Origin of the sequence: Psychromonas sp. CD1 (assembly GCF_002239585.1) — a bacterium.
GTDB lineage: Bacteria > Pseudomonadota > Gammaproteobacteria > Enterobacterales > Psychromonadaceae > Psychromonas.
The window spans coordinates 1-57671 of sequence record NZ_NDFH01000002.1 but is presented as its reverse complement, the minus strand read 5'-3'; the positions used below and the strand labels follow the sequence as shown (position 1 = coordinate 57671).

The window sequence follows — 57671 nt, the reverse complement described above, 5'->3', positions numbered from 1 at the left end:
AAACGAGCCACAAAAAGTAATTCACCTTTTATTCTTTTCTCATTCAAGGATAAAACTACTCGTAATGGGGATGAGATGTCTCGTGTTGGATAGTAGATGGGATTGGCAAGTACATTTTGGGGGAAAAGTAATGAGACTTCTTGGGTGAAATGCTGACATTGCTCTTTTGCTAAGGGTGGCGTTTGTAAGAATGATAATATCCATTCACGACCAAAAGAACTTTGGATAAGACCGACATTACCACTGTCGGTATCAATATAAAACGGCTCTGGCGTTGGTAATAACAACCAGTTATCAATACCATCCAAACTCACATTAAGCTGTTTAAAATCTTCATCATCATGCCAATCTAATGCCAAGTCTCGTGATTCAGAAGGGTGTAAAATCAAACTAAATTCATTCCAAAAACAACGCCCTGTTGCTAATATTTTTTGCAATGCCAACTGATCATTCTCAGTATGTAACGTCGTTTTAAGCAACTTTGGCACGCGTCCTTCTTTTGCTAACAATAACTGTAAAATATTAATATCTTCAGTCTTAACCCATTTATAACTTTCCATCCACGATTCATTATTAACAATAGAAATCAGATCTTTTTCAACAAAAACACTGATGTTTTCACCTTTAAGGAAACGCAAAGATCCATATTCAACTTGAATATATTGTAAACCATGATCATAAGCAGTTTTAATAAAAGAAAGACGGAAATAGCCTTGATAAGCACTATGAATTGTATTTTCTTTCTTCTTATGTAACTGCCCTTGCAAGGTTTCAAACCAAGTTTTATAACTGTTTTCTATATTGTAATTAGGCGTGTCTGCTTGATAAGCAAGTAATAGTGCGACAGCATGTTTACAGTTCCATCCCACCGGACAAGTACAATTACTTTGAATGATAAACCCACCTTTATTCGAGACGTTTATACTCGCACTAGTTTGATAAGGTGTTTCTGCTCTGCCTTTTACACTGCCACTGAGTTTATGATTTGTTTCGTCAAACTCACAAGATAATACTCTGCATTCTTTAAAATAAAGAGTGCCTCTTTCAATAATATTACGGCCAAAACTAGTAGATATATCGTGTGCAGTGATCTTAGGCATGTAGGTAACCAACGGTAAGAATGGATCCATCATATTAAAGAGGTATTGCTTATAAATAAAGAGTTAATCCTACTTTTTCATATATATTCTTATCTCTCGTATATATAAAGGCTATTTGCAAAGATAAGTTTACGTTTTCAGCAGGGGAAGCGCTTCATATGAGCGAGGTATAAAAACTACGCATAAAAAAACGAGCCTAAAAACAGCTCGTTTAAATTAATTAATTAAAATACAATAAAGTCATCGCAATAAGGTTTCTTGATACTTTATTAACGCAAATTACAGAACTCTATTTTTTTGCGTGATATAGATTTCTGTTCTTACCTAAATGAAACAGCAAAACATAACAATGCATTAATACTCACTCTATTATCTTATTTTACGATCAACTATCTGGTCAGAAAAAAGGTGATTAATAAGCCGATAAGGCGATGAGCTACTTAATTTCGTGAGCTCCGAACATTGATCACCTTTTTTACAAACTGATATGAAGCAATAACAAATCCCCCCATGTTAGTAAATAAAACAAATAGTCACCAGCGTTCTACTACAAAGTTTTCTTCTGTAATAAAAAGATCTCATCCAGATCCCAATCAGGTAGAAGCGTTTGCAGTAAACACCTTCTTTATTGGTGAGATCTTACTAAAAACTGATATGCCGTAATAACAAATCCTCCGTTTTAGTTTTTATATACTTAAATAACACAATGTTCCTTGATAAAAAGCAAAAATAAAAACATTTTTTAAGTAATATTTAGAAAAAGTAAGTAAGTAACACATGGAGAGTAATATGAAGATTGAATCAGTGATAACCCGAAATTTAATTTGCTTAAATTTACAAGCAAATAATAAAACTGATGTCTTAATTGAAATGGTTGATTTATTAGATAAAGCACAATGTTTATCGGATAAAGATGCATTTTTAAAAGACGTATGGACAAGAGAGAATGTAGCAAATACCGGTTTCGATGAAGGTATCGCAATTCCACATGCCAAAAGTAAAGCAGTATTAAAACCAGCAGTCGCAATAGGCATTAGTCATAATGGTATTGATTATGGCGCAGATGACAATGAAAAATCACATGTGTTTTTTCTCATTGCATCGCCAGATGGTGGCGATAATCAGCATATTGAAGTTTTAGCGCAAATTTCCACAAAATTAATCGAAGATGGTTTTATTGACAAACTTCGCCAAGCAAAAAGTATCGATGCTGCATATGCATTAATAACCGCAAAAGAAAAAAAAGCACAAACAAAACCCCAAGCTACTCCCCCTAGAACACAAACAATGGCACAACCTCCTTTTACAGTGCGAATGAAACAACATTTATTGTTCGGTACTTCGCATATGATCCCTTTCATTGTGGCAGGTGGTGTTTTACTCTCTCTCTCCGTGATGTTACTCGGTAAAGGTGATGTCCCTAAAACAGGTGTGTTGCTCGACATATGGAATATGGGTATCGCAGGACTCACTTTATTTACCGCGATACTCGGTGGTTATATCGCTTTTTCTATTGCCGACAAACCAGGTTTAGCCCCTGGTATGATTGGCTCATACATTGCTGTTAATCAATATCATACTGGTTTCTTAGGCGCTATCGTTGTCGGGTTTGTTGCCGGATTTATTGTGTTACAACTTAAACGCATCAAACTGTCTGAAGCAATGACATCCTTAGGTACTATTTTTATATTCCCTCTTGTCGGCACTTTCTTAACCTGTGCAGTGGTAATGTGGGTTATCGGCCAACCGATTGCTAATATGATGGAATCATTAAACCTTTGGTTAAGTGGTATGGCTGGCAGTGGTAAAATGTTATTAGGCGCCATTCTGGGCGGTATGACTGCCTTTGATATGGGAGGCCCGATTAATAAGGTCGCCACCTTATTTGCACAAACTCAAGTTCAAGATCAACCTTGGCTAATGGGAGGCGTGGGCATCGCCATTTGTGTACCTCCTCTTGGTATGGCTCTGGCAACAATATTGTCACCTAAACGCTATAAAAAAGATGAACGCGCAGAAGGTAAAGCGGCGGCTATTATGGGTATGATAGGCATAACAGAAGGCGCTATTCCTTTTGCTGCAGCAGATCCATTGCGCGTTATTCCAGCCATCGTTGCAGGGGGAATGGTCGGTAATATCGTCGGCTTTATGATGCAAGTGATTAACCATGCACCTTGGGGTGGCTGGATTGTCTTACCGGTTGTTGAGGGTAAAATTGGCTATATTGTAGGTACTATTGCAGGCGCACTCACTACAGCAATCATTGTTAACTTACTTAAAAAACCAATTTGTGAAGACGATGATGATGATGATTCTCTCGAAGATGCCATTATCGAAGTTTGTGCAGAAGGTGAAGCGCAAGTGCTTGCTCTTACGGCATGCCCATCAGGTGTAGCGCACACTTTCCTCGCAGCTAAAAGCTTAGAAAAAGCTGCGCGTAAATTAGGTATAAAAATAAAAGTAGAGACGCAAAGCGGTAATGGTATTGGCAATCGCCTAACCGCTCTCGATATTAACAATGCTGAGGTTGTTATTATGGCACATGATATTGCAGTCAAAGACGTACATCGCTTTAACAATATTACACGTATAGAGACCACCACTAAAGACGCGATGAGGAATGCAGAACAAATATTACAAGCTTATGTTAAAAACAAATAAGTTTATGTGTAATAAATGATATGCAGTAAGGTTTCTAAATTATAAAATGCTTAACAACTTCGGTTGTTAAGCATTTCTCTATAAGATCAAACAACTAGCCTTACAATATGAGAAGGAACAATAAAATGCAAAAAATCGTAGCAGTAACTGCTTGTCCAACGGGTATAGCACATACTTATATGGCGGCCGAAAAATTAACCCAAGCTGCACAGAGCCTTGGTTTACATATAAAAGTTGAAACACAAGGCGCAATGGGCATAGAACATAAATTAAATGCCCAAGAAATAGCTAATGCAGACATTGTTATCATTGCATCCGACATAAAAATAAATGAGCTTCATCGCTTCGATAGCTCTCATATTTTCTTTTTAAACATTGAAGACATCCTCATTGATGCAATAAAAACACTTAAAACATGCCTACCTAAATAATGCAAAAACATATTTTTTTTTCTATCCAAAAACCCGCTTTAGAGATGCGCGAAATAAGCGCTCTAAAAAGAAGTGCTGGTTTTTTTAATTCACTGATTCAAATTCATAATATTAGTAGAGGTGGTTTTGCCAACTGTAAATATGCTCTAAAAGTAATGAGCTTAAATTGGCGCGTTGGAGATTTATGTCAAATAAAAATAGAAGGCTTAGACGCAGAACTAAGTTGTATGGTGTTTACAGACCTGATTAATGATTATTTTCAGATGTTGTACACCAATCATAAACGTGTAGCACATGAGGTTACTCTATCCTATCAACATTCTCTCGAATCCCCTTTTCCCTTTTACTTTCATCAGCAAAAGGTAGATCCCGAGACACAATATAAAAAAAACAAAATATTATTATCTTTGGCTCGTATGATTACGAGCACTCACTATAAGCCCTTATTAAGCGCATTACTGGAGCGTGAAAAAATATCAGCAACCGGAATTAGCAGTAAAATTGCCATGCCTCATATAATCAGTGATCTCGTCGATAAGCCATGGATTATTGTTTTACCCTCCGATAAAAATATTTATTGGTCATCACACTTTTCTAATATTCATTTGATCATTGCAATCATTCTTCCCCGCAATGCATCTACACAAGTTTTTAAAAGCATAATAAAGCTAAGTTGTATGTTACTTAACCCTGCGTTCAGCCAGCTATTGCTGCAATCTAATGATCCGCTAGAAATCGAAACGTTACTTATTTATTGTTTTAAGTACTAAATCAAATGATGTAATGAACGGTATTCTGAAGGTGTGTAGCCTGTTTTATTTTTAAAAACACGCAAAAAATAGTTTGCGTCTTTAAAGCCACAACGTGTTGATATTTCATTTAAACGCAAAGAATATTTTTTTAGCATAAACTTAGCTCTATCAATACGCACCCAAACAATATAATCAATTAAGGTTATATAACCTTGTTTTTTAAATAAACGTGATAAATGATTTGCTGAAATATTAAAGTTTTTAGCAATACTTGAGCGAGTAATAGGTTGGTGAAAATTTTCTTGCACATACACGCAAATCCCTTGATATAAATCTTCACTGCGTTTTTTCACATCGCGTTTGGGAGTAAATAACATAGATTGGCAATAACTTAGTAACGCTAAAATAAGATGTTTATCTATTGATTGTATGTTTTTCTCTTTTGCCAATATATTAATCGCAGCCAGAATATAGTCTAAACTATGCCCAACTCGCGTTTGTATACTGTCTTTTTGTACATCATAAAACCCTTTCTCATTTTTATTTTTACTCACTAAGCTAAATCCCACTTGGCGCTTACCAAACAAAATACTCAAAACAGAGCAACTAGAATCCCAAGCAGGTTTATTCCAACAATTAGGAGGAATATAAAGTACCTCACCAGCATGAAGGATCACTTCTACGATGTTTTTTTGTTTATCTTCTATGATATTTTTATAAGTACCCGAGATAACTAATTCTAAACGAGAAAAATTAACTTGGTAACTAAATTGCGGAGGTGTTTGTGTATCATACGCAAAGAAAATATTATCTATTTCTTCAGCTTCCGATAAAAGCGTATCAATTAAATTATAAAATGTATCTGACATAGCTCTCCTATAAAAAGAATAGCCCTATATATTTATTTTTAGGGCCACCTTATTCCTTTAGGAATGCAAATATGCATATTGGCATTGATATTGACAGATTAGATGTCATTTCTATCTGAGATTGACCACAAACTTGTAAACTAACAAAGCCTGAAGCAGGCAATGCATAAATAAATTCAATCTTGATTTGATAATAGTAATGTTCAGGATCATGTTCAGCCTCATCTATTTTCAAACAACCTCGATAGGTTTTTTTTATTTTAATAACATCAAAATAAATGATTTCACCATTCATATCACGTAAAATGAAATGGGGATTCTGCGTTGATATTGTCACTATTATTTCTTGTTGTCGCTCATAAGGTAATGTATTAAATAATGTTAATCGCCCTTCTAACCCCCCATCACCCTCCGGCATTTGAGATTCTGACATTTTCCTAATTAAATAATCAACCGTAGAGCTCGACATCTGATCTGCTTTTTCATAACGCGATAATATGATTTTATTCGTTTTATCTGTATTACAGCCTCCCGCACTATCATGTGCATGACTGCGCATGATAGTTTTCCAGATGCTGTTAATGAGGTAAACTTTCGATTTGATTCCTAGCGCATCCGCCATGACCATTAAAGGTTCAAGCTGATAACTCAAACAACGCTCTATTTTATCATTTAAATACTTATGATCATAACGTGAAGAATAAATTGAGCGATGAATTTTAGACACCTGAGCATCAATAAATTCACCACTGACACGAGGTAATTCTCGGTTTTCTTTATCTAAAGCATCAAAAAATTGCGCATAGCTGCTTTCTATCAGTTTATACTTTGCAGTAGTCAATGCACAAATAGCGAGACGCTCTTTTATATTCAAATCTATGTAACGCTGATCTCCACCTAAGGGGATCACTATATTGTTTGCCATCGCCCCTTTTTCAGCTTGCAAACAAAGAGGAGTTGGATCATCAAAATTAATAATATACGAACCAACAAAGTAACCATCTTTAATATTATAAGCCAGCACCGAACTGCCATCTTCACATTGCCAAGTGAACTCTCTACTTTGACAAATATCAGAAGATAAACCACGCCAAAATACTGTTTTATCAATACCTACACCCCGGTAAATTTTAGGCATATCAATACTTTGCCCAAACGCATCCGGCACGTAGCCGATTTTTTCTACTAGACCATACTTTTCTCCGAGTCTAATTCCCGCAACTAAGTTACGCACAATGGACTCGCCTCCAATTATCAATTGATCCGTTTGCGTATACCAAGGGCCAATTTTTAATTTACCTTGCTGAACTAAACGCGTAAAACGCTCAGTTTGCTCTGGGCAATGGGCGAGATACTCCTCGACAATACTCAGCTGACCATCAAGAAGATAGGTATCACATTGTCCACTTTCTAGGCCACTCATCACCTCATCCATATGATAAACAAGTTGAATAAGCGACTCATTTGCAGAAAAATACCATTCAAAATCCCAATGCGTATGTGCGATAACATGAAATGTTTTAGTCATAAGTCTGCCTTTTTTTAACAAGAGTGATTATGCAATCACAATCGCAATCACATCTTGAACTTGATTAACATCACCTTTTTGTAGAGCATCTCGAAACGGTTTTCGCATCATAGAGCGTGATAATTTAGTCAATAGACGAATATTACTGTCATCTCCATCTTCTGGAATACTTAATGCTACTGCTGTATTAACCAACTGTTCATCCATCGTTTCCCATTCAATTGGGTGACTAAAACGTACGACAAATAATCCAGCATACAGCGCGACTGCATCTTTACAGTGAGGAATAGCTATTCCTCCTGTAAATCCTGTACTCGATTGATTTTCACGATCAATTAAACCCGCTTCATAAATTTTAGCATCGGAGACATAACCCAACGCTTTTACATGAGAGGCTATAAATGCGAAAGCTTGCAGTTTCGTCTTTGATTCCGTATCGAGCAATATATGTTCAGGTTTAAATACGGCTTTCATGGTGACTCCTTAATTTTTTTAATAGATATCGATTCTTCGGATATTTCTTGTTTCGTTTTTAATTTATTCAGCTCAACAATAGGCTTACGCCAAAACCCTATAATAAGAGCGGTTACAGTTATCCCTGAGAGAGTACAAAATAGCCAAGTGACAAAAGGAATAGGTTGTTCTATATAACCTACAAAAGTGCCCAGTGGCGAGCCAATACCGCCATAAAATTTCACATTAAATATACCTACTAACCCACCCGCTAATGCAGAGCCGATGACACTGGCAGTGATCATTTGTATCGGATTGGCAGCAGCAAAAGGGATTGCGCCTTCCGTAACACCAACAATTCCCATCCCAAAAGCTGAATTTGCAGACACCTTTTCCGTCTCGGTAAACTTATTTTTAAACAAAATAGAGGCTAGAAATATTCCTAAAGGTGCAACCGAAATAGCGGCTTGCGCGGCCGTTGCAGGTACAAAATTTGCCCCTTCTATACCATATTTAGCAACCGTATCGGTAAAAACAGCGGTACCAAATATTAACGCTGTTTTGTTTACCGGCCCTCCAAAATCAAAACCTATCATAGCCCCAATAATCGCACCGATGATGAATGTAGACGACGAATAATTAGCCGTTAACCAAGTAAGCCACTCGTATAATGCACCCATACCCGATGCGATTGGTCCACCTATCAAATAAAACACAACCATCGTAATAAATAGGGTCGCTAACAGTGGTAAAATCATAATCGGTAACAAAGGTTTTAATATTTTAGGCCAAGGTAACATTTTGAGATAGCGAACAAAGTAGCCGACAAGGAAAGCAACTAAAATGGCAGATAAGAAGCCCCCCCCTGTATCCGTACCGAGAAAACTTGGATCGTTAGCGATATAAGCACCAATCATTGCAGGGGCAATAGCGGGCCGAGAGGCAATAGAGTTTGCAACAAAGCCAGCAAATAGAGGGATCATTAACGTAAAACCAATTTTGCCGACTAAAAATAGGTGGTACATTAAATTACCAATAGGATCTGACTTATCAAACCCCCATGTCACTAAATGCCCAAGATCATCTTTTTGAAAAGCATAAATATTAGCGATCGCCAAGAGTAAACCTGCAGAGATAACCATCGGTATCATATATGAGATGCCACTCATTATATGTTTAATAAAACTATTTTCCGATGTTTTACCAAGGCTAATATAACTTAACTCCGAGTCCTCGTCGGCATAAACAACACCTTCTTTGATGGCAATTTCAACTAAAGCCATCGCATCTTTAATCGCCATCTTAGGGCGGGTTTGATATAATTTTTTTCCCACAAACCGAGTAAGATCAATATCAATATCCGATGCGATGATCACCACATCGGCATTTAAAATATCGTCTTCTGTCAATATGTTTTCAGCTCCGATTGAACCTTGGGTTTCAACTTTTATTTTAAAAGCATTATCTTCGGCCGCGATTTCAAATGCCTCAGCAGCCATATATGTATGTGCAATCCCCGTAGCACAAGCTGTTATTGCAACAATAGTGTAACTCATTAAACAACTCCCCATAAAATTATAGAATCATTGTGTAAATTCCCGCCTTAAAATAATGGGATCAATAACTCAAAACAAAAATAATGGAAAATAAATGTAAATATTTATGACTTAGGGTGTACTTTTTAAAACGCGGATTTCAGTCGCTAGTGCGACACATTGAATTTTTATGGCCAGTGGGTGAAACTCACGGTCGACTAAAACCCAATGTGAGATCACTATGCCAGATACATATACCCGACTGACCGAAGATGAACGATACCAAATTTATGAGGGGGTAACAGAAAAACGTTCTCATCGTGAAATAGCGACTTTAATTAACAAGCACCACAGCACGGTTTCTAAAGAAGTGAAACGTAACACCGGTTTACGAGGTTATCGACCTAAACAAGCCCAAGAAGTAGCACAACAACGACACAAAAATAAACCTAGGCATATAAAATTAACCTCCGATGTACAAGCACTGATTACTGATAATATTATGCATCAATGGAGTCCAGAGCAGATAAAAGGTCGGCTTAAAAAGGAGGGACTTACGAGGGTCTGTGCTACGACTATTTACGGGTTTATTCAGAAAGATAAAGCCTCTGGAGGCGAACTCCATAAACATCTTCGTCATAGAAAACCTTATAAAAGACGAACAGGTTCATCAGAGACTAGAGGCCAAATAATTGGGCGTATATCAATAGATGAAAGACCTAGCATTGTTGAGGATAAAGTACGTATAGGTGATTGGGAAGCTGACACTGTCATTGGTAAAGGCCATAAAGGAGTCCTAGTAACATTAGCTGATCGCGTGAGTAAAAAGACACTGATTGCACATGTTCCATCAAAGCATGCTGAGGTTGTTACCGCCGCTATTATTAAGTTGCTACTACCAGAGAAAGAGCAACTTCACACGATTACGTTTGATAATGGAAAAGAGTTTGCTTACCACGCTCAAATAAAGAAGGCTCTGGGTGCTGATAACTATTTCGCGCATCCTTACCATTCCTGGGAACGCGGGCTAAATGAGAACCATAATGGACTAATACGTCAGTATCTTCCCAAAGGCATGCCGTTGGATAAAGTCACTGATGATGAAATTACCTTGATTCAAAATAAACTCAATAACAGGCCTAGAAAATTACTGGGTTATAAAACACCAAATGAGGTTTACGATGCGATGTGTTTAGTAGCATAATTAAGCGGTGTCGCACTGGCGACTGAAATCCGCGTCACTATTGTCGAACGGAAAACCAGTTTTACAGTCTCTATGCGGGTTGACGACAAATCAGCGAGATCGGTGACCGCAGCGACTATTGCGCTATTACAGCCCTTTAAAGGGGCCGTCTTTACTATCACAGCAGATAACGGTAAAGAATTTGCATATCATGAAGTGATGACAGAGCATTTAAAATGTGGTGTTTACTTTGCTAATCGTAGTGGCTTTTATGCTTGGCTAAAACAGCCCAAAAGTAAACGAACTATTGAGGATGAACGTTTACTTGGTAAAATTAAGCAATACTGGCTCGAGAGTGGTTTTGTTTACGGCCACCGTAATATTACGCTTGATTTAAAAGATGAAGGTGAAACGTGTGGCAAGAATCGTGTTTATAAAATCATGAAACAAGCGGGTATTAAAGCGATACGAGGTTATAAACGCCATAGAGGTTTTACTGGAGGCAATGTTCATCATATTGCTGAAAATACGTTACAGCGTCAGTTTGATGTAGCTGAACCGAATAAATATTGGGTAACCGATTTTACTTATATCCGAACACATCAAGGTTGGTTGTACTTAACCGTTGTTATTGACTTGTTCTCACGGAAAGTGATTGGTTGGTCGATGAAAAAAGATCCCCGTGCTGATTTGGTAATCGATGCATTATTAATGGCTATTTGGCGACGAAAGCCTAAACATAAAGTGTTGATACATTCCGATCAAGGTGTTCAATATACTTGTAATGATTGGCATGCTTTCACTAAAGCGAACAATCTGGAAGTCAGTATGAGTCGTCGTGGAAATTGTCATGATAACTCGGTAGCAGAAAGTTTTTTCTCTAACTTAAAAAAAGAGCGGATCAAGCGTAAAATCTACAAGACAAGGGATGAAGCCAAGGCTGATGTTTTTAACTACATTGAATTTTTCTATAATCCCAAAAGAAGACATGGTACTAATAATGGTGTAAGTCCTCATGAATTTGAAAAAGTGTACTTTGAGAACTTGAAATCTGTCTAGAGAACTAGGGACTTATCATCTTGAAGTTATCGCCAGTAATAATATAGCCAAAAATATTTATAAAAAACAAGGTTATACCGACCTACAAGAAGATGAGAAACAAGGAACAACTCTTTTTTGGAATAAACATTTATCCGCTTAAATATCACACTTATTCACTCGGTATTACACAGTAAGAAGGTCTTTCAAGCATACACCTTCTTTCTGATGCTTATTTATCTATGGCGACCTAGTATTCAAAATAATAATTCGTCCGTAGAGAAAAATGTGGCTGTAAGCGTTTAATTACATCCAATCTGTCGTGCGAATAACGCCAACAGCAATACCTTCAATAGTACAAGATTCAAATTCAAGATCGATTTTTATGGTGCTAAAACCCTCATTTTCAGGTTTTAATAACACCTCGTTGCCTTTTTTGTAAAAACGTTTTACCGTCACTTCATCATCAATGCGAGCTACCACCACTTGACCGTTATTAATGTCTTGTGTTTTATGTACCGCTAATAAATCACCATCCATAATGCCAATATTTTTCATACTTTCACCTTGCACGCGCAATAAAAAATCCGCATGCGGGTGAAATAAAGCAGGATCTACCGCATAGTGTGTTTCAATATGCTCCGTCGCTAAAATTGGCGATCCTGCGGCGACTTTGCCCACTAATGGCAGGCCCTTTTCAATGACAACTTGATTACTTTTATGTGTAGTAATAATTCGAATACCACGTGAAGTACCTGATAATATTTCAATAGCGCCTTTACGAGCTAATGCTTTTAAATGCTCTTCTGCTGCATTCGCACTACGAAATCCAAGTAAATTAGCCAACTCAACACGTGTCGGGGGCATACCCGTTTTTTCAATACATGCCTTGATAACATCTAACACTTCATTTTGACGTTTGGTTAAGTCTTTCATTTCTATCTCCGAGCATAAACTGTTGATATAGACAGTGTATATCTATACATGACATTAAGCTAGTCTATTGATAAATGATATCGTTGTATTTTAACCAACCTGATAATTTGTTTTTCTTGTTTTTATGTGAAGTGAAAATAATCATTCCACCTCGGCGATTCCATTTATACAAACCTTTAAAGGTCAATAAGGCGCCTTCTTTTAAGTCAGGTAAGGCTTGCCCCGTATCAATGTTATGCTTAATAATTAATTTTTGTCCTGATGTTAAACGCACTAAAAACATTTGGGCTTTATATGGGATTAATTGTGTTGGTAAACTTTTTATTACTCGCCCTTGCGCGCTGATATTCGCACTGCGTTGTTGCTTATAAAGAAACTCTAGATAAGCAATATCATCCCGACTTTTTTCTAATGCATTACTTTTATCTGCGTACATAAGATCTAATTTATCTTGCTTTTCAAAACAAGAAGATAGGCTAAAAACACATAATATTATGAGACATAATTTAAACATTTATAAACGACCATTAAATGATAATGCAAAGCTACCATTGGGCTCTTTTTTACCTAAAAAAGACAAGCCTTGTTGGATGTTTTTTGCCAGCGTGGTACCTTCTTTTATATTCCCAGTCAGTGTATAACTCCCATTGGTTTTTAAATCAATTCGTATTTCCGTTTTTAAATCCGATGAGACTTGTAGCACTTCTGCAATATAACTGTTCCTTGCACAACTTAAATCAACATCTACATTGGCTAAATTAATATTACCCACATCAGAGCTTATACGTGCATCTTGCCAAGTCACACTCGCATCTATATTTTTACAATTTAATCCTTCGAAAGTTGCCTGTTGGATCACTAATTGTATGTCTCCTTGTGTCTCGATAGGAATAGGTAATGCCAAATAAGGTGAGACCTCTGTCGCCTCCAAATTCATTGTGAGGTGATTTATATTTGCCTCTGTAAGACTCAATGACACCTGACCTTTCCCCTGAAAACGAGGAGCACTATTAGCAAATTTAACATCAACGTTGAGTTTGAGGGCTAACAAAGACCACACATTTAACGACCATTCAAGATCACTTAAGCGATAGCTTTTCTGATAACGTATTTGTTGCGCATAGCCATGCCATATTGTTCCCGATAACGTATCCACTTTTAATACTTTATTTTCCGCTAAAAAAGGTAGTAATAATGTTGCAGGAAGCGTTGCTATTAGCGACAACACATAAAAACAAACAAAAAAGATAACGAGGCAGAATAAGTATCAATTTTTATTAGATCATCATCATCTAATTTTTCTTGAGCTTTACTTTCTAAAATGATTGAAAGCATGCATCGATCACAACTCCAAGCTATCTCTTTATTCTCACGAACAATTACTTGTTCACCGAGTTCAATTGCAGACCAATGCCCTTCTTCAGCTATCGGTAAAACTAACCCTTCAGGGATCATTTGCAGACAATTTAGTTGCGCTTCACTAAGCCAATGTAGCCACATATGCATTTTTTTTTGGGTGCAATATGCCACATGAATTAAATCTCGCTCTTTGGAAAACACATTAAAATGTAATTTTTCTACATCTGTCGCTAAGTCATCTTCTAATAAGTAAGGTAAAGCTTGTTGTATATGCCGATTATATTTTCCTTTTATCGGTACCGCTCTAATATTGACATCCACACCCGGTAATAGACAAATAACTAAGCGATTCTGCGCTTTTTCAGTTAATAAATTAAGTTGTAATGCATCGTCAACCTCGCCAGATGCAATGATCTCATTTTCAGTTTCTGACCAAATTAACCAGTGATTTTTCTGTGTAGATTCACTTGCCAAGCGAATAATTAACTGTTCAGTCACGCCAACTCTCCAATTATCACCATATAATTACTATTACCTTTCTACTATATAAACCTGTTTGCGCCAACCAAAGTAAACCTACAGAGGATTATGAGCCTAGCCCTGATGATTGATACCGGATAGTATATGCTTTCTGATTTTCCATTTTAAACAACAATTTAATTTTTAATAACCGTTCTGCAAATTGTACGATGCCGTTAAGCTGAAAGAACTCACTCTTTACGCTCAATTGACTTTTTAACTGAGCCGAAATGTTGGAAGCACTACTGCTAAAAGTATCCTCAGCTAAGAATGCATCGACATTTGCCCAGCCACTGTCACTTCGATTTTCTAATAACTGTTCGAAATCTCGAATACTTAAATTTAAAGATTCAGGAAAAAGTGCATATAAGATTTCAGGTTGATCAACAGGCACTGTATTAACATTTATTCTTTGAGTTGCCGAGGGTATTGCGCACAAATAAGGCGCTATTTTCGCAAAAATATTTTGACTAACTCCGCGCACCGCACGCAATTCACTTATATCAATCATTAGTTCATTAGCGGTTAAATGCGCAACCGATAATCCCTCATAGAAGCTATCTTCTGCTCCTTGTGCGGCAAGACTATCAGTATCAGCATCAATCCAGTCTCGTGTCGAGTCTGCGATAGTTTCTGCACTGTAATCGTCCACATCTAATGCTTCAAGTAATCGCTGTAATTGCTGTACACCTTCTGCACGTACTTCATCTTTGTCCTGCTTTGCAATCGCGTTGATATTAAAACAGCTACGCATGTCTTTAATTGTGCCTCTGATATTGCCATTTTCCAATGGAAATACGGTGTCGGGCGTCGCCCAGTCTTGATCTAAACTCACCCGCTCTTCACTTGAAAAGTCATTTTCTAAAATCATTTTAGCAAGCTCTGTGGTTGCTTGGGCATACCAATAACTACCTTGACTTAACATTACCCCTTGGGTACGTTTTAAACTTAACGTCAAGCGCTCCGTCATTGAGCTGGCAAGTAATACCATAATAGCTAAAACCATTAAAACAATAATCAATGCCATACCTTTTTGTCTGCCTGTTTTCAATAGCAACAAGCATTTCAATCAGCGTGAAACCTGATAACTGAGCATGCCGACGCTTAATGCTTAGCAAAATACGTCCTAATAGAAGCCAACGCTTCACCTTTTTCCTCTTTACGTACTTCCATATCAACCGCTATAAATTGGCTATCGCCCGTTTGATCTGCTTTATAACGAATAAACCACTGTATATCGGCAAATTCCATAGTGCTATTTTTCCAAGTCGATGTCGGCCATAATTCTTCTAACTTTAATTCCACGAGTGCATTACTTGCGATCCAAGTAGCAAAACTTTTATCTTCTAATCGTGCTTGATTATTAAGTACATTTGATGCGGCTTGCATCACAGCTAAACCCGCAGTAGCCAAGATAACCAAAGCCAACATCACCTCTAATAAAGTCATTCCTTGTACGTCACTCCGCTTTATGCGCATCTTCATACTCTATTTCACCACTCATGTTAATCGTGATCAATCCGGGATTCTTCTTATCAACAAACGAACCATTCAAAAATTCAATACTAAAGGGTGTAACTTCGCCACTAGACATAACATATACTTGTGGAATTAAAGCATCTTTGTTTACTTCTACATCCGCACTATCAAGCTCTTCCCATACAGCTCCTTGTAACGTAAATTTTAATGTCAAAGATTCCGGTAAAGTCACTTGCGTCGTTACTCTTTTAATGGTTAATTTCTGCCACTCTTTATCTGTATATTGATATACAATAAATTGATAACCATTATCCCTTAAGATAATACCTAATTCTTTACCTGACATTAGCGCTTCATCTTGAAAAAAATGCAACAAGGTAACAAAACGCTGAGTTTGCCAATTTAGATCTTCATCTTGTTGTGTGATTTTTGGTAAATTCATCACTACACCGACAGACACCATCGCCATTATCAAAACGACCAACATTATCTCAAGTAATGTAAACCCTTGTTGCTTATTTTTAAAATCTGCCATATTAAATATAATGTATTAAACTACAAATCCCAGTTTCCAATATCGTCTCCGGTATCTTCTTCTGCATCTTGCCCTACAGATAAAACGTCAATTTTACTATGCTCACCCGGACTATTTAAAATATAATCATTACCCCATGGATCTTGTGGTAAACGTTTAATATAACCATCTTCGGCATAATTACGAGGCTCAGGTGAACCACTCGGTTTTTCTAAAAGTGCATTTAAACCTTGGTCCGTTGTTGGATAACGAGAATTATCTAATTTATACATATCTAACGCATTTTCCAATGCCACCAGATCTGAGATAACTTTTTGGCGATCCGCTTTATCTTTATTACCCATTAAATTAGGCACGACAAGCGATGCAAGTACACCCAAAATCACAATAACCACCATGATTTCAAGTAATGTAAAACCTTTTTGTTTATTATTTTTAAGCACTTTATTTTCCTTTGATTAAGCTGAAACTAAATTATTAAGCTGCAGTATCGGCTCTAATATTGCCATCACAATAAAAAGAACCACTCCTGCCATTGAAACTATCAACGCAGGTTCAAATAAACCAATTGCAATACTCACTTGCGCTGCAAATTGTTTATCTTGATTATCCGCAGAGCGAGAAAGCATATTACCAAGTTCTCCACTGCGTTCTCCACTCGCAATCATGTGTAGCATCATCGGTGGAAATAATTTTGTATTTCTAAGCGCAAGCCCTAGACTCACTCCTGAACGTACACACTCGGTTGCCTCTGCTACACGCAAACGAATAAAGGGATTACCCAGAACATTACCCGCGATCCCCATTGCCTCTAATAAAGGCACCGCGCTACTATTTAAAATACTTAACGTACGAGCAAAACGAGCCGTATTTAGCTCTTTCGATACATTACCAATTACAGGTAAACGTAATAAATATTCAGAAAATATTAACTTATTCTTTTCTTTTTTCAAAAACTGTTTTAGAGCCATTAAAGACAACCATACCCCCCCCAGAAAATACAAACCATAAGCCCTAAGTGAATCACTTATCGCAATTAATAAGGTCGTTGTAGCAGGTAACTCCGCTCCCATATGCTCAAATTGACCCACCACTTGTGGCACAACCGCGGTCAATAATATAGACACAACACCAACCGCTACCAATGTTAAAACAAAAGGATAAATCATGGCTTGCTGAATGGTGCTCTTCATGGCTTGACGTTGCTCTGCATAATCGGCGAGTTTATCTAGCACTTTATCTAAATGTCCCGAACGCTCTCCCGCTGCAACCATTGCACAAAATAAAGTATCAAATACAAAAGGAAATGTATTCAAACTATCGGCCAAATTATGCCCTTCGATGACAGAGCCCCGCACAGAGGCGATAATCGTTTTCAAACTTTCTTTATCACATTGCTCAAAAACAGCTTGTAAACACTCTTCAATCGGAATAGAAGATGCGACCAACGTTGAAAGCTGACGTGTTATCAAAGCCAATTCCGCTGTTTTTATTTTACAACGATACAAGCGTTTAATACTATTACTTGACTGTTGACTCACAATTTCAACATGTAATGGCATATAACCTTTCGCGCGCAATTTTTGCCTTAATAAACGAGAGGAATCGGCTTCTAAAGTTCCTTTTATAGGTTTTCCTTTCTGATCTAATGCTTTATATAAGAAGGTTGGCACATTCATCCTCACTCGTTACACGTAATATTTCTTCTAATGTTGTTAAACCTTGGCACACTTTTTCCATACCATCTTGGCGAATACTCGGCGACGTTTGACGGATCTCTTTTTCAATCGCTTTCTCACCCGCTCCCGTATGCACCAATTCTCGAACCACATCAGTGACAATCAACAATTCATGGATCCCCATTCGACCTCGGTAACCTGTTGCATTACAATGTTCACACCCTTGCGCATTATAGAACGTCACGTCTTTGTCCGCAGACATACCTAAAATATTTTTTTCTTCTAAACTCGCAACATGTGCAACCTTACAATGCACACATAAACGGCGCACAAGACGTTGTGCAAGCACACCTAATAGGCTTGATGAAAGTAGAAATGGCTCAACACCCATATCACGCAAACGCGTTACCGCACCAACGGCACTATTAGTATGTAATGTCGAAAAAACTAAATGCCCAGTTAAACTGGCCTGTACCGATATTTGTGCAGTTTCAAGATCTCGGATTTCACCAATCATAACCACATCAGGATCTTGGCGTAAAATAGCCCGTAAACCCCGTGAAAAAGTCATATCCACTTTATTATTTACTTGTGTTTGCCCTATCCCCTCAATTGCATATTCAATGGGATCTTCAATGGTTAAAATATTACGATCTTTAGCATTTATTTCCATTAATGATGCATATAAAGTCGTACTTTTACCCGAACCGGTAGGGCCAGTCACTAATACAATACCATGTGGTTTTTTAATTAAGCTTCGCATTAACTGATGATTTCTTTTAGTCATTCCTAGCGTTGCAAGATCCAGTTTTATGGCATTCTTATCCAGTAATCGCAGCACAACTCGCTCGCCATGACTTGCCGGCATAGTCGAAACTCGCACATCTACAGCGCGCCCTCCGATACGCAATGAGATTCGACCATCTTGTGGCACCCGCTTTTCGGCTATATCAAGCTTCGCCATGACTTTAATTCTTGATACTAATAACGCCGCTATTTTGCGCTGTGGCTTTAAAATTTCACGTAAAATACCATCAATTCTAAAACGGATAATTAATGTGTTTTCAAACGTTTCGATGTGAATGTCAGAGGCTTCTTCTTTAATCGCTTCGCCCAATAATGCATTGATCAATTTGATAATAGGCGCATCACCTTCTGTCTCAAGAAGATCTTCGTTTGCAGGCATATCCTCTGCAAGTGAGAACAAGTCATCACTGCCTATATCTTGCATAAGTTGCTGCGCTTCAGATGAAGATGATTGATAAGCATTCGCCACCAATTCGTTAAAGAGAGCTTGCTTAACTTTTTGTAATATATACGAACACCCAATAACTCGGCGCACCTCAAATAATAAATCTACACTCAGGGAATTAAGATAAGAAAGCTTTATTGTATCAGCGCTATAGGTAATAACTACTTCATGCTTTTTTGAAAACGCAAAAGGGAGCTGACCATAAGGAGTAATAATATTATCTACCTCATCCTCAGTCCCTGACAGAGAAGGCTCTAGATTAGGCATTATCATCCCCGGGCTTTAATGATTTACCTTTCTTTACAAAATCCTTAACGTCTACTTTTTTACTTTTTTTCCATTTCGGTAATATTGGTGCTTTCTCGCTTGGCATCAAATTAATACCAATATCACGTTGTGTTTTTTGCATCGCTCGAATAAGTGAATATTTACGCATGCTTAGCTTATTCATTGTATCTTCATCCCGAATAATTGTTGCCCGTAAAAAAATCATTAAATTCCGTTTTTCAGTCGTACTTATCGTTGATTTAAACAAATTACCTAACCAAGGGATATCGCCAAGTATGGGAACTTTATCTACAGACTCAATGACTTTATCATCGATTAAACCACCAAGAACAATCGTTTGTCCTGATTTTACCAATACGGTTGTTTTTATTGAACGCGTTGAAAACACAACATCTACTGTATTAGTGCTATCTTTAATCGATGAGACTTCTTGCTCTATCAACAACTGCACCGAATCACCTTCATTAATCTGTGGTGTTACATTTAATTTCACCCCAATATCCTTACGCTCAATCGTTTGGAAAGGGTTATCATTATCTGAACTCGAGGTTGACCCCGTTAAAACAGGAACTTCATCCCCAACTAAAAAGCTAGCCTCTTGATTATCTAAGGTCATAATACTTGGTGTTGATAATATATTTGACCCCGTTGTACGACTAATCGCCTGTAACATCACCCCCCAATTAGAGCCTATATAACCTATTATTCCGCCGTCTATTTTACTTAATGCAGAGCCGACATCGCTTAAATCACCACCATCATTATTATTTATTGTGTACATAGAGTTAATAGCATCTCCCGTTGTAAGACCTCCATTACCCAGAAATTGTGTTCCGCATAGAGTTAATAGCATCTCCCGTTGTAAGACCTCCATTACCCAGAAATTGTGTTCCGCCTCCAGGCGTTGCAAATTGCACACTTAAATTAATACCGTGACCTTCAGTTATCTCAACAATAATTGCTTCTACTAATACTTGCGCGCGACGAATATCTAATTGTCGAATAACACTACTTAACGAGGCCATTAGTGCCGGTTGCGCAGATATAATGATAGCATTCGTACCTTCGTGCGACTCAATCGCCAAGCCATCTTGGGTTGAACTTTTATTATTAGATCCAGAAGAAACACTAGTCATACCGTCACTTATCCCTTTTAAAACATCTGCGACCTCTTCTGCTTTAGCATATTTAAGATAAAAAACACGGGTATTACCATTACTTTTAAGCTCATTATCTAGCTCTTTCACTAAGGCTATAATTCGAGATCTTGTTTTAGGATCTCCACTAATAATAATAGAATTAGTACGTTCATCTGCCACCACATGTGGTTTTAAAATACTAGGGATATTACTTGACGAGCCCTTTGCTGGCGTCTGTATCTCGGTGATCAGATTAACTAAATCTAGAGCACTCGCATATTTTAATTTAATAATGTCAACGTCTTGATTACCCGCTTTATCGACACGGTGCACGATTTCCACGAGTCGATTAACCACCGCTGCACGGCCCGTAATCATCAAAACATTAGATGGTCCATAATGCACAACATTACCACCCCCTGCATTATCATTAAGTTGACGTAATAACGGGGCTAACTCACGAACAGAAACATTGAGCACAGGCACAACACGCGTGACCATTTCATCACCTTTATAAATTTCTCCATCATCAACAACCGGTATCGCTGCCACTTTCGCATCTTTAGCACGAATAACTTTGATAACGTTATCCGCTGTTTCAACCGTAGCAAAACCATATACTTCTAAAACGTTTAAGAAGAATTGATAATATTGATCTTCATTCAGAAGATCATAACTACGTACATTTATTTTCCCACGGACCGCGGGATCGATGATAATCGTTTTATGTAGATTCTTGCCGACTATATTAATAAATTCATTAATATCTGCATTTTTAAAACTCGCAGAATACTCAGTGGAAAAGGCATTGGGCACGAGTAAGAGACACAATATAAAACTTAATATCTTACCTTTATGCATTAAAAATTTCATTTATCCCAAACCCCACACGATTATCAATTTTAACATTTAAATTCTCTTTTTTTAGGGCATAGCAAAATAGATATCATATAATTCCCCTTGTCGTTGAACCGTTATCTTCATTTCAGTCATTGTCTTAAAATCTTTCATTAATGCTAAAGATTTTTGTCTATCTGTCAGATCAACCCCATTTAATTGCACCGCAAGATCCCCTGTATGTAAACCAGAGTCACTAAATAATTCAGGATTTCGTCCTGGGGAGAGTCGATAACCTTGCATACGGCCAGCGTCTTTAATCGGATAAATATTAATATAATTCAAGATAGAACTTGGATTTTTAAGTAACATATTTCTATCTAAATTAAGTGTGATCACACTCGTCGTCATTTTTGTTTCTACCGATGACATATTATCAAATTCTTCTTCTGCGCCATCTAGCATTAATGTTTGCCGAGCTCCTCGAACATTTAAAATAATACGATCTGCAAGTATTTCAAGAATACTGGCTTGATTATTAGCAAGCGTTGAATCAATAAAATAACTATCTTGCTGTCCTTCGTAAGTAATAATAGCGCTTGAATAAGCAGGATCTGAAGCAGCAACGACGCCAACCAACGTTAATTTTAATGTTGTTTTAGGCGCTATTTCTGATTTGCTCTTCTGTGTTATCTTTTGAGGAGCTATTTTTTGTTGTCCAAAAAGAAACACGGATTGTAGTATCTGTGTTCTAAGGCGCATATCTTGTTGCTGCTGAGTTACAATAGGGGCAGTCCAAACTGCTACTGTCAGAGGAGGAGACAACAAAAACCAAGTAAGTAAAGCTAATTGATAAGCGACAAAAGCCTCTCCCATCAGCAACATGATTATCGATAACTTTTCTAAATGAGGAGATAACAACACAAAAAACCTTGTCAAATAATAGATTGCCATACGAGCATAAGAAAAAACTTTTAGCACATACGACTCGATAACCTACATCCATCACATGGATGATTTTAGAGACTTTAGGATCCACTTTATTTATCACAAATAATAACAATTAGCAGGCATTTAAATGCATTCTTATAAATTACATCCATGTAGATCTGTTTGTTTGTTTTATATTTTTAATCTTTATCGCCTATTTTATATTTTAACGATCACCAAAACTTACTACAAATATTGATGTGTCTCCGTTGCGATGTAGCACTCCTTAAACCCTTAAAATCACTCTTACTCTTTGCTATACTCAACTTTCGCTAAAGAGGTCAATATGTCAGAAAAAAAAATTCGCCTAGATAAATGGTTATGGGCAGCCCGTTTTTATAAAACACGCAGTATTGCTCGTGATATGATCAATGGTGGCAAGGTTCATTATAATAGCCAGCGCACAAAAGCAAGTAAGACCATTGAGATAGGCGCAGTGCTCACTATCCGTCAAGGGGACGTCAGTAAACAAGTGCATATTGAGCAATTATCCGACCAACGCAGAAGTGCAATCATTGCCGTTACTTTATACACAGAAACACCCGAAAGCATAAAAAAACAAGAACAATACTCAGAACTACGTAGATTAAGTTTACAAAATGCACCTCATCCAGACAAAAAACCCAACAAAAAACAACGCCGAGAGCTGATACAAGCTAAAATTCAACGCAACACTGCAATATTTGATTAAGAAGAGATATTATGAAAGATCAACTACAACGTTTTCTATTTGAAGATTTCCAAATTCGAGGCGAGATAGCCAATGCAGATAATAGCTTTCGTGAACTACTTGCCAATCACAATTACACAGAAGAAGTACGTAATTTAATGGGCGAATTATTAATTGCAGCTACATTACTTACTGCCATGCTTAAATTTGAAGGTAAAATAACCGTTCAATTACAAGGGGATGGCCCTTTGAAAATGGCAGTTATTAATATCAGCCAAGACTTGGTGCTACGTGGCACAGCTAATGTCGACGGTGAAACAAGCGGGTTATCTTTTGCTCAATTGGTGGGCGAAGGGCATTTAATGATATCCATTACGCCTAAAAATGGCGAGCGCTACCAAGGTATTGTTGCACTCGATAAAACATCATTGAGCGCTTGTATCGAAAATTATTTTGCACAATCAGAGCAACTCGCAACACGAATTATTTTACACGCTAACAGCCAAAATAATATGCAATGTGCTGGATTATTATTACAGACATTACCCATGGCAGATGTAGAAGAGAAAGAACATGACGATGACTTTCAACATGTTTGTGCTTTAGCACATACTGTCAAAGCAACAGAGCTTTATGAATTAACGCATGATGAATTACTATTTAGATTATACCATCAAGATAAAGTGCGTTTATTTGATGAGCAAAGCATCATTTATCAATGCTCATGCTCTAAAGAACGCTGTATTTCATCACTCGCATCTATCCAACCAAAAGAAATATTAGAAATTTTAAAAGAAGAAAGCGTCATTGAAATGCACTGTGAATATTGTGCAAAAGATTATCGTTTTGATATAAACGACCTACAGATTTTATTAACCGACACAAATGAGCAACAACATTAATTTTAGAGACGTTATCTTTTAAAAAAGAGACGAACGTCTGCTCTCTAGTATTCGCTTTGCTAAAACAAGAACTTTAGAATCACATTGAGCTCTTCTTTATACCAAATCTATGACTTAGCTCTCATCCTTTTATTGCTCCTTTCGCCTTTTAAGCGGTTATAATTTAACTCACTATATATTCTATATAGAATGAAATTATAACCGCTTAAAGGAGACCAGTATGACGAAAAAAAACCTATCATGTACTGAATCACTAAATCAGTATGGAATTAAAAACATTTCCAATATCGTATACAATCCCAGCTATGAAACGTTATTTAACGAAGAAATGAAGGCTAATTTAAGTGGTTTTGAAAAAGGAACTCTCACTAAACAAGGAGCCGTAGCCGTTGATACTGGTATATTTACGGGACGCTCCCCTAAAGATAAATACATTTTAAAAGATGATACGACACGCGATACCATTTGGTGGAGCGATCAGGGTAAAAATGATAATCATCCCATTGAACAAGCAACATGGACACACCTTAAAAATATTGTCACCACAGAACTCTCTCAGAAACGCTTATTTGTAGTAGATGCTTATTGTGGTACTAATGTGAACTCTCGTTTAAAAGTACGTTTTGTGATGGAAGTCGCATGGCAAGCTCATTTTGTGAAAAATATGTTTATTCGGCCAAGTGAAGAAGAGCTTATCAATTTTGAGCCTGATTTTGTACTCCTTAATGGGTCTAAAACAAATAACCCTGATTGGAAAAAACAAGGTCTTAATTCAGAAAACTTTGTGGCTTTTAATCTCACCGAAAACATCCTTGTTATAGGAGGCACTTGGTATGGTGGTGAAATGAAAAAAGGCCTGTTCTCTATAATGAACTATCTCCTCCCACTCCGAGGCATGGCATCGATGCATTGCTCTGCCAACATGAATGCGAAAGGTGATACTGCCATTTTCTTTGGTCTTTCTGGAACAGGTAAAACCACTCTTTCAACAGACCCCAAACGCGCTTTAATTGGTGATGATGAACATGGGTGGGATGATGATGGCATCTTTAATTTTGAAGGCGGCTGCTATGCTAAAACTATTCGTTTAAATGCAGAAGCAGAGCCCGATATTTATGGTGCAATACGCCGCGATGCTCTGCTTGAAAATGTCACGCTTAATGATGATGCACAGGTGCAATATGATGATGCGACTAAAACTGAAAATGCACGTGTTTCTTATCCGATTTACCACATTGATAATATTGTAAAACCACATTCTCGAGGTGGGCACGCTAAAAAAGTTATCTTTTTAACAGCGGATGCATTTGGCGTATTACCGCCAGTTTCAAAACTAACCAAAGCGCAAACGCAATATCATTTCCTTTCTGGTTTTACCGCTAAACTTGCTGGTACAGAGCGTGGTATAACCGAACCAACACCCACTTTCTCACCTTGTTTTGGCGCGGCGTTTTTAACATTACACCCCACACAATACGCAGAGCAACTAAGCAAGCGCATGTTAGCTTGTGATGCTCAAGCTTATCTGGTTAATACTGGCTGGAATGGATCAGGTAAACGTATTTCAATTGAAGATACTCGCGCCATCATTGACGCTATTTTAGATGGCTCAATAGAGGATGCTGAATGCATACAAATACCACTTTTTGACCTTTGTGTTCCCATTGCTCTTCCGGGTGTAGATAGTCATATTTTAGATCCAAGAGATACCTATGCCACCGTCGAAGAATGGAATAATAAAGCCGAAAAATTAGCCGCATTATTTATTGAAAATTTCATTCAATACACGGACAAACTCAAAGGAAAAGCGCTACTTAGTGCAGGACCAAAACTAACTAACGTCGTCGCTTAATTAGTACCAATGCAGGCATGGATAATTTCCCCTCCAAGCCTGCATTACTTCAACAAAGAATAAATAATAATGATGTGTAGATTCTGTACAAGCATTGCTCTAAACTTTGCACAAAATTATTAGGAGAGGCTCATGTCAAACAAAGTATTTATTAGCGCTCAAACATTATTAGAAGATTCGTTTCTATTAGCCTCTCAGGTTTATGAGAGTGGTTTTCGCCCACAATTTATTGTCGGAATTTGGCGTGGTGGCGCACCCATTGGTATTGCCGTACAAGAATATTTCGATTTTAAAAAAGTAGAAACCGATCACATTGCAGTACGTACTTCTTCTTATTATGGTATCGACAAACAAAGTAAAACCATCCAAGTACATGGATTACATTACATTGTTGAGAATGCCAATGCCGATGATGCGTTATTAATTGTGGATGACGTTTTTGATTCTGGCCGTAGCGTTGTTGCTTTAAAAGAAAAACTTTTTGAAAAAATGCGCCTAAACATGCCTAAAGATGTTCGAATTGCCACCCCTTACTACAAACCAAAAAATAAAATGGTGGATATTGTTCCTGATTATTATATCCATAAATCTGAGGACTGGTTGGTATTTCCACACGAAGTATCTGGATTAACGGCAGAAGAAATATTACATGGTAAAAAAGATTTAGAAAAGATTAGACATCTTTTTGTAGATTAAAGGCGATAATCCACAAGATAACAGTTTTGTTTTCTTGTGGAACTTGTCGTTTCAACTACTAAATAAAAGGGACATTGCACTTAAAATAGGCGATAATCCGCGCCCATCAAATACACCGCATCAGGAAAATAGATTTATGTCCCAAGTTGGCACGCTTTATATTATATCGGCCCCAAGTGGCGCAGGTAAGGGAAGTCTTATTAACGCATTATTAGCAGAAAAAAGAGACTGGACATTACAGTTTTCCGTTTCCCATACTACACGTGCACCGCGTGATGGCGAAATAGATGGAGAGCATTACCATTTTACCAATATTGACGACTTTAAGCAGATGATTGATAATAATACATTTATTGAATGGGCAAAAGTTTTCACTAATTATTATGGCACTTCACTTCTCAACATTGACGAAGCACTGCAAAATGGAATTGATATATTTTTAGATATTGATTGGCAAGGCGCACGTCAAGTTCGCAAAATGAAGCCCGATGCTGTCGGCATCTTTATTCTACCTCCAAGTTTAGCTGAATTAGAAAAACGCCTTACAAATCGAGGTCAAGATAACGCCGACGTGATAACTAAGCGTATGCAACAAGCACAAGCTGAAATGTCACACTATGATGAGTATGATTATTTAATTATTAATAATGATTTTGAAAAAGCCTGTTATGAATTATCCAGTATTGTTAGCGCTAAACGCAATTTAACAAAAAATAAAATAGAGCAACATAAAAAAACAATAGAAAGATTATTGAATTAAATCAAATAGATAGGCAATGAAAAATCACCTTTTTTAAGTTTTTTTTACGCCAAATAATTTGTGCGTACATCAGCGCCTGCATCTCCTGCTGGCTGTTTTTTAAACACTTTCGCATACTGCTTGGCATACGCATCTTCTAGGTGTACAATAAGCGCCCGTTTTTATGTAATTAACTTTTGGAGTGCAATCATGGCACGTGTAACCGTTGAAGATGCAGTAAATGTAGTTGGAAATCGTTTTGATCTTATCTTAATGGCATCTCGTCGAGCTCGCCAACTTGCAACACAAGGAAAAACTCCTTTAGTTGACCCAGAAAATGATAAGCCAACTGTTATCGCATTGCGTGAAATTGAAGAAGGTTTGATAACAAATGAAATCATGGATCTTCAGGATCGCCAAGAAAAACATGAAAAACAGGCAGCTGAATTTGCAGCCGTTGCAGCTATTGCCGAGGGACGAGGATAATCGCCCCCATTAAAACTTTATTTAAAACGTCGTCCATGTAAATGTACGGCGTTTTTTTTATTTGGAGAAAAACAATTTGTTCACTTTGTTATATGCGTCTTTAGCCATTCTTCTTGGTTTTATTTTACTCATCTGGAGTGCAGATAAATTTGTTTTAGGAGCGTCAAGTACAGCACAAAGCTTCTCAATATCACCTTTAATTGTAGGTGTTGTCATCGTAGGGTTAGGTACTTCAGCTCCTGAAATGCTGGTCTCAGCCATGGCGGCTTTTTCTGGAAAAACGGGGCTTTCAGTCGGTAATGCCATTGGCTCAAACATAACAAATATAGGTTTAATGCTTGGTTTAACCGCTCTTATTTATCCCCTAGAGATTCACTCTAAATTACTTAAACGAGAAATGCCAGCCTTACTCTTGATCACAGCATTTACCTATTTTCTTCTGTCTGACTTATACCTCAGTTTCTTCAATGGCTTGATTCTACTTTGCACCATGTTTGCGATGCTAACATTCACTATTTTCGAAGCCAAAAAGCAGAAGAAAAACAATTTAGCACAAGAAATTTTAGATGATATTCCTAAAAACATATCTAAAAAAGAAGCCTTAAAATGGTTGATCATAGGTATCGTTATCTTAATTGTTTCATCTCGTATTTTAGTTTGGGGAGCGGTTGAAATTGCACAGTATTACCATGTTAGTGATTTAATTATAGGATTAACTATTGTCGCTATTGGCACTAGCTTGCCTGAACTTGCGACGACATTAGCTGCTGCCAGAAAAAAAGAATTTGATTTAGCTGTTGGCAATATCATTGGATCAAATATTTTCAATTTATTAGGCGTACTAGCACTTCCCGGACTTATTCATCCAGGGTCAATTGAGGTAGCAGTCCTTCATCGTGATTTCCCCGTTATGATAGGCTTAACCTTAGTATTAATATTATTTTCTATCGCTTGGAAAAAAGGTAAAACAGGTAAAACAGGTCATTTATGTAGAGCTAAAGGCGGGTTGCTATTAGGCGCTTACTTCGCCTATATGTATTGTCTCTTCGTTAGCTAAAATAACACGATTAAAAAGGTTATCTGTACACGTTAAAAAACACAGATAACCTTTATTGTAATATGATCTTATTTTTTGAATATTAGTTTTAATCGCTCGCTTTTAGGGGTTGATAACCAATACCCTCCCCCCATAAATAACGCACCACCGACCATATTGCCAAGTGAGACCCATAATAAATTATGCCCAATACCCGCCATTGTAAAACCTTCTTTCGCATCTCCAAACCAAGACAATGCAAAAATAGTCATATTCGCAATACTGTGCTCATAACCCGATGCTATAAATGCCAATAAACACCACCAAATCGCAATAAATTTAGCACTGCCTTCACAACTTAACGCCATCCAAATAGCTAAACAGACCAACCAATTACAAAGTATTCCTTTTGCAAAGAGAACCATGGCAGGTGCTTGTGTTTTTGCAAAAGCTACATTATGTAATAAACTGTCTTCAAAATTTAATAATTTACCACCTCCAGCAAGATAGAAAAGATAAGCCACAAAAATAGAGCCTATTAAATTAGCTATCCATGTTTGTGGCAACACGATAATATTATCTTTCCAAGTGATTTGTTTGGTGAGAGCGCCAAAAGTTAAAAACATCGTATGACCTGTAAATAATTCTGAGCCCGCAATGATGACTAATGTTAATGCTATGCCAAAAAAACTACCCATGACAAGTGTTCGAACGACCCTGTAAATAATTCTGTGTAATTACCATTTTACAGGTGGCGCTTTAAACGGTCTTCAAACTCAATTATAAACCGATTCATCGCAGCTCTCCAGTTTTGAATTGGTTTTGACCATTTTTTAAATATGAAAATTCATTCCGACTTTAAAGGTAAATGCTGACAATGTTTAAGAGATACAAACCTCAACATTTTCCTCTACAATACGCGTCTTATATACGTCTACAAAAACATTTTTATCTTCTAAACAATGACCATCGACTAAATTAAAGCGTTGTTTTTTTAACGGAGACGCAACCCAATATTGTCCATCATGCTCACAAATTATGCCGCGAGATAAGACATTAGAATGCGCAAAAGGATCCATGTTCGAAATTGCATAAACAATTTCACTTAGATCTGGACGAAAAATAGCAACTTGTTTATTTTCCACTAAAGCGCAAATACCCGTTCCGGGAATAATTTTCTCTAAGGTACAAACACCAATCCAGTTACTCATTCGCTTTTCTCCAAGTGAATATTATATATCGATACTTTTTCCTGATGAAAAGCGGGACGCTTTTGACCGCGTTGAGGTATAAAAACAACATTATCATCTTGCTTATCACTGTTAATAAAGTGTGCGAAACGTTGTAATTGCGCTTCGTTATTTAACGTCGCTTTCCACTCACATTTATAACTTGCAATCGAAGTTGCCATCTCTGCTTCAAGCTGATTATTTATTCCTAGCTTATTATTTACGATGACATCATGTAAATAATCAATGCCCCCTTCGAGATTTTGTAACCAAACAGAAGTACGCGTTAACTTATCTGCGGTGCGTACATAAAACATCATAAAGCGATCTAAATATTTTAATAAGGTTTCTTTATTCAGATCTGAAGCGAGTAATGATGCATGGGTAGGTTTCATACCACCGTTACCACACACATAGAGATTCCATCCAGTATCCGTTGCGATAATACCCACATCTTTACTCTGTGCTTCTGCACATTCACGAGTACAACCTGACACTCCAAATTTCATTTTATGGGGAGTTCGAAGACCTTTATAACGATGCTCTAGCTCAACGCCAAAACCAACACTATCTTGCACGCCATAACGACACCAATTACTGCCAACACACGTCTTTACCATGCGTAGTGCTTTTGCGTAAGCCTGTCCCGTTTCAAATCCTGCATTGATAAGTTGTTGCCAAATGGCGGGAAGATCTGATTTATGTGCGCCAAAAAGAGCTATCCGTTGTGCACCTGTTATTTTAGTATACAGATCATACTGCAATGCAACTTGCGCAATAACGGCTAAGCCTTCTGCTGTCACCTCACCCCCAGCCATTCTTGGGATCACAGAATAAGTTCCGTCTTTTTGCATATTTCCCAAAAAAGCATCATTGGTCTCTTGTAGACTATTATGCTCACTTGATAATATATATTCATTCCAGCATGATGCTAAAATAGAGCCTACTGTCGGTTTACATACCTCACAGCCATAGCCTTTACCATATTTACCCAATAACTCTTTGAATGTTTTTATTTTTTCAATACGGATCAGATGGTATAATTCTTGACGCGAATATTCGAAATGTTTACAGATGTGATTTTTAATTTCAACACCTTGCTTACTTAGTTCGGCATTAAGTAATTGAGTTATCAGAGGAATACACCCACCACAACCCGTACCAGCTCCCGTTTCTATTTTTAGCGCTTCAATAGTACAATGCCCGGCTACAACGGCGTCTGCTATATCTGATTTTTTAACATCAAAACAAGAACAAACTTGCGCAGAATCTGGCAGAGCATCAACCCCTAAAGCCACTTTCCCCGATCCGGAATAAGCTGGTAATATAAGCGTATCAGGATGCTTAGGTAGCTCTATATTATTCAATTTATACTGAAGTAGATCGCTATAACTCTCAGTGTCTCCAACAAGAACGGCACCTAATAACTGTTTACCATCTTCAGATACAACGATCCGTTTATAAACAGATTCTTGTTCATTTAAATAAACATAACTTTTACTATTTGGCGTGCGCCCATTCGCATCGCCAATACTTGCAACATCCACACCAAGCAATTTTAACTTTGCACTAAGATCTGCGCCAGAAAATACATTTTCTCGCCCTAAAATATCATCCACAGCAACTTTAGCCATATTATAGCCTGGCGCTACTAAACCAAATAATTTATCCTCCCACGAGGCACATTCACCAATGGCATAAACATCATTATCCGATGTTTTACACTGATTATTAATGGCAACTCCACCACGAGCCCCTATTTTCAAACCACATTGTTGCGCTAATTTATCTTGGGGACGAATACCCGTAGAAAACACAATCAAATCCACTTCCAGACTTGTTCCATCCGCAAATTTCATCGTATTGCGTGCATTTCCCCCACCACGTACTATCTCTTGTGTATTTTTACTTGTATGTACTTTCACGCCGATATTTTCAATTTTATCACGCAACATTTGACCGCCTTGCGCATCCAATTGCTCTGCCATTAAAACAGAAGAAAATTCGACAACATGTGTTTCAATGCCCAACGCTTTTAATGCACCGGCAGCTTCTAAGCCCAACAGCCCACCGCCGACGACAACGCCGACCTGACTCCGCCGTGCACTGCTTTCAATCGCATCTAAATCTTCAATCGTGCGATACACAAAACAATCGGGTCCTTCATTGCCTTTTATGGGTGGTACCCATGGATAAGAGCCCGTTGCCATAATTAATTTATCATAGTTAACAACACGACCCGTTTGTGAATAAATTACTTTTTCCTGGCGGTTAATGCTTATTGCTCGCTCTCCAAGTAAAACCTTAATACTGTGCTTAGCGTAAAAACCATCTTTAACTAATGAAAGTTCATCTGCGGTATGATGTGAGAAATAAGAAGAAAGATGAACGCGATCATAAGCAACACGAGGTTCTTCACAAAACACGGTGATTTCATATTCGTCTAAATTAGCTTTTTCTATAAAATCATCAATAAAACGATGCCCTACCATCCCATTACCAATGATCACTAATTTCATTTTGATCATATAAACCTCATTTGTTTTCATAAATACCAAAATAAAACATTATAACAAAATATCTTTGCTCGACATCCATCTCGCAACAAACTGATAACGATTTATCCTCTTTGAAAACAAATAGAGCCACTTAGCTTGACGCTTTAAACATAAAACAACTACGAATCTACCTTTCACATATTTTTATCAAATCATAACAAAGTAAAAGTCATCATGATTATTTTAAATGTTTATTTATAATTTAGAACACTGTAAATGACACAACACCTCCACCAAAGATGTGCTGATTTTTTGTCCTAACGCACGAATACCTGCATTTGGCTCTACTAAATCAGGGACTTGATAAACCTGCATACCCGCACTAATTGCAGATCGCACACCATTACTTGAATCTTCAAAAACAATACATTCACGAGGCGAAACGTTTAATCGCTTTGCTGCAAGTAGAAAAATCTCAGGATCTGGCTTACCTTTTTTTACTTCACAACCATTACTAAAACACGTGAAATAATGCAATAGTCCTGCGCGTTGTAATTTTATTTTAGACAATTTTTTATCGGTTGAAGTAGCAATAGCCATCGGAATAGACTGTGCTTGAAGCCAATCAAGTAAAGCTATCACTCCCAATTTTACCGGTATAGCTTGATGATAAACAATTCGATGATAGCGCTTCATCCACTCATATCTAAGAATATCATAATCTAAACTTTCGCCATATCCTTTGCAAATCACCTGTTTTATTCCTTCAGAATTACAACCGATTATGCCTAAATAAATGTCTTCTAACATTGGTAACGCTAAATACTGACATGCTTCACGAAAAGCATTCTGACAAACTTTTTCTGTATCGAGTAATAATCCATCCATATCAAAAATGGCCGCGGTATAATGCATTTTTTATCCTTATGTCTTTAAACGGTTTTATTTTATTTCCATATAAGTAGAGACATTTATGTTTCTTCGATAGCAAGGCTTTCCACTATCTCTAAAAACACAGACTCTCTGGTTGTTGTACTTAATTTTGGATATAAACGACAGAGCCGAATAGCGTACGCAAATTTATCTTTTCCCAATAAAGCTAACACGCGGGTGAACAATAGTTCATCTAAATAAAAAGCATCAATAACATGATTTATTGCACCATCTAAATCAGCATAAATAGTGCCATCAAACGCAAAGCCATACTGAGTATCTTCAACTTCCAATGATTTTCCATCTATATATATTGGCCAACCCATAAAATTAATGCGAGCCTGCTGTAATTTAAACATAAACCAAGCGCTACGCTTAAATCCTTCAAAAGCAGAGCCCTCAAGTTGAGACTCTTGAAGCTCAACTTCTGTCCAACGCGAGCCTATACTTAATGTTTTTTGATGTTTCTTGGCTAATTCTTTTTTTACGGCATAACGATAAACGAATATTGATTCAAACGCGCAACGTTTTATTAATGTCGCACATTCATTACAACAAGGAATGCTAAGGGGGGGGTGAGTTAACAATGTATTAGATGATTTTTCTTTAGGAAAAGAAATCTCCCTATCTTTAGGCTCACCACAAAACCAACACTGATAGCGATGTGCAAAGGGGATTTCCATTAATGGGTAACCTGACTCAATAGACAAAATAAAATCTCCATACGTTAATGTTATTATCACGAATTGATAATTTAAGCATATCGCATATTTAAAAAGGAGATATTTTATTGCATTTATTGTCATTATCCAATACGAACAATTGATTTTTATGTGCATACATCATGCAGAACACACATAAAAAATCTTATGACAATACTAACTAACGTCTGAATCTTTCGCTTTATCTTGATCAGCATAAGTTTGAATCATACTTTCAACTTTATTGACCATATTTACACTGCCACAATAAAAAGGCACCCTTTGGTGCACTTCCTTGGGTTTAATATCTAAAATACGTGTAAAGCCATTACTCGCACGCCCCCCTGCTTGTTCTATTAAAAAAGCTAATGGATTACATTCATATAATAAACGTAATTTACCGCATTTTAAGGTGCCCGTAGAAGGATACATATATATACCTCCTTTTAATAAATTACGGTGAAAATCAGAGACTAAGGAGCCAATATAACGCGACGTATACGGACGATCACTCTCTTGATGCTCTTCTTGGCAATATTTTATGTACTTTTTTACCCCTAATGGAAAAGCTAAATAATTGCCTTCATTAATTGAATAAATACGTCCATCTTCGGGGATCTGCATATTTTCATGAGAAAGATAAAAAACACCTAAAGAAGGATCACAAGTAAAACCATTTACCCCAAACCCCGTACTATAAACGAGCATGGTTGATGAGCCATAAATGATATAACCAGCAGCCACCTGATCGCGACCAGGCTGTAAAAAATCTTCTAATGTTGGCGCATTACCTCGTGCACTCAAGCGCCTATAAATCGAAAAAATAGTTCCCACTGAAACATTTACATCAATATTAGACGACCCATCAAGTGGATCAATAAGCACAACATATTTGCCATTACGCCCCCGCTCACTGTGAAAAACGATTATTTCATCTTCCTCTTCAGAGGCAATACCACACACTTCACCACGCGCCTCTAAAGCGGCTTTAAACTTTTCATTAGCAAAAAGATCCATCTTTTGTTGCTCTTCGCCTTGTATATTATGCACGCCTGTCGCGCCAATAATATCGACTAAACCGGCTTTATTAATATCTCTATTAACCACTTTAGCTGCGAGTTTAATCGATGAAAGCAAAGAGGTTAGCTCTCCCGTAGCATCTGGAAATTCTGCTTGTTTGTCTACTATGTGTTCACCGAGCGTTTTCATTTACTATCCTTATGAATTAAAAATAGACCTTTATTGATCTATGGCAGTGTCATTAAGTACTAGAAAAAAATGGTTCTACAGTGTGTTATACGGAGAGGGGTAAGTCTCGAAGTGCATTACATAATATCAACTCGATGAAATCTTATTTACCATGTATGGCGTCTATTTACGCCAAAAATGACGTGTAAATAGCACAACGACGGTTAATATTTCAAGGCGCCCCATTAGCATTCCAATTGACAATACCCATTTTGAAATATTCGAAAAATGAGAAAAATTTCCCGACGGACCTATCGATGCCGTTAATCCTGGTCCAACATTAGAAACTGCAGTAATCGATGCGCTAAAAGCTTCAAATGCAGGAGATCCGAAAAAACTTAAGAGTAACGTCGACAAACCAATGGTCATTAAATAAGCTAAAACAAAGGCAATTAATGAACGCAGAATGTCATCACTCACAATACGATTATTATATTTTTGAGGGAAAATACCGCGCGGATGCATCAACAAAAGTAATTGTCGTTTTAATAAGCTCATTGCAATTTGAAAACGAAATATTTTAATGCCTCCCGCGGTTGATCCCGAGCATGCACCGACAAACAGTAACCCCAAAAATATGATAATACAAAAGTCACCCCACTGCACAAAGTCATCTAAACCGTAGCCTGTCGTTGTCAAAACCGAGACCACATTAAACAAACTTAAGCGTAATGCATCTAGCCAATAAAATTGATCTGTTAACGTTAAATACAAGGTTAGTATTGATGAAAAAACGATGACTAATATAAAAAAACCACAGACTTGAGCATCTTTATAAATAGCGCTTAACTTGCGTCGATTAAAAGCTCGAATAAGCAATAAGAAAGGAAGCCCACCTAAGAACATAAAAATAATCGCATTCCAATGTGCGCCATTAGAGAAGTGGCCCATCGAACTATCCGAAGTCGAATATCCTCCGGTTGAAATGGTTGTCATACTATGGTTAATAGCTTCAAATATCGTCATCCCGGTAAACAGATAACCTATAAAACAACAAATACTGAGTAATAAATAAACCATTAATATATCTAAAGCAACTTGCCTTGTTTTTGACTCCGCTTTTTCAGACCAATCTGAAGATTCAGTTTGGAATAAACGCATCCCACCAACATTAAGGTAGGGTAAAATAGCCACACCCATCACAATAAATCCAACACCACCCAACCACTGTAAAATAGAACGCCATAATAAAATGCTATGTGGCATTGTATCTAAATTATGTAAAACCGTACTCCCTGTCGTCGTTATGCCCGACATTGTTTCAAAAAAAGCATCGGTATAACTAATATTCTCAATAAAGACAAAAGGCAACGCAGCAAATAAACTCGCTAACACCCAAACGCCGGTTGTTAACAAAAACATTTCACGTACACCTAAGCGAGAACGTTCCTTTTCATCGCCTAAATAAATAAACAAAAATGAAAATAAATGAGTGATAACAATGGCAGCAAAAAATTCAACACCGCCTAATGAGTTATTATAAAAGGCCAAAGCCATAGGGAAATACATAAAAACAGCCATTTTAGATAAAACTAGACCGGTAATAAAAAAAAGAGGACGATAAACCATTATCTACGCGCTTATATTATAAAAAGAAGGGACTTGGCTGAAATAATTTTTCAATTTCAGTAATATATTTTTTATTCACTAAAAATAAAATGACATGATCATTACTTTCTATTATCGTATTATCATGTGCTATCAACACTTCATCATTGCGTACTATCGCACCAATACTGGTTCCTTTTGGTAGTTTCAACTGCCGGATCTCACGCCCTACAACTTTAGATGTAATATGATCACCACGCGCCACAATTTCTATCGCTTCCGCCATACCTTCACGCAACGAATAAACATATTTAAGATCTGCTTTTCGCACATGGGTTAATAACTCAGAAATGGTAACTTGTTGCGGTGAAATTGCAATATCAAGAATATTGCCTTGCACTAAATCAATGTAAGCTTTACGTTGGATAAGCACCATAACTTTTCGGGCGCCCATACGTTTAGCAAGCATGGCAGACATTATATTTGCTTCGTCATCATTCGTTACTGTAATAAACAAATCAATTTGATCAATATGCTCTTCCAGTAATAATTCTTGATCTGACGAGTCGCCACAAAAAACTAAAGTATTCGATAAAGTTTCAGATAAATACTCTGCTCGTTTAATATTTTTTTCGATTAATTTAACCGAATTTCCTTTTTCAAGGCGCTTTGCCAGACTTTCTCCTATATAACCACCCCCCGCTATCATAATGCGCTTATACGGAAGCTCTAATTTTTGCATCTCACTCATAATCGCTTTGATATGTTGACTCGCCGTGATAAAAAAGACTTCATCATCAGCTTCAATAATCGTTGAGCCTTGTGGTCTAATCGCTTTTCCACGACGAAAAATAGCTGCTACTCGCGCCTCCATATTTGGCATATGCTCTTTCAATGTTGAAATAGCACTACCTACTAAAGAGCCTCCATAATAGGCTTTTATTGCAACTAGACCGACTTTACCTTCGGCAAAATAAGCCACTTGCAAAGCACCAGGATGCTCAATGAGTTGAAAAATATAATCACTAACTAATTTTTCAGGGGCAATCATATGATCAATAGGAAAAGCATCACTGTTAAACAGCTCTTTCTCATACATAACAATACTTTGAGAACGAATTCGAGCTATTTTTTTAGGTACGTTAAAAAGTGTAAAGGCTATCTGACACGCCACCATATTCACTTCATCTGAATTAGTCACCGCAATCAACATTTCGGAGTCAGCGGCTCCTGCCTCTGCAAGAGTTACTGGGCTAGACGCACTCCCAAGCACAACTCGTAAGTCAAAACGATCTTGAAGTTCTTGCAATTTCTCAGGCGAGTTATCCACAACAGTTATATCGTTGTTTTCACCCACTAAATTCTCAGCAAGAGATGCACCTACCTGCCCTGCACCTAAAATTATAATTTTCACACTATTTCACTTTTATGTTGATGAGTGATTCGAGGTAATATAGCAAAATTCACTATTTTACCTTTCTTTTTATTTTGAATAAAACATTAAGATGTCTTCTTAAGTTTCGCATAATAGAAACCATCCATTGCATCTTCATTTGGTAATAGTTGTCGACCCTGCAATATATCATCGTATTTTTTTGATAATGGGATCAAACAAGCATCTTGATGCTGTTTTAAAAAAGCCTTAATTTGTAAATCATTTTCCTCCGGCAAAATTGAACACGTAGCATAGAGCAAAGTGCCTCCAACCTTTAACTTTTTCCAGAGTGCATTTAATATACTTTTTTGTAATGCCACTAGCTCACTAATATCACTGTCACGACGTAACCAGCGAATATCTGGATGACGACGAATAACACCCGTAGCACTACAAGGAGCATCACATAAGATGCGATCAAACATCTCACCTTCCCACCATAAATCAGGTTCAGATGCATCACCATGGATAATCGTAGCGGTTAATTTGAGACGATCTAAATTTTCTTGCACACGCAATAAACGCGTCGCATCTGCATCGACCGCGACCATCTGAGCAATTTTAGGCTGTAATTCTAAACAATGTACAGTTTTCCCACCAGGCGCTGCACACGCATCTAAAATAAGATCGCCAGGCTGGGCATCTAAATAGTGAGCGGCGAGTTGAGCGGCTCCATCTTGCACAGAAACCCAACCTTGTTCAAAACCAGGTAGTTTATAAACATCTGTCGCTTTATTTAAACACAATGCATTTTTGTTCTCATTATCACTGGCAACATAAGAAGATAAATCGAGTTCTTCTAATAACAATTGATAACTTTCAACATTATGATGTTGAGCATTCACACGCAACCACATTGGGGCCTGTTGATTATTTGCCAACATAATAGATGCGGCTTTATCTTTGCCATAAGCATTTTGCAAACGTTTAACCAACCATCCCGGATGACAATATACTAGCGTATCATTTTGATCTGCTTTTTCAATTAAGGCTTCTTGTTCACGTAAAAAATTACGTAATACGCCATTGACCATGCCTTTAAGCGCCTGTTTGTTTAACGCTTTTGCACCATTAACAGTTTCACCTACGGCTGCATGACTCGGAATTCTCGTATATAATAATTGATAAATACCCACTAAAATCAAAAAGTGAAAAACACGCTGTTTACCCTTCAATGGTTTTTGCATTAAAGAACGACAGAAAAAATCCAACCGCGGTAAAGTACGTAAAACACCATAACAAAGCATTTGCAGTAACGCTTTATCTTTAGGACTCAAGTCTTGTTGCAACACTGGCAACGCTTGTGATAATGATTGACCTTGCTCAACAACTTGATTGAGTACTTTCGCGGCCAAAGCTCGAACATTCATTCTTTATCTACCTTCTACACATAACACACGACCCGGCGCAAATAATTCACGACGAGAATTTAAAATATCTTGTACTGGCATTGCTTTTTTCCCCTCTAACTGGAGAACTTCTAAATTCAGAACACCGCACCCTGTCGCTATCTGAATACCCGTTTTATAAGATTCAAGAATCGTACCGGGCAATGCGTCCGTTTGTATATCAAGTACACTCACTTGATGCACTTTAATAAATTTGTCCGATAACTTAAAATAACTCATGGGCCACGGATTAAACGCGCGCACACAACGAGATATTAATTGAGCATCATCACGCCAATTTATTAATGCTTCCTCTTTGCTTAACTTTTTAGCATACGTCGCTAAATTATCATCTTGTTGTTCAGGTTCAATTTCGCCTTTTATTAACTTATCGATTGTATCAATCAATGCTGAAGGTGCTTTTTCCGCTAATTTTTCATATAAGCTAGCGCTACTTTCCTGCGCACTAATAGGGCAGATAACTTTAGAAAGCATCGCCCCAGTATCAAGACCTGCATCCATTTGCATAATAGTAATACCGGTTTCCGTATCGCCAGCCCAAATTGCACGCTGTATCGGCGCGGCTCCACGCCAGCGTGGTAATAACGACCCATGCACATTTAAACAACCCAATCGTGGCATTTTTAACAATGCTTTAGGTAATATTAATCCATATGCGACGACAATCATTAGATCTGCATTAAGTATTGAAAATTCAGATAACGTACTTTCGAGCTTAAAATTTTGTGGCTGATAAATAGGAATATCATTAGCAAGTGCAAGTTTTTTTACCGCACTCATCATTAATTTTTTCCCTCGCCCTGCGCGCCTATCAGGCTGCGTATACACAGCAACAATATTGTACTTAGACGCAAGTAATGCACATAAATGCTGGGCCGCAAAATCGGGCGTTCCCGCAAAAATAATATTTAAGTTTTCCACATAACACCTTAATTAAAAAGATCAGATAAATTTTTCATTTTGACGTTGTAATTTTTCAAGCTTGGTTTTAATCCGCTTTTGCTTAAAAGGAGAGAGGTAATCAATAAACAACTTTCCTTGCAGATGATCCAATTCGTGCTGAATACAAACAGCTAATAAACCATCCGCTTCAAGTTGACACACCTTTCCAGTAACATCTTGAAATTTAACTGTCACAAACTCAGCGCGTGTAATATCTGCATTTATTTCTGGAACAGAAAGACAGCCTTCTTGGGAACACTCTTCTCCTGATTGCATAATAATTTCAGAATTGATTAAAATAATCGGGTCATTACGATCATCTGAAATATCTATAACCGCGATACTCCGATGAATATTCACCTGCGTTGCAGCCAGACCAACACCGTTCTCGTCATACATGGTGTCCAACATATTTCTCGTAATATCAAGGAGTTTAGGAGTAAAGTCGGTCACCATTTTCGCCACAGTACGCAGTCGAGGATCTGGAAAATGTAATACGTCAAGTATGGCCATGTGGTTATTTATTCTATAGTTAATTTTTAAGAAACGTAATTTTATACTAATATGATGTATACATGCAAATTCAGTAGAGCTTGTCTCTTAAAGAGCATGCCACCACACCTATAATCTTGCATTATAATTGCTATTTATGCGTAAATTATACGTAAATCTACAAGGATTGTTATGAAATTAAAAATGATAACGTATGCATTATGCCTCACTCTTAGCTCTTTTAATTTATATGCAGAAAAATTGCAACTACAAGAGGCACACCCTCAAACGTATCAAGTTGTTAAAGGTGACACATTATGGGATATCTCATCTCTCTTTTTAAAAAGCCCTTGGTTATGGCCCCACCTATGGAAAACAAACAAACAAATTTCTGACCCACACTGGATCTACCCCGGCGATAAATTAAATCTTATTTGGGTTAATGGCGAGCCACAATTAGTCCGTAAACGTACCGTTAAATTGTCTCCAACGATACGTTTACACCGAAAAGAAAAAGCCATTCCAATGATACCCTTAAACCGCATCGCAACCTTTCTCTCACGCGACCATATTATTGATGCAACGTTAGTTAAAAATTCACCGCGCTTAGTCGGTAATGCAAACTCTATGCAACATTTTATTGCCGGTGATGTTATTTATGCACAAGGACAATATGATAACGATAAACTGTACGGCATTTATCGTTTAAATGAAGCACTTATTGACCCAAAAACCGAGGAAAACTTAGGTTCCCTACTGACTTTTATAGGTATTAGCAAAGTATCAAAAGATAAAAATGTATATTCTAATGAACAAGTTACTGCCATGTATTTAATAAAAAGCACCCAAGAAGCTCGTCAAGGAGATTTACTCCTCCCTTTACCCGAGCAGGATTTTTTACCCGCCTATTTTTTACCAACCTCGGTGGACAAGTCGCTTACTGGCCAATTGTTAGGCTCGTTAAATGCAACATCTTTGCTCGGGAAAGGGGATGTTGTAATGCTAAATAAAGGACGTAGAGATGGAATTGAACCGGGTGCAATGTTTTCAATAATGCGCGGCGGACCTGCCATCTTGGTTAATGACAAAGAGATGTTTTACAAAGAAAAAACATCTATATTTAAGCGCCTGGGGAAAAAAGATATTTCATTACCCAAGCAGAAAGTGGGCGAGTTAATGGTTTTTAAAATATATAAAAAAACCAGTATTGCACTCATTATGAGTAGCACAAATGTCATTAACTCACACGCACTAATTCAGGGTTTAAACTTTTAAGGTTAAGAGGCGCTTATTCAAAAAAATCTCTTTGCACAAATAGACTCTTTTACGCTTATGCAAAAAAATCTCTTTGCACAAATAGACTCTTTTAATTTCGAGCAACGCCATCTATATCAGTGGATGATATTAGATGCCGTTCCTCGACTCTCCAAACGCATATTATTTTCTTTATTGCGTCGCCATTGTATTGGTCAATTAAATACTATTCCCACCATTCAATTACAACAATATAAATTTAATGATAAACAGATACAGGCGTTAAAAAACCCAGATGAGCAGAAAATACAAAATAATCTAAACTGGCAAGATACGCAAGAAAACAAATATATCATTGCTTTTGACGACCCACGCTATCCCCCGCTACTCAAAGAAATATCTAACCCTCCACTATTACTCTATTTACAAGGTGATATAAGCCTTTTATGCACACCACAAATCGCCATTGTTGGAAGTCGTTCTTGCACACATTACGGACAACAAAAAGCATATCAATTTGCACAACAGTTAAGCACTGCAGGTTTTAGTATTACAAGTGGTCTCGCCATAGGTGTAGATGGATTCGCACATCAAGGTGCTTTAGACGCCGAGCAAAAAACGCTGGCAGTACTCGGATCCGGGTTAAATAACATTTACCCCAAAAGACATCTGAAACTTGCAAAGCAAATCAGTCAAGAAGGTCTATTAATTTCAGAATTCTGGCCAGATGCCTTCCCTTTAAGTGCACATTTCCCGCGTCGAAATCGCATTATTTCAGGGTTAAGCTTAGGTGTTTTTGTCATTGAAGCTTCGATACGCAGTGGCTCATTAATCACCGCTCGTTATGCAAATGAACAAAACAGAGACGTTTTTGCCTTGCCTGGGTCTATCGATAATCCTGAAGCATGTGGATGCCATAAACTCATTCAACAAGGAGGGAAATTGATAACGAAAAGCCAAGATATCATTACAGAGTTTCAACATCTTAATTTATTTAATTGTCCAAAACATCATCCTTCTAAGGTTCAATTAAAAACTTCATCTCTATTACAACATATTGATTTTAATCACACGACACTTGATCAGTTATTACAACGTAGTGGTTTAGATTTACTCTCTTTACAAAAGCAGTTAATAGAATTGGAGATAGATGGTAGTATTACGCTTACCGTACACGGTTATCTCAAGTTAAAAGGCTAAAAATGTTTGAAGTAATTATTTATCTCTTTGAAAGTTATATGCAACTGGATCAAAGTATTGAAGTCGACGCAGAAGAGATCACCGAAGAGCTTTTAAGTGAAGGGTTTTCTGATGAAGAAATATCTACCGCATTAGCTTGGTTGGATACATTAGCTACTTTACATGAAAATAAAGCACAACATCATGAGCAAGAAGCACAAGAAAATTCACACCGTATTTATAGTGCAATGGAAAAAATGTATATTAATTGTAATGCACAAGGCTATATCGCTTATTTAGAACAAGCAAAAATTCTTAACACACGGACAATGGAAATAGTAATTGAGAGCATTATCTCGTTAGAAATGCTCGATTTATCATTACAAAATTTAAAATGGTTGATTTTAATGGTCTTATTTAACGATCCTGATAGTAGCGATGCATTCTTACAATTCGAGTCCATGTTATTAGATTTTCAAGATGGATTGATCCATTAAAATGAATGCATCTTTAATCCAACATAAAAAAACCGAAGAACTTTGCCCGCAGTGTGGTCAAGCTTTACACATTCGTAATAGTAGACAAGGCGCATTTTTATGTTGCTCTAATTATCCAACGTGTGATCATCTTCGTCCTTTACATGAAAAAAACGAGATAAAAAAAAGACTCAATGGATCTCATTGCCCTCTCTGCCACAAAGAATTAGTTTTAAAGCAAGGCCGATATGGTCTTTTTATTGGTTGTAGCGATTATCCTCAATGTCACTATATAGCACCTCTCACCGATAATAAAAAAACCGAAGAAAATAATACACATATAACTTGCCCTCTTTGTAAAAAAGAACAACTAGTAAAGCGCCAATCACGCTATGGTAAAACATTTTACGCCTGTGATAGTTACCCCTGTTGTAAATATGCAGTCAACGATAAGCCGGTTAATGAATTCTGTCCTGATTGCCATTGGCCTATCTTAGTTAAGCGCCAAAGCGCACAAACTTTACGTCTTATCTGCCCAAAAAAAGGGTGTGGTTATCGTAGCAAGCCGATATAATATATAGACTTTGTTTAATATTTTTTTATTTTTGTTCGCCAATATATCCTGTGAGGAAACACAATGAAAAATGTATTTGTTGCCATTTTAATGGGCTCAGATTCAGATCTACCTAGCATGCAAAAAACTATTGAGATCCTAAAATCTTTTTCAGTGCGCTATGAAGTGAAAATAACTTCCGCACATCGCACACCTGCAGCGACTCACGCATATGTCACGGATGCTGAAAAACGTGGCTGTAAAGTCTTTATCTGTGCAGCAGGCTTAGCCGCTCATCTAGCGGGCGCAGTAGCAGGTATCACAACTCGCCCTATTATTGGAGTTCCCATTGAGTGTGGCCCTCTACGCGGGCATGACGCTTTGCTTTCAACAGTAATGATGCCTGCAGGTGTTCCTGTTGCAACGGTCGCGATTGGTAGCGCTGGCGCTAAAAATGCAGCTTATCTTGCTGTGCAAATGCTCGCTATTGCCGATGATGACTTAGCACTTAAAGTGCGAGAAGATCGCGCACAAAATGCGCTGGCAGTACAAGAAAAAGATCGTGCATTACAAGAAAAATTAAGCAATGAATAACTTGTGTTAAAAACAGATCTTACAAATGCCCTGATCACATTAAAAAATCAGGGTGTTATTGCATACCCCACAGAGTCTGTTTTTGGGTTAGGTTGCGATCCTGACAGTGAAGTTGCACTTAATAAAATATTGCAGATAAAACAACGCTCCGCCCATAAAGGCCTTATTCTCATTGCTGCAAATAGTGAGCAATTACAAAACTACGCCGATTTTTCACAATTAAACGAAATACAAATCACTCGGATCCAATCAACATGGCCGGGTCCCGTTACTTGGATAGTTCCCGCGAAAAGCACTTTACACCCTCTAATAACAGGACATTTTAAAAGTGTGGCGGTAAGAGTAAGTGCACACCCTCTTGTAAGTGAATTATGCCTTATGTTTAACAAACCTATTATTTCAACCAGTGCGAACCTTTCCGGTTTAGAGGCTTGTCAAACTGCGACACAAGTAGAAGAAATGTTCTTAAATTCACCCTTATTAGGCACTATCCTCCGCGCATCAGTAGGAAAAAGTGATAGTCCATCTAAAATTTATGACGCTTTGAGCGGTGAACGCTTACGCTAAACTTTTTCGTTGAACCTCAAGTTCACACTAAAATAGAAGATAAAAAGGAATACTCTTGTTTGATGATCCTCGCGAACTAATAGAAACTATTAACTGCATTATGCCTTTTGGAAAATATGCAGGAACAAAACTCATTTATTTACCTGAGCCTTATTTAGTTTGGTTTAATAAAAACGGACTGCCCCCGGGGAAAATAGGTAGACAGCTCGCCCTCATGTATGAAATAAAGCTAAATGGCTTAGAGAGCATGCTCCAGCCTTTAATTAAAAAATAAGAGTTTGTCTCGCAGACTCATCCTTATTCAACATGAAATTTAAACAAAATATGCAAGGATCACACACGCGCACAAATATAAGTAAAGCTAACCTATCGTGGCTTGGAGGCCTTCGCTAGTGCATCAAGCACAATTTTATTAGTAAGCAGTGTTGGCAATATAATACCTTGTGGTGCATTTGGCCCATAAACAATATTAAATGGCACGCCGTAACGCCCGTATGTATGCAAATACTGCGTTATATCATCCGCACGAATGGTCCAATCACCTTGCATCAATATAATATTATCCTTCTGCAACGCACTATAGACAGGCTGTTGTCGTAAAACACCTATTTTATTCGCTTTACACGTCACGCACCAATCAGCCGTTACATCCACAAAAACTGTTTTTCCTTGACCTACTTTTTGTGCTATTTCGGCCGTATTCAATACTTTCCATGGTAATACTTGATTCAGTGCTGTAGCACCATATTTTTGACTAACGTTAAACAACAAGAAAACAGTAACGATACTGAACATCGTGCTAATAGCAATAACACAAAACACTTTCTTGCCGTATTGTCTAAAAATTAACGCCCCTAATATTAATAAAAAGACAATGACAATCATAAGAGCAACGAATAAGCCAATAAAACGCACCATTAAACTCAACAACCAAAAACAGGTAAGTAACATCATTATCGAGAATATAACTTTAAGAGAAGACATCCACTTACCAGGCTTTGGCAAAAATAAAGCTAACTGGGGAAAAAATGCAATACATAACCAAGGTAACGCCATACCCAAACCTAACGCGGTGAAAACAGCAAATAATTCAATACTCGATGCACCTAATGCATAAGCGATTGCGGTTCCTAAGAAAGGGGCACTACAAGGCGTTGCCAACAACGTTGCAAACATACCTTGTAAATAATGCCCAATATAATTATTACCACCTTTCATAGCCAGCCAAGTTTGCCATTTACTCGGTAATTGTATTTCAAAAAAACCCAACATATTGAGCGAAAAGGCGCCGGTGATAATGACCATAAACCCAAGAAAATAAGGACTTTGAAACTGTATTCCCCAGCCTAATGCCTGCCCTGAAAATTTCAATAACAATAAGAAAATAGCGATTAACCAAAATGAACTCAGTATGCCAAAAGAAGACGCAAGAAATTGTTTGCGGATAACTGCGCGAGGCATTCCATGCGAAGATAAAATAACACTTAACTTCATACCTAATACCGGTAAAACACAAGGCATGATATTTAAAATCATTCCGCCAATCAACGCGAATAAAAAGATGAATAAAATATTCGTAGAAGAATCATCCCTCGTTATCCGAGCCAAATCGTTAGTTAATATACTAGGTACTGCAATTAACTCTACTGCAATATTTTTATCAACTAATGTTGTGTGAATTTCAGCCTCACTCAAATCAACATCCCCAGCCCAACTCGACGCCTGAAAACGCGCAATTATTTTTTTACCTTGCACCTGAATAGAAGGTTTACTAAAAAATACTTGCGCATATTTTGTTTCTAAAATATCACTAAACAAATTCACCTTGTGCCAATCAACTTTCCCCGTAACTTCTACAACTAATTGTTGTTGTTGTTGATCCCACGTACTACTAAATTTTTGCACAATACCCTTATTCTGCGTATTGCTGAGCTCAGTAAGTTTAATTTTAATCGGTATTTGACTTAAAGCTTGTGCGTATGAAAATGCTAAATCACCATCAAAAATGAATTGCGCAGGATCAAATTGCAAATCAATATCATAATCACTAAGTACGCAAATTGTCGTGCATGACGCTAATGTTAGGCGGCCTTTTAAATGTGCAGATCTATTAATATTTTTAAGGTGTAGAGTGATAGGGAAATGAATTTGATCTTTATAACCAAGCGTATCAATACCCGCAACAGAGTAATATTTAGGCACTGGCCACAACCAATCAATCGAAGTAATATTTGTCGATTCTTTTTGCCAGTTAAATTGAGGTGCAACGCCTCCTTCACCCGGAGAACGCCAATATGTTTTCCAAGGATCTTGTAAGGTTATATCTAATAATGCATTAACTGTTTGCGCCGTTTTATCGACCTGCTGTGTTAATGTCATACTTACGCTAACAGGAGGATGCTGAATATCAATCAGCAAGCCAGTTTCTGTCTGTTGTAATGAACTCGCCCAAACAAAAGAGCTGAGAAATATCCCAGATACCAACATGGAACTTAAAAACAATCGAGTAAGCCGTTGCAACATGTCACACTCCAAAATAACTATAAAGAGATTAAAGTGTATTACGTGAGATTTAATACACTTCTATACAAAAGAGCCTAACGCAACATTCAAGGAAGAACTCATAAAAACACATGTCACAATATCTACCTGTTTTATATGACATTCCAAGCTTATTTTTACATATTCAGTGCCTAAACACCAAAAAACATATCCATATATTTAACCACACCTATAACTTCACCTGCGACTAATACTCCAAGAAATTATAATTAATGATGATGATGCCCTTTTAAAAAACCTTTGGGAATCAGCTCTGCGATAAAATCACGCGCCCCACGGCGTAATAACGAGCCTAAATAAAGAGCTAAAATGATTCCTAGACTTAAATATTCCCACCAAGCATAATTGCCTTGATGCAACTCAAACATCGTTTGTGTATTACAGATTAAAAACTGATTCATTCCTAAACCAACAATAAAAGCGACACCAAACATAAACAATAGCAAACTAATAGAAGCAAAGATCCCTTGTTGCTTCTTAATTGAACTTAATAGTTGCAAACTAATGCTCGGTGCGATTAACAAGAAGGCCATTCCCGCTCCGGGTGAAAGACCCGCCATTATCAATAATGCTATCACGGGTGTCACTCCCGTTGCGCATAATGAAAAAGGAAAGGCAACCAATATCATCACTAACACTTGTAACCATAAGGCTTGATCAAAAAAGGCCCAAGCCGAGTTGACTGATAATGTCGATGCTAATGCCCATCCGAGTATAACCCAAGGAGCGGTATGATCTAACTGGTGTAAATATCCTTGTTTAATCGAAGCTAAAAACCGCGAGTCTGAACGTTTTTCAACCTGACTCACACCTGTATTGCTAACGTATATATTTTTGAAGTGCCGCCCTAAAAAATAAGATATTAAAAAAGCTAAAATAGCACCTAATAATAACCTGAGCCCTACCATTTCCATGTTTAATAATGGTAATGAAATTAACAAGGAATCAAAAGCGATGATAGGTGTTGCAATCAAAAAAGCGAGAGCAAAGGTTTGATTGACACCACTTGCCAATAATTGCTGATAAATTGTATTCGCTTGCTTTGAACATACAGGGAGAGCTAAACCATATACAAGCCCTTTAACACTATCGTTAGCAAAGGAACAACTATCTTGTTTAGGTAAGCTCAAATAAGTTGGTTTAAAGTAATGCATTAAACCACTTAGGAAGTAAGCAATAAGTAAAAAAGGTGCCGTATACAATGCGAGTTGTTTAAGATTTTCTAACGTAAGAGCCGTTTTATACTCTTCGATATCATGATTAATATCTATTTCATGCTCTACCGATGCCAAAAGAGTATTATCAGAGCGTGTTGAGACCTGTGCAGGTGGCTCAACAATCAGCACTTGTTGATATTCATGTTCGTGTAAAGCATAACCTAACCAATGCGGTAATAATAACGCACCTAAAACAATCAACCCAACAACACTTCCAATACCAGCAGCATATTTATTTTCTTTTTCTTCTCGAGGAGCTTGTCCCTTCAAATAAGGGCGATGTAAGACAACGTGCATAATTGATCCCATGATAAAAGCTTGGAACCAAGCTAACCATTGACCATCGAGTTGCGTTAAAGAGTACTCAGAAAACAAAGCGCCCAATACTGTAGCCACTGACATAAGGCTAAGAATAGCCATTGGTAATAAACGCCCATATTGAGGACGCAATAACCACCAGATAGTTAAACCCACAGGGAAGCGATGCAGTAGCACCCCTAAAGCTAATAACCAACCGGTTTGCTCAGATATATCTGCATTCAATGCGGATCCATCAATACTTGCATGTAACACTAAACCCAAAATACCGAGAAACAAGGTCATTTGATGTGCTTGATGGGCCGCTTTATGAAAGTATTTTTCTATCCAACTTGGAGCCAACAAACCAAACGCCATGAGTACGAATACAATTAAACCACCGGCGCGCAACACTTCAGGGAAGATATGAAATAAAACCAATCCGGATATCGTCACAAAAATAAAAGCATCAAGCAAGTCTAACCAACCAGGTTGCCGCTGTAACAAACGATATGTTAATGGGCCGAGAAAAAGGGCAAATATGCTCAAGATTAATAACATAACCAAATGTCCTCATTTTAAAAAGCAGATAAAGTGTTATGTTATAACAAAACAAAATAAGGATCTAGGTAGGTTGAATTGAAGCCAATACTTCCCAATAAAAGAAATAACAGCATCACTATAAATAATCAGGCTTTAAATAATGTCACGGGGATCTTAATTATCGCTTTTCTTATCGATCCCGCGTCTTTAACTGCACACAAAGGGCGGTGTATTTGCCCGGGATAAAACAAGACATAGTCTCCACAACTTAAATTCACAAAATTTTCATTGGCCACTTTATCCACAAAATATAAATCATTATCCGTATTGCTTTTTTCCATATCCTTAACGCTTAACTCATTACTATAACCGAGACGCTCATGACCTTGTAAAATGATATGTATATCAATATAAACTCGATGGAACTCAGCTTTTCTATCTAGCTCTGGTTCGGTTATTGACGAAGCCAAAACCACAAAGACACCATCATCACCGATCAAATATTTTCCATCTTGATTTTTTTTAGCAATATCGAGTGCTTTTTTAATCCAAACGCGAATATTTTTATGTGTATACAAGCATAAATTTAATTGTTCTACGTTGCCAAATAACATATTTAAAATTCCGATTTAATATAATAAAGCGCAATTCACAACCGCAATAATTTGTAAATAGCGCCTAATATATGGTGATAAATGCTCTTTTATTTACCAATAATTCCAGCAACATCCGCCACAAGTTGCGCAAGTTCAGACCAACGGTCCTGTTCAATTAAAGCATTCGGCACCATCCAAGTACCGCCACATGCTAGCACACTCGGCAAGCTTAAATAATCATTAATATTACTTGGATTAACACCACCCGTAGGCATAAATTTAATAGGATAAACCGCAGAAAGTGCCTTTAACATCGCCACGCCACCAGATGCTTCCGCAGGGAAAAACTTCAAGGTACGCAAGCCCATTTGCATCGCTTGTTCTACATGACTCGGGCAATTTATTCCCGGTATAATAGTAATGCCACGCTGCTGACAATATTGTACAATTTTCGGATTAAAACCAGGACTCACAATAAAATTCACACCAGCATCAATCGCCATGTCAACTTGCTCTGTTGTTAAAACAGTGCCCGCACCAATTAACATATCAGGGTAAGCCTGACGCATCAGTTTAATCGCTGATACCGCTTGCTCAGTTCTAAACGTAACTTCTGCACAAGGCAGGCCATTTTCAATTAATACTTGTGCTAATTTAACTGCTTTGGATGCATCTTTAATTGCAATAACAGGGACGACTTTAATCGCTTCTAATTGAGCATTTAAATCTTTCATTTATATTCCTTAAGTCATTAAATAGTGGGCATTACTTCATGCGCAATGATGGCGCCATGATGTTGTATTACTACGCCGGCAACTTTATGCCCCGCCTTCGCCGATGCAATACAATCTCCACCTAACACTCGTTTTGCCAAATAAGCAGCACTAAAGGAGTCGCCAGCGGCTGTTGTATCAATAATTTGAAGGATCTTTTCTGCATTGACCTCATAACACTGTTTGTCACAAACAATAATGCACGCATCCGCACCACGTTTAAGTACTATTTCAGAAACACCCAATGCTTGCGTACGCGTAATACATTCTTCTTCTTTTTTATCTCCCCACAACAACACATCGTCATCGTAAGTTAAAAAAGCAATACTGGTTATTGCAAGTATTTTTTGATAATAATATTGTGCTACTTCAATATTTTCCCAAAGAGATGCTCGATAATTATTATCAAAGACAATACGCACACCTTTTTTATGGCAAATATCTAATACATTTAATAATATCTCGCGACACTCATTCGACAAGATAGCTAAACTAACACCACTTAAATAAATCATTTGATGTTTCGACAAATCTTTTACTAAAGTGCTGATTTTTTGTGTTTTAAGCCAGAATTTAGCTGCTGAGTCATTACGCCAATAATAAAAATGGCGCTCGCCCTGTGCATCAGTTTGGATAGCATAAATACCCGGTAACTTATCTTTGGATAAAAACACCATTTTCGTATTGATGTTTTCATTTTCCCAAGCCTGGATCATATTTTCACTAAAAGGATCTTCACCCATACCCGTGACATAAGAAGTGGTAATAGCATGACTATGCGTTAACCGAGAGAAATAAATAGCCGTATTTAAGCTGTCTCCACCAAAGCCCTGCTCTAATACCTTATTCACAGTTTTAAGTTCCAACATACACTCACCAATAATGGCAATACGACTGATTTTCATTAAATCCCCCCTCTATTTAGCTACCTAACTGCAATATAAAATGCACGAGAACTCTTAAACTTATACATAACACTTTGATATATAATCAAAAAGATTTACAAGTAGACAAGAACCAATACACATTGTTAAAAGTAAGATAGCCCCAACAGATTATTCACTTAGTAAAAAATGTAAAAATATTTGATTTATACATGCACTCTAATACTTAAAATCACGATGTTTCCTTTCATAAAAGGTTGCAACACGTAATTTAAGACGGTGCATAAATAAAAATATTATTTATTTACCACTATTATCTTGCTAACCAACCACCATCAACTGGAATGGTTGAGCCATTAATATAGTCAGATGCTTTAGAAGCAAGAAAAACACATGGCCCAGCAAGATCATCCGGTGTTCCCCAACGCTCGGCTGGGATACGCTCTAAAATACTTTTATTACGCTCAACGTCTGCACGTAATGCTTTTGTATTATTAGTCGCCATATAACCAGGAGCAATAGCATTAACATTAATGCCTTCTTTTGCCCACTCATTAGCCATTAGACGCGTAACACCCATTACTGCACTTTTAGATGCAGTATATGAAGGGACTCGGATCCCACCTTGATAAGAAAGCATTGAAGCAATATTAATAATTTTGCCTCCATCTTTTTGGGCAATAAACTGCTTTGCAACCGCTTGCGATAAAAAGAATAATGATTTTATATTGAGATCCATGACATCATCCCAATCTTTTTCAGAGAAATCGATTGCATCATTACGACGAATAATACCAGCATTATTGACAAGAATATCAATACGTCCAAATTCACTTAACGCACTTTCTATAATACGAGGAATATCATTTAGCCCCATAAGATCAGCACGAATATCTAAAAAACGTCGCCCAGTTTCGGCCATTCTCTCAATAGTCTCTTTCGGTTCAACAATATTGATTCCGACAATATCACAACCAGCATTTGCTAAACCAAGTGCCATTCCTTGCCCTAAGCCTGTATCACATCCGCTAACTAGCGCGATTTTTCCTTTTAGATCAAACGAATTAAGAATCATAGATATTTCCTTATTACTTTTTATGTAAAGTGTTGTTGTATAAATAACATCCTAATTATATAACAATAGCAATAAATAGACCTTCATGTCAAATTAAATGAAACGGCTTTTTATTTAATTTTTGATTGTTTTGTTTATTTTAATTTAAATGCAAAAACTAAAATGATGAATGTCTCAGTTTTTTTAAAATACCTAGCACATTACTGGGTATTCGCTATAATCTGCACTTATAGATCAATAGAAGGTAAAACATGAGCAAAGTAACACAACCCGAAGCAGTCTCTTCCGTTCTGAAGGTGTTTAGCATCTTAGAAGCACTCGGAGAGCAAAAAGAAATTGGCGTTTCCGAATTATCACAAAGATTAATGACCTCTAAAGCAACTACCTATCGTTTTTTACAAACGATGATGTCTTTAGGGTATGTATCTCAAGAAGGTCAAGCCGATAAATATTCCTTAACATTAAAAATGTTTGAACTTGGCGCTCAGTCTCTGCAATATTTAGATGTCGTCACCTTAGCAGAAAAACAGATGCGTTATATTTCTGAGCAAACCAGTGAAACTATACATTTAGGAGCATTGGACTTAGAAGATCATTCAATTATTTATATTCATAAAATAGACTCTAGCTATAGTTTACGTATGCATTCAAGAATAGGTCGACGTAACCCTCTCTATAGCACCGCAATAGGGAAGATTCTCCTCTCGGATAATAAGCCCGATTTTATTCGTGATAAATTGCAAAACGTTGTCTTTAAAATGCATACAGATAAAACGCTAAAAAATATTGAACAACTGATTGCCGAATTAGAGATTGTAAAAAAACAAAATTATGCAGAAGATAATGAAGAGCAAGAACAGGGTATTTATTGCATAGCGGTACCTGTATATGATCGCTTTGGCCATATTATTTATGGTCTATCAATATCATTCCCCACGCTTCGATTTGATAAAAAGCGTAAATCTTATTATGTTAAACTATTAAAAGAGGCGGCTAAAAACATTTCAGAACAACTTGGATATTATAACTACCCAGAAATAACATAAACAATATCTATTGGCTATTGGCTATTGGCTATTGCATAAGTAACCTCTTATGCAAGGCCGTTCCTGCTAGTCATCACGTTAAAATATATCTATCTCCGTTGCTCATTTCAAAGGTAATGCTCAACAAAAGAATGAAACAAAAAAATAACTAATACAACAGACTCTCATATCTTCGAAATGCCCTTAGCCATATTTTCATATAAGGTAGGAATGTAAACTTCTCGGCCAATATAAGACTCTAGTTTTTGTTTAAACAACTGTATCTGAGATTGTGTCGCGCTATTCCATTTCAATGCCTCTCCCACAACACCTGCATGTTGAAAAGCATTAATACGAATTTTAACCTCACTTTTTAAATTCTTTAAATAAATTCCCAGTGCATCTATTTCTGTTAATAAATCTGTTTTATCCGGGATGTATAACAAACGCACTTCGTATAGTTTCCCCTCTTTTTCTAACTGTTCGATACTTTTAAATACACGATTATTTTTTCGCCCTACCAAGCCAAAATGAGTTTCATTTTTCCACGCTTTTAAATCGATCATTACACCATCAAGATAAGGCATAATTCTCTGCCAACCCCGTGTCGAGAGACTACCATTACTATCAATAAAACAAGTTAAGTGAGACAACAGTGTCGAGGACTTTATTGCTTTAAACAATTGAATAACAAAAGCCAATTGTAATGTCGCTTCTCCACCTGACACGGTAATACCACTTAAAAACATTTGTTTATTGATTAAAAGAGATATCACTTGTTGCACCGAATATGAATTAATCTTAGGGCTTGACTGCAATGGGCAAGCATCAATACATTGATCACACGCAATACATAAAGATTTATCCCATTTTACCTTGCCCGAAATCAACTTCAACGCTTGCTGAGGGCAAACAGCAACGCACTGTGCACAGTCATTACAAAGATTGATAGTTTGCGGGTTATGACATGTTTTACAATTATAATTACAACCCTGCAAAAAAATAACAGCGCGACTTCCTGGCCCATCTACGCAAGAAAAATAAATTATTTTATGAATAAATCCCTTTTTATCTAAATTAATCATGGCCTATACAAGTCTTATTTATGTATTATCGGTGTGCTTTCTAGGCTAATTACTCGTGCCCTACGTTTTAATATATGCGTATTTTGTAAAGCCTCTGCGCCTAATACCGTAGTATTAATACGCGAACCTTGCTGTGCAAACTTAGCAATAGATGACCGCTTTACCATATAACCGGTTACCCTCACTAAATCATTACTTTCGATATTTGCGGTAAATTCACGATAACCCATTTTTAGTGATCCTTTAGCGAGATAATACAACGCTTCAGGATTAGATTTTACCGTTACATCGATACTTAAAATATCGCTAATTCCTGCACGATAATATTGGTGATGTGGTGCAGTTGCTTGAATGTAAGCAATCGGATCGGGCTCTTTTCCATAAGCAATCCTCACACCTGGTGTGCAATCTTTATCTAAGCTTATTCCCCCTTGCGCGTGCAATAATGCGCGTCCATGATAGCCATATTTTACGGGTGTCGACGTAACAATGTCGGAGAGTTTTTTGGAAATAGTATAAGATAATGTATTCGCGACTTTATCCTGACCATAACAACTTTTTATATTATCTTTTTTAAGAAGAGTTTCAACGGCCTCAGCCATTGCATAAATACCAAACATAGGCGCGAACCTATCTTCATAAATTAAGCCTTCTGTCACTAAAAACTCACTAAAAAAATGTGATTTTTCATGCAGAAAACTACTCCTAATATTTATTAAATCAAACAATAGTGCGCTATATTTAGGTAACTGAATATTTATAAAATCATCTTTATTTTTAGATTTTTCAGCAACCTTTTTTAAATTCATGCGCACTAATGTGTTCGCTCCACCGCCTAGTGGTAATGAATTATAACAACTCACAATACCAAAACCACTCGCATCAAACGACGCCGCATGTAACACATAATTAGCAATATGTGGTTTACTACACTCACATATGTTTTTTGTCACTTGACGCAATAAATCATCTGGGGTCACGCTAGCATCATACATAAAAGTTAAATTGGGCGCTATTTGCTTTAACTCTGCATCAATCCTTAAAATAGTTCGACAAATAATATTATCTGTTGGTCCTATATTTACATGCATAAAAGCATCTGGGAGCGTACGATCTAACATTATCCAAAATAATTTTAATTTTTGATAAATATTATCTTCCGTTAAGTCATCTACATAAGGTAAAAGTACATTATCAAGATGACCTAAATAAACCGGAATCGTTGTTACTGAAGGTACATGATGATATAGAATCGTTAGCAAGTTTAATGCTTCATCGAAATTAGTCGCTGCGTTTAATTCAAGATATTTTGAACCTTGTGCTAGAAACTTAGCATAATCCGGTAATACATAACGCGCTTTGAAAGGAGCGTTCCCTTCAAACATATCACATAAAATACCTTCATTTAATGCATCTCTTACTTTTTTATTGACATCCAGATACGGTAAACTTGCCTCTGCCTCTAATGCTAAGTATTGTGTTTTTTGTTTTACGGATAAATTAGCATTACTAATAATATCGTAAATACTTTGCTGGCTCATTCTATGCCCCTTAAAATTTTTAACCGTTAAGGTACGTTGTCATTATTCACTTTATGAGTGAACTTAATCGC

At 37.2% G+C, this 57671-nt stretch carries 56 protein-coding genes and 2 pseudogenes (1 of these 58 running past the window's edge); 20 read left to right on the top strand and 38 right to left on the bottom strand.

Going from position 1 to position 57671, the window contains the following annotated elements; genetic code table 11:
• On the bottom strand, window positions 1-1100 hold the start of the coding sequence (locus B8W84_RS00460; protein WP_094751380.1) for a DEAD/DEAH box helicase. Its footprint begins 2143 nt before the window's first position; the window shows 1100 of its 3243 coding nt (coding positions 1-1100); the start codon lies at window positions 1098-1100; its stop codon lies off the left edge, out of view.
• A gap of 789 nt (window positions 1101-1889) precedes the next feature.
• Here B8W84_RS00460 and B8W84_RS00455 point away from each other — a divergent pair.
• From B8W84_RS00455 to B8W84_RS00445, 3 genes are all read left to right on the top strand, one after another.
• Window positions 1890-3761, top strand: coding sequence for a fructose-specific PTS transporter subunit EIIC (locus B8W84_RS00455; protein ID WP_094751379.1), 1872 nt, complete (start codon window positions 1890-1892; stop codon window positions 3759-3761).
• A gap of 125 nt (window positions 3762-3886) precedes the next feature.
• Window positions 3887-4192: a PTS fructose transporter subunit IIB gene (locus tag B8W84_RS00450; RefSeq protein WP_094751378.1), complete on the top strand. Its 306-nt coding sequence runs from the start codon at window positions 3887-3889 to the stop codon at window positions 4190-4192.
• The gene (locus tag B8W84_RS00445) at window positions 4192-4962 is read left to right on the top strand and encodes a PTS sugar transporter subunit IIA (RefSeq protein WP_094751377.1); all 771 of its coding nucleotides are present in this window, start codon (window positions 4192-4194) and stop codon (window positions 4960-4962) included. The genes B8W84_RS00450 and B8W84_RS00445 overlap by 1 nt, the downstream gene beginning before the upstream one ends.
• Here the strand turns inward: B8W84_RS00445 and B8W84_RS00440 are convergent.
• The 4 genes from B8W84_RS00440 to B8W84_RS00425 are packed head-to-tail and all read right to left on the bottom strand — an operon-like array spanning window position 4959 to window position 9350.
• Window positions 4959-5813, bottom strand: coding sequence for an AraC family transcriptional regulator (locus tag B8W84_RS00440; RefSeq protein ID WP_094751376.1), 855 nt, complete (start codon window positions 5811-5813; stop codon window positions 4959-4961). The genes B8W84_RS00445 and B8W84_RS00440 overlap by 4 nt on opposite strands.
• Window positions 5814-5862: 49 nt before the next feature.
• On the bottom strand, window positions 5863-7341 hold the full coding sequence (locus tag B8W84_RS00435; RefSeq protein WP_094751375.1) for a hypothetical protein: 1479 nt from the start codon (window positions 7339-7341) through the stop codon (window positions 5863-5865).
• 27 nt (window positions 7342-7368) lie between these two features.
• A complete protein-coding gene (locus tag B8W84_RS00430) occupies window positions 7369-7815 on the bottom strand; it encodes a PTS sugar transporter subunit IIA (RefSeq protein ID WP_094751374.1) in 447 nt (148 codons plus the stop codon).
• Window positions 7812-9350 carry a PTS fructose transporter subunit IIC gene (locus B8W84_RS00425; RefSeq protein WP_094751373.1) on the bottom strand — a complete coding sequence of 513 codons (1539 nt, stop codon included), beginning with the start codon at window positions 9348-9350 and terminating at the stop codon, window positions 7812-7814. Before B8W84_RS00425 ends, B8W84_RS00430 begins: the two co-directional genes overlap by 4 nt.
• Window positions 9351-9570: 220 nt before the next feature.
• Here B8W84_RS00425 and B8W84_RS00420 point away from each other — a divergent pair, with 220 nt between their 5' ends.
• Complete coding sequence (locus B8W84_RS00420; protein ID WP_094751372.1) at window positions 9571-10533, top strand: IS30 family transposase; 963 nt, start codon at window positions 9571-9573, stop codon at window positions 10531-10533.
• 216 nt (window positions 10534-10749) lie between these two features.
• Window positions 10750-11571, top strand: a pseudogene (locus B8W84_RS00415) (IS3 family transposase); the annotation flags it as partial.
• 285 nt (window positions 11572-11856) lie between these two features.
• On the opposite strand, the gene lexA reads toward B8W84_RS00415, so the two are convergent.
• The 14 genes and pseudogenes from lexA to gspC form a co-directional block, all read right to left on the bottom strand.
• Window positions 11857-12486: a transcriptional repressor LexA gene (gene lexA / locus B8W84_RS00410; protein ID WP_094751371.1), complete on the bottom strand. Its 630-nt coding sequence runs from the start codon at window positions 12484-12486 to the stop codon at window positions 11857-11859.
• 64 nt (window positions 12487-12550) lie between these two features.
• The gene (locus B8W84_RS00405) at window positions 12551-13000 is read right to left on the bottom strand and encodes a DUF3465 domain-containing protein (protein WP_094751370.1); all 450 of its coding nucleotides are present in this window, start codon (window positions 12998-13000) and stop codon (window positions 12551-12553) included.
• Entirely contained in the window at window positions 13001-13714 is a 714-nt protein-coding gene (locus tag B8W84_RS00400) for a type II secretion system protein N (protein ID WP_180706009.1), read from the bottom strand. It abuts the gene before it with no gap.
• On the bottom strand, window positions 13702-14343 hold the full coding sequence (gspL, locus tag B8W84_RS00395; protein WP_094751368.1) for a type II secretion system protein GspL: 642 nt from the start codon (window positions 14341-14343) through the stop codon (window positions 13702-13704). The genes B8W84_RS00400 and gspL overlap by 13 nt, the downstream gene beginning before the upstream one ends.
• A gap of 88 nt (window positions 14344-14431) precedes the next feature.
• Complete coding sequence (gene gspK / locus B8W84_RS00390) at window positions 14432-15415, bottom strand: type II secretion system minor pseudopilin GspK (RefSeq protein WP_257797871.1); 984 nt, start codon at window positions 15413-15415, stop codon at window positions 14432-14434.
• Between the two features lie 13 nt (window positions 15416-15428).
• Window positions 15429-15482: pseudogene (locus tag B8W84_RS08210) on the bottom strand (hypothetical protein); the annotation flags it as partial.
• On the bottom strand, window positions 15469-15849 hold the full coding sequence (gene gspI, locus B8W84_RS00380) for a type II secretion system minor pseudopilin GspI (RefSeq protein WP_257797870.1): 381 nt from the start codon (window positions 15847-15849) through the stop codon (window positions 15469-15471). The gene gspI and the pseudogene B8W84_RS08210, both read right to left, overlap by 14 nt.
• A complete protein-coding gene (gene gspH / locus B8W84_RS00375) occupies window positions 15824-16378 on the bottom strand; it encodes a type II secretion system minor pseudopilin GspH (protein WP_094751364.1) in 555 nt (184 codons plus the stop codon). The genes gspI and gspH overlap by 26 nt, the downstream gene beginning before the upstream one ends.
• A 20-nt stretch (window positions 16379-16398) precedes the next feature.
• The gene (gene gspG / locus B8W84_RS00370) at window positions 16399-16821 is read right to left on the bottom strand and encodes a type II secretion system major pseudopilin GspG (RefSeq protein ID WP_094751363.1); all 423 of its coding nucleotides are present in this window, start codon (window positions 16819-16821) and stop codon (window positions 16399-16401) included.
• A 15-nt stretch (window positions 16822-16836) separates the two neighbouring features.
• Entirely contained in the window at window positions 16837-18051 is a 1215-nt protein-coding gene (gene gspF, locus B8W84_RS00365) for a type II secretion system inner membrane protein GspF (RefSeq protein WP_094751552.1), read from the bottom strand.
• Complete coding sequence (gene gspE / locus B8W84_RS00360) at window positions 18032-19576, bottom strand: type II secretion system ATPase GspE (protein ID WP_094751551.1); 1545 nt, start codon at window positions 19574-19576, stop codon at window positions 18032-18034. Before gspE ends, gspF begins: the two co-directional genes overlap by 20 nt.
• Complete coding sequence (locus B8W84_RS08170) at window positions 19569-20450, bottom strand: type II secretion system protein GspD (protein WP_180706008.1); 882 nt, start codon at window positions 20448-20450, stop codon at window positions 19569-19571. The genes gspE and B8W84_RS08170 overlap by 8 nt, the downstream gene beginning before the upstream one ends.
• Window positions 20413-21609 (bottom strand): secretin N-terminal domain-containing protein, encoded by a 1197-nt coding sequence (locus B8W84_RS08165; protein WP_308292996.1) that lies wholly within the window; start codon window positions 21607-21609, stop codon window positions 20413-20415. Before B8W84_RS08165 ends, B8W84_RS08170 begins: the two co-directional genes overlap by 38 nt.
• Window positions 21610-21660: 51 nt before the next feature.
• Window positions 21661-22497, bottom strand: coding sequence for a type II secretion system protein GspC (gene gspC, locus B8W84_RS00350; protein WP_180706007.1), 837 nt, complete (start codon window positions 22495-22497; stop codon window positions 21661-21663).
• Window positions 22498-22849: 352 nt separating this feature from the next.
• On the opposite strand from gspC, the gene hslR reads away from it, so the two are divergent.
• The 7 genes from hslR (at window position 22850) to B8W84_RS00315 (ending at window position 28965) form a co-directional block, all read left to right on the top strand.
• Window positions 22850-23254, top strand: a complete 405-nt coding sequence (gene hslR / locus B8W84_RS00345) for a ribosome-associated heat shock protein Hsp15 (protein ID WP_094751361.1) — start codon at window positions 22850-22852, stop codon at window positions 23252-23254.
• A gap of 8 nt (window positions 23255-23262) precedes the next feature.
• Window positions 23263-24135: an Hsp33 family molecular chaperone HslO gene (gene hslO / locus B8W84_RS00340; RefSeq protein WP_094751360.1), complete on the top strand. Its 873-nt coding sequence runs from the start codon at window positions 23263-23265 to the stop codon at window positions 24133-24135.
• Between the two features lie 220 nt (window positions 24136-24355).
• Entirely contained in the window at window positions 24356-25987 is a 1632-nt protein-coding gene (gene pckA / locus B8W84_RS00335) for a phosphoenolpyruvate carboxykinase (ATP) (RefSeq protein WP_094751359.1), read from the top strand.
• Window positions 25988-26119: 132 nt separating this feature from the next.
• Entirely contained in the window at window positions 26120-26683 is a 564-nt protein-coding gene (locus B8W84_RS00330; RefSeq protein ID WP_094751358.1) for a phosphoribosyltransferase, read from the top strand.
• Between the two features lie 136 nt (window positions 26684-26819).
• Window positions 26820-27443 (top strand): guanylate kinase, encoded by a 624-nt coding sequence (gene gmk, locus B8W84_RS00325; protein ID WP_094751357.1) that lies wholly within the window; start codon window positions 26820-26822, stop codon window positions 27441-27443.
• Window positions 27444-27632: 189 nt separating this feature from the next.
• On the top strand, window positions 27633-27908 hold the full coding sequence (gene rpoZ, locus B8W84_RS00320) for a DNA-directed RNA polymerase subunit omega (RefSeq protein ID WP_094751356.1): 276 nt from the start codon (window positions 27633-27635) through the stop codon (window positions 27906-27908).
• Window positions 27909-27984: 76 nt separating this feature from the next.
• On the top strand, window positions 27985-28965 hold the full coding sequence (locus B8W84_RS00315; protein WP_180706005.1) for a calcium/sodium antiporter: 981 nt from the start codon (window positions 27985-27987) through the stop codon (window positions 28963-28965).
• Between the two features lie 68 nt (window positions 28966-29033).
• Here the strand turns inward: B8W84_RS00315 and nirC are convergent, their stop codons facing one another.
• From nirC to def, 11 genes are all read right to left on the bottom strand, one after another.
• Window positions 29034-29669 carry a nitrite transporter NirC gene (gene nirC, locus B8W84_RS00310; protein WP_257797880.1) on the bottom strand — a complete coding sequence of 212 codons (636 nt, stop codon included), beginning with the start codon at window positions 29667-29669 and terminating at the stop codon, window positions 29034-29036.
• Between the two features lie 156 nt (window positions 29670-29825).
• Window positions 29826-30155 carry a nitrite reductase small subunit NirD gene (gene nirD, locus B8W84_RS00305; protein WP_094751354.1) on the bottom strand — a complete coding sequence of 110 codons (330 nt, stop codon included), beginning with the start codon at window positions 30153-30155 and terminating at the stop codon, window positions 29826-29828.
• A complete protein-coding gene (nirB, locus tag B8W84_RS00300; RefSeq protein WP_094751353.1) occupies window positions 30152-32701 on the bottom strand; it encodes a nitrite reductase large subunit NirB in 2550 nt (849 codons plus the stop codon). Before nirB ends, nirD begins: the two co-directional genes overlap by 4 nt.
• A gap of 225 nt (window positions 32702-32926) precedes the next feature.
• Complete coding sequence (locus tag B8W84_RS00295) at window positions 32927-33586, bottom strand: HAD family hydrolase (protein ID WP_094751352.1); 660 nt, start codon at window positions 33584-33586, stop codon at window positions 32927-32929.
• A gap of 56 nt (window positions 33587-33642) precedes the next feature.
• Window positions 33643-34314 carry a hypothetical protein gene (locus B8W84_RS00290; RefSeq protein ID WP_094751351.1) on the bottom strand — a complete coding sequence of 224 codons (672 nt, stop codon included), beginning with the start codon at window positions 34312-34314 and terminating at the stop codon, window positions 33643-33645.
• 168 nt (window positions 34315-34482) lie between these two features.
• Complete coding sequence (gene fbp / locus B8W84_RS00285) at window positions 34483-35514, bottom strand: class 1 fructose-bisphosphatase (RefSeq protein ID WP_094751350.1); 1032 nt, start codon at window positions 35512-35514, stop codon at window positions 34483-34485.
• A gap of 162 nt (window positions 35515-35676) precedes the next feature.
• Window positions 35677-37125, bottom strand: a complete 1449-nt coding sequence (locus tag B8W84_RS00280; protein ID WP_180706011.1) for a TrkH family potassium uptake protein — start codon at window positions 37123-37125, stop codon at window positions 35677-35679.
• A 13-nt stretch (window positions 37126-37138) separates the two neighbouring features.
• A complete protein-coding gene (gene trkA, locus B8W84_RS00275; RefSeq protein WP_094751348.1) occupies window positions 37139-38515 on the bottom strand; it encodes a Trk system potassium transporter TrkA in 1377 nt (458 codons plus the stop codon).
• Between the two features lie 86 nt (window positions 38516-38601).
• Window positions 38602-39906 (bottom strand): 16S rRNA (cytosine(967)-C(5))-methyltransferase RsmB, encoded by a 1305-nt coding sequence (gene rsmB, locus B8W84_RS00270; RefSeq protein WP_094751347.1) that lies wholly within the window; start codon window positions 39904-39906, stop codon window positions 38602-38604.
• A 3-nt stretch (window positions 39907-39909) separates the two neighbouring features.
• On the bottom strand, window positions 39910-40866 hold the full coding sequence (fmt, locus tag B8W84_RS00265) for a methionyl-tRNA formyltransferase (RefSeq protein ID WP_094751346.1): 957 nt from the start codon (window positions 40864-40866) through the stop codon (window positions 39910-39912).
• 21 nt (window positions 40867-40887) lie between these two features.
• The gene (gene def / locus B8W84_RS00260; RefSeq protein ID WP_094751345.1) at window positions 40888-41400 is read right to left on the bottom strand and encodes a peptide deformylase; all 513 of its coding nucleotides are present in this window, start codon (window positions 41398-41400) and stop codon (window positions 40888-40890) included.
• 171 nt (window positions 41401-41571) lie between these two features.
• Here def and B8W84_RS00255 point away from each other — a divergent pair, with 171 nt between their 5' ends.
• From B8W84_RS00255 to B8W84_RS00225, 7 genes are all read left to right on the top strand, one after another.
• Entirely contained in the window at window positions 41572-42654 is a 1083-nt protein-coding gene (locus tag B8W84_RS00255) for a LysM peptidoglycan-binding domain-containing protein (protein ID WP_094751344.1), read from the top strand.
• A 57-nt stretch (window positions 42655-42711) separates the two neighbouring features.
• Window positions 42712-43833, top strand: a complete 1122-nt coding sequence (gene dprA, locus B8W84_RS00250; RefSeq protein ID WP_257797869.1) for a DNA-processing protein DprA — start codon at window positions 42712-42714, stop codon at window positions 43831-43833.
• A 2-nt stretch (window positions 43834-43835) separates the two neighbouring features.
• Window positions 43836-44309, top strand: a complete 474-nt coding sequence (locus tag B8W84_RS00245; protein WP_094751343.1) for a DUF494 domain-containing protein — start codon at window positions 43836-43838, stop codon at window positions 44307-44309.
• Between the two features lies 1 nt (window position 44310).
• Window positions 44311-44862, top strand: a complete 552-nt coding sequence (locus tag B8W84_RS00240) for a DNA topoisomerase family protein (protein WP_094751342.1) — start codon at window positions 44311-44313, stop codon at window positions 44860-44862.
• A gap of 63 nt (window positions 44863-44925) precedes the next feature.
• Window positions 44926-45435 carry a 5-(carboxyamino)imidazole ribonucleotide mutase gene (gene purE, locus B8W84_RS00235; RefSeq protein ID WP_094751341.1) on the top strand — a complete coding sequence of 170 codons (510 nt, stop codon included), beginning with the start codon at window positions 44926-44928 and terminating at the stop codon, window positions 45433-45435.
• A 3-nt stretch (window positions 45436-45438) separates the two neighbouring features.
• A complete protein-coding gene (locus tag B8W84_RS00230; protein ID WP_094751340.1) occupies window positions 45439-46002 on the top strand; it encodes a Sua5/YciO/YrdC/YwlC family protein in 564 nt (187 codons plus the stop codon).
• 55 nt (window positions 46003-46057) lie between these two features.
• The gene (locus tag B8W84_RS00225) at window positions 46058-46276 is read left to right on the top strand and encodes a DUF3820 family protein (RefSeq protein WP_094751339.1); all 219 of its coding nucleotides are present in this window, start codon (window positions 46058-46060) and stop codon (window positions 46274-46276) included.
• A gap of 92 nt (window positions 46277-46368) precedes the next feature.
• On the opposite strand, the gene B8W84_RS00220 is transcribed toward B8W84_RS00225, so the two are convergent.
• From B8W84_RS00220 to kduD, 6 genes are all read right to left on the bottom strand, one after another.
• Window positions 46369-48525, bottom strand: a complete 2157-nt coding sequence (locus tag B8W84_RS00220) for a protein-disulfide reductase DsbD family protein (protein WP_094751338.1) — start codon at window positions 48523-48525, stop codon at window positions 46369-46371.
• 248 nt (window positions 48526-48773) lie between these two features.
• Entirely contained in the window at window positions 48774-50639 is a 1866-nt protein-coding gene (locus tag B8W84_RS00215; RefSeq protein ID WP_094751337.1) for a permease, read from the bottom strand.
• 128 nt (window positions 50640-50767) lie between these two features.
• Window positions 50768-51235: a YhcH/YjgK/YiaL family protein gene (locus B8W84_RS00210; RefSeq protein WP_094751336.1), complete on the bottom strand. Its 468-nt coding sequence runs from the start codon at window positions 51233-51235 to the stop codon at window positions 50768-50770.
• Window positions 51236-51324: 89 nt separating this feature from the next.
• Window positions 51325-51951 carry a bifunctional 4-hydroxy-2-oxoglutarate aldolase/2-dehydro-3-deoxy-phosphogluconate aldolase gene (locus B8W84_RS00205; protein WP_094751335.1) on the bottom strand — a complete coding sequence of 209 codons (627 nt, stop codon included), beginning with the start codon at window positions 51949-51951 and terminating at the stop codon, window positions 51325-51327.
• Window positions 51952-51968: 17 nt separating this feature from the next.
• Window positions 51969-52895 carry a sugar kinase gene (locus B8W84_RS00200; RefSeq protein ID WP_094751334.1) on the bottom strand — a complete coding sequence of 309 codons (927 nt, stop codon included), beginning with the start codon at window positions 52893-52895 and terminating at the stop codon, window positions 51969-51971.
• Window positions 52896-53187: 292 nt separating this feature from the next.
• Window positions 53188-53949 (bottom strand): 2-dehydro-3-deoxy-D-gluconate 5-dehydrogenase KduD, encoded by a 762-nt coding sequence (gene kduD, locus B8W84_RS00195; protein WP_094751333.1) that lies wholly within the window; start codon window positions 53947-53949, stop codon window positions 53188-53190.
• Between the two features lie 251 nt (window positions 53950-54200).
• Between kduD and kdgR the strand changes: the two genes are divergently transcribed.
• Window positions 54201-54995: a DNA-binding transcriptional regulator KdgR gene (kdgR, locus tag B8W84_RS00190; protein ID WP_094751332.1), complete on the top strand. Its 795-nt coding sequence runs from the start codon at window positions 54201-54203 to the stop codon at window positions 54993-54995.
• 164 nt (window positions 54996-55159) lie between these two features.
• On the opposite strand, the gene B8W84_RS00185 is transcribed toward kdgR, so the two are convergent.
• Together B8W84_RS00185 and B8W84_RS00180 are read right to left on the bottom strand one after the other, a co-directional pair.
• The gene (locus B8W84_RS00185; protein WP_094751331.1) at window positions 55160-56059 is read right to left on the bottom strand and encodes a YjjW family glycine radical enzyme activase; all 900 of its coding nucleotides are present in this window, start codon (window positions 56057-56059) and stop codon (window positions 55160-55162) included.
• A gap of 14 nt (window positions 56060-56073) precedes the next feature.
• Complete coding sequence (locus B8W84_RS00180; protein WP_094751330.1) at window positions 56074-57600, bottom strand: YjjI family glycine radical enzyme; 1527 nt, start codon at window positions 57598-57600, stop codon at window positions 56074-56076.
• Window positions 57601-57671: the final 71 nt, after the last annotated feature.

Excerpts from the sequence above, each read along its gene's own strand:
- B8W84_RS00455 (WP_094751379.1), top strand. The coding sequence starts at position 1,890 with ATGAAGATTGAATCAGTGATAACCCGAAATTTAATTTGCTTAAATTTA.
- B8W84_RS00450 (WP_094751378.1), top strand. The coding sequence starts at position 3,887 with ATGCAAAAAATCGTAGCAGTAACTGCTTGTCCAACGGGTATAGCACAT.
- B8W84_RS00445 (WP_094751377.1), top strand. The coding sequence starts at position 4,192 with ATGCAAAAACATATTTTTTTTTCTATCCAAAAACCCGCTTTAGAGATG.
- B8W84_RS00440 (WP_094751376.1), bottom strand. The coding sequence starts at position 5,813 with ATGTCAGATACATTTTATAATTTAATTGATACGCTTTTATCGGAAGCT.
- B8W84_RS00435 (WP_094751375.1), bottom strand. The coding sequence starts at position 7,341 with ATGACTAAAACATTTCATGTTATCGCACATACGCATTGGGATTTTGAA.
- B8W84_RS00430 (WP_094751374.1), bottom strand. The coding sequence starts at position 7,815 with ATGAAAGCCGTATTTAAACCTGAACATATATTGCTCGATACGGAATCA.
- B8W84_RS00425 (WP_094751373.1), bottom strand. The coding sequence starts at position 9,350 with ATGAGTTACACTATTGTTGCAATAACAGCTTGTGCTACGGGGATTGCA.
- B8W84_RS00420 (WP_094751372.1), top strand. The coding sequence starts at position 9,571 with ATGCCAGATACATATACCCGACTGACCGAAGATGAACGATACCAAATT.
- lexA (WP_094751371.1), bottom strand. The coding sequence starts at position 12,486 with ATGAAAGACTTAACCAAACGTCAAAATGAAGTGTTAGATGTTATCAAG.
- B8W84_RS00405 (WP_094751370.1), bottom strand. The coding sequence starts at position 13,000 with ATGTTTAAATTATGTCTCATAATATTATGTGTTTTTAGCCTATCTTCT.
- gspI (WP_257797870.1), bottom strand. The coding sequence starts at position 15,849 with ATGAAGATGCGCATAAAGCGGAGTGACGTACAAGGAATGACTTTATTA.
- gspH (WP_094751364.1), bottom strand. The coding sequence starts at position 16,378 with ATGGCAGATTTTAAAAATAAGCAACAAGGGTTTACATTACTTGAGATA.
- gspE (WP_094751551.1), bottom strand. The coding sequence starts at position 19,576 with ATGCCTAATCTAGAGCCTTCTCTGTCAGGGACTGAGGATGAGGTAGAT.
- B8W84_RS08170 (WP_180706008.1), bottom strand. The coding sequence starts at position 20,450 with ATGCTATTAACTCTATGCGGAACACAATTTCTGGGTAATGGAGGTCTT.
- B8W84_RS08165 (WP_308292996.1), bottom strand. The coding sequence starts at position 21,609 with ATGAAATTTTTAATGCATAAAGGTAAGATATTAAGTTTTATATTGTGT.
- hslR (WP_094751361.1), top strand. The coding sequence starts at position 22,850 with ATGTCAGAAAAAAAAATTCGCCTAGATAAATGGTTATGGGCAGCCCGT.
- pckA (WP_094751359.1), top strand. The coding sequence starts at position 24,356 with ATGACGAAAAAAAACCTATCATGTACTGAATCACTAAATCAGTATGGA.
- B8W84_RS00330 (WP_094751358.1), top strand. The coding sequence starts at position 26,120 with ATGTCAAACAAAGTATTTATTAGCGCTCAAACATTATTAGAAGATTCG.
- gmk (WP_094751357.1), top strand. The coding sequence starts at position 26,820 with ATGTCCCAAGTTGGCACGCTTTATATTATATCGGCCCCAAGTGGCGCA.
- rpoZ (WP_094751356.1), top strand. The coding sequence starts at position 27,633 with ATGGCACGTGTAACCGTTGAAGATGCAGTAAATGTAGTTGGAAATCGT.
- nirD (WP_094751354.1), bottom strand. The coding sequence starts at position 30,155 with ATGAGTAACTGGATTGGTGTTTGTACCTTAGAGAAAATTATTCCCGGA.
- nirB (WP_094751353.1), bottom strand. The coding sequence starts at position 32,701 with ATGATCAAAATGAAATTAGTGATCATTGGTAATGGGATGGTAGGGCAT.
- B8W84_RS00295 (WP_094751352.1), bottom strand. The coding sequence starts at position 33,586 with ATGCATTATACCGCGGCCATTTTTGATATGGATGGATTATTACTCGAT.
- fbp (WP_094751350.1), bottom strand. The coding sequence starts at position 35,514 with ATGAAAACGCTCGGTGAACACATAGTAGACAAACAAGCAGAATTTCCA.
- rsmB (WP_094751347.1), bottom strand. The coding sequence starts at position 39,906 with ATGAATGTTCGAGCTTTGGCCGCGAAAGTACTCAATCAAGTTGTTGAG.
- def (WP_094751345.1), bottom strand. The coding sequence starts at position 41,400 with ATGGCCATACTTGACGTATTACATTTTCCAGATCCTCGACTGCGTACT.
- B8W84_RS00255 (WP_094751344.1), top strand. The coding sequence starts at position 41,572 with ATGAAATTAAAAATGATAACGTATGCATTATGCCTCACTCTTAGCTCT.
- dprA (WP_257797869.1), top strand. The coding sequence starts at position 42,712 with ATGCAAAAAAATCTCTTTGCACAAATAGACTCTTTTAATTTCGAGCAA.
- B8W84_RS00245 (WP_094751343.1), top strand. The coding sequence starts at position 43,836 with ATGTTTGAAGTAATTATTTATCTCTTTGAAAGTTATATGCAACTGGAT.
- B8W84_RS00240 (WP_094751342.1), top strand. The coding sequence starts at position 44,311 with ATGAATGCATCTTTAATCCAACATAAAAAAACCGAAGAACTTTGCCCG.
- purE (WP_094751341.1), top strand. The coding sequence starts at position 44,926 with ATGAAAAATGTATTTGTTGCCATTTTAATGGGCTCAGATTCAGATCTA.
- B8W84_RS00220 (WP_094751338.1), bottom strand. The coding sequence starts at position 48,525 with ATGTTGCAACGGCTTACTCGATTGTTTTTAAGTTCCATGTTGGTATCT.
- B8W84_RS00215 (WP_094751337.1), bottom strand. The coding sequence starts at position 50,639 with ATGTTATTAATCTTGAGCATATTTGCCCTTTTTCTCGGCCCATTAACA.
- B8W84_RS00210 (WP_094751336.1), bottom strand. The coding sequence starts at position 51,235 with ATGTTATTTGGCAACGTAGAACAATTAAATTTATGCTTGTATACACAT.
- B8W84_RS00205 (WP_094751335.1), bottom strand. The coding sequence starts at position 51,951 with ATGAAAGATTTAAATGCTCAATTAGAAGCGATTAAAGTCGTCCCTGTT.
- B8W84_RS00200 (WP_094751334.1), bottom strand. The coding sequence starts at position 52,895 with ATGAAAATCAGTCGTATTGCCATTATTGGTGAGTGTATGTTGGAACTT.
- kduD (WP_094751333.1), bottom strand. The coding sequence starts at position 53,949 with ATGATTCTTAATTCGTTTGATCTAAAAGGAAAAATCGCGCTAGTTAGC.
- kdgR (WP_094751332.1), top strand. The coding sequence starts at position 54,201 with ATGAGCAAAGTAACACAACCCGAAGCAGTCTCTTCCGTTCTGAAGGTG.
- B8W84_RS00185 (WP_094751331.1), bottom strand. The coding sequence starts at position 56,059 with ATGATTAATTTAGATAAAAAGGGATTTATTCATAAAATAATTTATTTT.
- B8W84_RS00180 (WP_094751330.1), bottom strand. The coding sequence starts at position 57,600 with ATGAGCCAGCAAAGTATTTACGATATTATTAGTAATGCTAATTTATCC.